Origin of the sequence: Variovorax sp. CCNWLW225 (genome assembly GCF_037204045.1) — a bacterium.
GTDB lineage: Bacteria > Pseudomonadota > Gammaproteobacteria > Burkholderiales > Burkholderiaceae_C > Variovorax.
The window spans coordinates 1-54,871 of record NZ_JBBCBV010000010.1 but is presented as its reverse complement, the minus strand read 5'-3'; the positions used below and the strand labels follow the sequence as shown (position 1 = coordinate 54,871).

General features: G+C 66.1%; 56 protein-coding genes (1 of these 56 cut by a window edge). 30 read left to right on the top strand and 26 right to left on the bottom strand.

Translation table 11 applies throughout. The features are described from left to right. The 5 genes in view from V9L20_RS17215 to V9L20_RS17195 are tightly spaced (at most 45 nt apart) and all read left to right on the top strand, a layout consistent with a single transcriptional unit that may run on beyond the window. On the top strand, positions 1 to 359 hold the 3' portion of the coding sequence (locus V9L20_RS17215) for an ankyrin repeat domain-containing protein (protein ID WP_337297611.1). 340 nt of this gene lie to the left of the window's left edge; 359 of the gene's 699 nt are visible here — the last part of the coding sequence; the start codon falls outside the window, past its left edge; its stop codon occupies positions 357 to 359. A 45-nt stretch (positions 360 to 404) separates the two neighbouring features. Continuing rightward, on the top strand, positions 405 to 1,049 hold the full coding sequence (locus tag V9L20_RS17210; protein WP_337297532.1) for an FMN-binding negative transcriptional regulator: 645 nt from the start codon (positions 405 to 407) through the stop codon (positions 1,047 to 1,049). 1 nt (position 1,050) lies between these two features. Then, positions 1,051 to 1,287, top strand: a complete 237-nt coding sequence (locus V9L20_RS17205; protein ID WP_337297531.1) for a hypothetical protein — start codon at positions 1,051 to 1,053, stop codon at positions 1,285 to 1,287. Beyond that, positions 1,277 to 2,401 carry a tRNA adenosine(34) deaminase TadA gene (gene tadA, locus V9L20_RS17200; RefSeq protein WP_337297530.1) on the top strand — a complete coding sequence of 375 codons (1,125 nt, stop codon included), beginning with the start codon at positions 1,277 to 1,279 and terminating at the stop codon, positions 2,399 to 2,401. The genes V9L20_RS17205 and tadA overlap by 11 nt, the downstream gene beginning before the upstream one ends. Next, positions 2,398 to 3,360 carry an LD-carboxypeptidase gene (locus V9L20_RS17195; protein ID WP_337297529.1) on the top strand — a complete coding sequence of 321 codons (963 nt, stop codon included), beginning with the start codon at positions 2,398 to 2,400 and terminating at the stop codon, positions 3,358 to 3,360. Before tadA ends, V9L20_RS17195 begins: the two co-directional genes overlap by 4 nt. A 19-nt stretch (positions 3,361 to 3,379) precedes the next feature. Here V9L20_RS17195 and V9L20_RS17190 read toward each other — a convergent pair whose 3' ends face one another. Continuing rightward, on the bottom strand, positions 3,380 to 3,643 hold the full coding sequence (locus V9L20_RS17190; RefSeq protein ID WP_337297528.1) for a hypothetical protein: 264 nt from the start codon (positions 3,641 to 3,643) through the stop codon (positions 3,380 to 3,382). Positions 3,644 to 4,015: 372 nt separating this feature from the next. Between V9L20_RS17190 and V9L20_RS17185 the strand changes: the two genes are divergently transcribed. Next, positions 4,016 to 4,963 carry an adenylate/guanylate cyclase domain-containing protein gene (locus tag V9L20_RS17185; protein ID WP_337297527.1) on the top strand — a complete coding sequence of 316 codons (948 nt, stop codon included), beginning with the start codon at positions 4,016 to 4,018 and terminating at the stop codon, positions 4,961 to 4,963. A gap of 4 nt (positions 4,964 to 4,967) precedes the next feature. Here V9L20_RS17185 and V9L20_RS17180 read toward each other — a convergent pair whose 3' ends face one another. The 5 genes from V9L20_RS17180 to V9L20_RS17160 all read right to left on the bottom strand — a co-directional run bounded on the left by V9L20_RS17180 (position 4,968) and on the right by V9L20_RS17160 (position 11,585). Continuing rightward, entirely contained in the window at positions 4,968 to 5,327 is a 360-nt protein-coding gene (locus tag V9L20_RS17180; protein WP_258506412.1) for a response regulator, read from the bottom strand. 76 nt (positions 5,328 to 5,403) lie between these two features. Next, entirely contained in the window at positions 5,404 to 6,624 is a 1,221-nt protein-coding gene (locus V9L20_RS17175) for a hybrid sensor histidine kinase/response regulator (RefSeq protein ID WP_337297526.1), read from the bottom strand. After that, on the bottom strand, positions 6,614 to 7,219 hold the full coding sequence (locus V9L20_RS17170) for a chemotaxis protein CheB (RefSeq protein ID WP_258506410.1): 606 nt from the start codon (positions 7,217 to 7,219) through the stop codon (positions 6,614 to 6,616). Before V9L20_RS17170 ends, V9L20_RS17175 begins: the two co-directional genes overlap by 11 nt. Next, entirely contained in the window at positions 7,216 to 8,031 is an 816-nt protein-coding gene (locus V9L20_RS17165) for a CheR family methyltransferase (protein WP_337297525.1), read from the bottom strand. Before V9L20_RS17165 ends, V9L20_RS17170 begins: the two co-directional genes overlap by 4 nt. Positions 8,032 to 8,078: 47 nt before the next feature. Then, positions 8,079 to 11,585: a response regulator gene (locus V9L20_RS17160; protein ID WP_337297524.1), complete on the bottom strand. Its 3,507-nt coding sequence runs from the start codon at positions 11,583 to 11,585 to the stop codon at positions 8,079 to 8,081. A 214-nt stretch (positions 11,586 to 11,799) separates the two neighbouring features. On the opposite strand from V9L20_RS17160, the gene V9L20_RS17155 reads away from it, so the two are divergent. Together V9L20_RS17155 and V9L20_RS17150 are read left to right on the top strand one after the other, a co-directional pair. Then, positions 11,800 to 14,088: a helicase C-terminal domain-containing protein gene (locus tag V9L20_RS17155; protein WP_337297610.1), complete on the top strand. Its 2,289-nt coding sequence runs from the start codon at positions 11,800 to 11,802 to the stop codon at positions 14,086 to 14,088. Beyond that, positions 14,075 to 14,683 carry an alpha-ketoglutarate-dependent dioxygenase AlkB gene (locus V9L20_RS17150; protein WP_337297523.1) on the top strand — a complete coding sequence of 203 codons (609 nt, stop codon included), beginning with the start codon at positions 14,075 to 14,077 and terminating at the stop codon, positions 14,681 to 14,683. The genes V9L20_RS17155 and V9L20_RS17150 overlap by 14 nt, the downstream gene beginning before the upstream one ends. Before the next feature lie 19 nt (positions 14,684 to 14,702). Here the strand turns inward: V9L20_RS17150 and V9L20_RS17145 are convergent, their stop codons facing one another. Next, complete coding sequence (locus tag V9L20_RS17145) at positions 14,703 to 15,398, bottom strand: UdgX family uracil-DNA binding protein (protein WP_258506407.1); 696 nt, start codon at positions 15,396 to 15,398, stop codon at positions 14,703 to 14,705. A gap of 39 nt (positions 15,399 to 15,437) precedes the next feature. Further along, on the bottom strand, positions 15,438 to 15,626 hold the full coding sequence (locus V9L20_RS17140; protein WP_258506406.1) for a hypothetical protein: 189 nt from the start codon (positions 15,624 to 15,626) through the stop codon (positions 15,438 to 15,440). Positions 15,627 to 15,800: 174 nt separating this feature from the next. Here V9L20_RS17140 and V9L20_RS17135 point away from each other — a divergent pair, with 174 nt between their 5' ends. From V9L20_RS17135 to bioD, 4 genes are all read left to right on the top strand, one after another. Then, on the top strand, positions 15,801 to 16,661 hold the full coding sequence (locus tag V9L20_RS17135) for an NmrA family NAD(P)-binding protein (protein ID WP_337297522.1): 861 nt from the start codon (positions 15,801 to 15,803) through the stop codon (positions 16,659 to 16,661). Positions 16,662 to 16,980: 319 nt separating this feature from the next. Further along, positions 16,981 to 18,378 (top strand): adenosylmethionine--8-amino-7-oxononanoate transaminase, encoded by a 1,398-nt coding sequence (gene bioA / locus V9L20_RS17130; protein WP_337297521.1) that lies wholly within the window; start codon positions 16,981 to 16,983, stop codon positions 18,376 to 18,378. Beyond that, positions 18,362 to 19,594 (top strand): 8-amino-7-oxononanoate synthase, encoded by a 1,233-nt coding sequence (bioF, locus tag V9L20_RS17125; protein ID WP_337297520.1) that lies wholly within the window; start codon positions 18,362 to 18,364, stop codon positions 19,592 to 19,594. The genes bioA and bioF overlap by 17 nt, the downstream gene beginning before the upstream one ends. Next, entirely contained in the window at positions 19,591 to 20,313 is a 723-nt protein-coding gene (bioD, locus tag V9L20_RS17120) for a dethiobiotin synthase (protein ID WP_337297519.1), read from the top strand. The genes bioF and bioD overlap by 4 nt, the downstream gene beginning before the upstream one ends. A 13-nt stretch (positions 20,314 to 20,326) precedes the next feature. Here bioD and V9L20_RS17115 read toward each other — a convergent pair whose 3' ends face one another. Further along, positions 20,327 to 21,376 carry an aldo/keto reductase gene (locus V9L20_RS17115; RefSeq protein WP_337297518.1) on the bottom strand — a complete coding sequence of 350 codons (1,050 nt, stop codon included), beginning with the start codon at positions 21,374 to 21,376 and terminating at the stop codon, positions 20,327 to 20,329. 223 nt (positions 21,377 to 21,599) lie between these two features. On the opposite strand from V9L20_RS17115, the gene V9L20_RS17110 reads away from it, so the two are divergent. Next, positions 21,600 to 22,595, top strand: coding sequence for an AraC family transcriptional regulator (locus V9L20_RS17110; protein ID WP_258506397.1), 996 nt, complete (start codon positions 21,600 to 21,602; stop codon positions 22,593 to 22,595). Positions 22,596 to 22,616: 21 nt separating this feature from the next. On the opposite strand, the gene V9L20_RS17105 is transcribed toward V9L20_RS17110, so the two are convergent. The 10 genes from V9L20_RS17105 to V9L20_RS17060 form a co-directional block, all read right to left on the bottom strand. Then, the gene (locus V9L20_RS17105) at positions 22,617 to 24,986 is read right to left on the bottom strand and encodes a phosphoketolase family protein (RefSeq protein ID WP_337297517.1); all 2,370 of its coding nucleotides are present in this window, start codon (positions 24,984 to 24,986) and stop codon (positions 22,617 to 22,619) included. A 32-nt stretch (positions 24,987 to 25,018) separates the two neighbouring features. Further along, positions 25,019 to 25,264: a BON domain-containing protein gene (locus tag V9L20_RS17100; protein WP_258506395.1), complete on the bottom strand. Its 246-nt coding sequence runs from the start codon at positions 25,262 to 25,264 to the stop codon at positions 25,019 to 25,021. A 176-nt stretch (positions 25,265 to 25,440) separates the two neighbouring features. Next, positions 25,441 to 26,868, bottom strand: coding sequence for a DUF5666 domain-containing protein (locus V9L20_RS17095; protein WP_337297516.1), 1,428 nt, complete (start codon positions 26,866 to 26,868; stop codon positions 25,441 to 25,443). Continuing rightward, the gene (locus tag V9L20_RS17090; protein WP_258506393.1) at positions 26,865 to 27,707 is read right to left on the bottom strand and encodes a DUF6502 family protein; all 843 of its coding nucleotides are present in this window, start codon (positions 27,705 to 27,707) and stop codon (positions 26,865 to 26,867) included. The genes V9L20_RS17095 and V9L20_RS17090 overlap by 4 nt, the downstream gene beginning before the upstream one ends. Positions 27,708 to 27,825: 118 nt before the next feature. Further along, on the bottom strand, positions 27,826 to 28,320 hold the full coding sequence (locus tag V9L20_RS17085) for a GspH/FimT family pseudopilin (protein WP_258506392.1): 495 nt from the start codon (positions 28,318 to 28,320) through the stop codon (positions 27,826 to 27,828). A 31-nt stretch (positions 28,321 to 28,351) separates the two neighbouring features. Next, positions 28,352 to 31,429 (bottom strand): pilus assembly protein, encoded by a 3,078-nt coding sequence (locus V9L20_RS17080; RefSeq protein ID WP_337297515.1) that lies wholly within the window; start codon positions 31,427 to 31,429, stop codon positions 28,352 to 28,354. A gap of 46 nt (positions 31,430 to 31,475) precedes the next feature. Beyond that, positions 31,476 to 32,027, bottom strand: a complete 552-nt coding sequence (locus V9L20_RS17075) for a pilus assembly PilX family protein (protein ID WP_337297609.1) — start codon at positions 32,025 to 32,027, stop codon at positions 31,476 to 31,478. 2 nt (positions 32,028 to 32,029) lie between these two features. Beyond that, complete coding sequence (locus V9L20_RS17070) at positions 32,030 to 33,193, bottom strand: PilW family protein (RefSeq protein WP_337297514.1); 1,164 nt, start codon at positions 33,191 to 33,193, stop codon at positions 32,030 to 32,032. Then, a complete protein-coding gene (locus tag V9L20_RS17065; protein WP_337297513.1) occupies positions 33,190 to 33,780 on the bottom strand; it encodes a prepilin-type N-terminal cleavage/methylation domain-containing protein in 591 nt (196 codons plus the stop codon). The genes V9L20_RS17070 and V9L20_RS17065 overlap by 4 nt, the downstream gene beginning before the upstream one ends. After that, entirely contained in the window at positions 33,774 to 34,175 is a 402-nt protein-coding gene (locus V9L20_RS17060) for a type IV pilin protein (protein ID WP_337297512.1), read from the bottom strand. Before V9L20_RS17060 ends, V9L20_RS17065 begins: the two co-directional genes overlap by 7 nt. Positions 34,176 to 34,460: 285 nt before the next feature. On the opposite strand from V9L20_RS17060, the gene V9L20_RS17055 reads away from it, so the two are divergent. The 3 genes from V9L20_RS17055 to V9L20_RS17045 all read left to right on the top strand — a co-directional run bounded on the left by V9L20_RS17055 (position 34,461) and on the right by V9L20_RS17045 (position 36,191). Then, positions 34,461 to 34,721: a hypothetical protein gene (locus V9L20_RS17055; protein ID WP_337297511.1), complete on the top strand. Its 261-nt coding sequence runs from the start codon at positions 34,461 to 34,463 to the stop codon at positions 34,719 to 34,721. 25 nt (positions 34,722 to 34,746) lie between these two features. After that, entirely contained in the window at positions 34,747 to 34,986 is a 240-nt protein-coding gene (locus tag V9L20_RS17050; RefSeq protein ID WP_126745835.1) for a hypothetical protein, read from the top strand. A 176-nt stretch (positions 34,987 to 35,162) separates the two neighbouring features. Further along, entirely contained in the window at positions 35,163 to 36,191 is a 1,029-nt protein-coding gene (locus V9L20_RS17045) for an AraC family transcriptional regulator (protein ID WP_337297510.1), read from the top strand. A gap of 13 nt (positions 36,192 to 36,204) precedes the next feature. Here the strand turns inward: V9L20_RS17045 and V9L20_RS17040 are convergent, their stop codons facing one another. Next, positions 36,205 to 37,404: an ABC transporter substrate-binding protein gene (locus V9L20_RS17040; RefSeq protein WP_337297509.1), complete on the bottom strand. Its 1,200-nt coding sequence runs from the start codon at positions 37,402 to 37,404 to the stop codon at positions 36,205 to 36,207. A gap of 200 nt (positions 37,405 to 37,604) precedes the next feature. Between V9L20_RS17040 and V9L20_RS17035 the strand changes: the two genes are divergently transcribed. From V9L20_RS17035 to V9L20_RS16990, 10 genes are all read left to right on the top strand, one after another. Next, the gene (locus tag V9L20_RS17035) at positions 37,605 to 38,864 is read left to right on the top strand and encodes a dienelactone hydrolase family protein (RefSeq protein WP_337297508.1); all 1,260 of its coding nucleotides are present in this window, start codon (positions 37,605 to 37,607) and stop codon (positions 38,862 to 38,864) included. Beyond that, positions 38,864 to 39,829 carry a PDR/VanB family oxidoreductase gene (locus tag V9L20_RS17030; RefSeq protein WP_337297608.1) on the top strand — a complete coding sequence of 322 codons (966 nt, stop codon included), beginning with the start codon at positions 38,864 to 38,866 and terminating at the stop codon, positions 39,827 to 39,829. The genes V9L20_RS17035 and V9L20_RS17030 overlap by 1 nt, the downstream gene beginning before the upstream one ends. Before the next feature lie 27 nt (positions 39,830 to 39,856). After that, positions 39,857 to 41,161 (top strand): aromatic ring-hydroxylating dioxygenase subunit alpha, encoded by a 1,305-nt coding sequence (locus V9L20_RS17025; protein WP_337297507.1) that lies wholly within the window; start codon positions 39,857 to 39,859, stop codon positions 41,159 to 41,161. Continuing rightward, positions 41,158 to 41,643, top strand: a complete 486-nt coding sequence (locus V9L20_RS17020; protein WP_337297506.1) for an aromatic-ring-hydroxylating dioxygenase subunit beta — start codon at positions 41,158 to 41,160, stop codon at positions 41,641 to 41,643. The genes V9L20_RS17025 and V9L20_RS17020 overlap by 4 nt, the downstream gene beginning before the upstream one ends. Positions 41,644 to 41,663: 20 nt before the next feature. Then, entirely contained in the window at positions 41,664 to 42,272 is a 609-nt protein-coding gene (locus V9L20_RS17015) for a cysteine hydrolase family protein (RefSeq protein WP_337297607.1), read from the top strand. Beyond that, entirely contained in the window at positions 42,269 to 43,051 is a 783-nt protein-coding gene (locus V9L20_RS17010) for an SDR family oxidoreductase (RefSeq protein WP_337297505.1), read from the top strand. The genes V9L20_RS17015 and V9L20_RS17010 overlap by 4 nt, the downstream gene beginning before the upstream one ends. Positions 43,052 to 43,180: 129 nt before the next feature. Further along, a complete protein-coding gene (locus V9L20_RS17005) occupies positions 43,181 to 43,468 on the top strand; it encodes a BufA1 family periplasmic bufferin-type metallophore (RefSeq protein WP_258506368.1) in 288 nt (95 codons plus the stop codon). Positions 43,469 to 43,483: 15 nt separating this feature from the next. Next, a complete protein-coding gene (bufB, locus tag V9L20_RS17000; RefSeq protein WP_337297504.1) occupies positions 43,484 to 44,329 on the top strand; it encodes an MNIO family bufferin maturase in 846 nt (281 codons plus the stop codon). Then, positions 44,326 to 45,114, top strand: coding sequence for a DNA-binding domain-containing protein (locus tag V9L20_RS16995; RefSeq protein ID WP_337297503.1), 789 nt, complete (start codon positions 44,326 to 44,328; stop codon positions 45,112 to 45,114). Before bufB ends, V9L20_RS16995 begins: the two co-directional genes overlap by 4 nt. Next, positions 45,111 to 45,596: a DoxX family protein gene (locus tag V9L20_RS16990; protein WP_337297502.1), complete on the top strand. Its 486-nt coding sequence runs from the start codon at positions 45,111 to 45,113 to the stop codon at positions 45,594 to 45,596. Before V9L20_RS16995 ends, V9L20_RS16990 begins: the two co-directional genes overlap by 4 nt. Positions 45,597 to 45,717: 121 nt before the next feature. On the opposite strand, the gene V9L20_RS16985 is transcribed toward V9L20_RS16990, so the two are convergent. After that, the gene (locus V9L20_RS16985) at positions 45,718 to 46,662 is read right to left on the bottom strand and encodes an alpha/beta fold hydrolase (RefSeq protein WP_337297501.1); all 945 of its coding nucleotides are present in this window, start codon (positions 46,660 to 46,662) and stop codon (positions 45,718 to 45,720) included. Between the two features lie 116 nt (positions 46,663 to 46,778). On the opposite strand from V9L20_RS16985, the gene V9L20_RS16980 reads away from it, so the two are divergent. From V9L20_RS16980 to V9L20_RS16965, 4 genes are all read left to right on the top strand, one after another. After that, entirely contained in the window at positions 46,779 to 47,600 is an 822-nt protein-coding gene (locus V9L20_RS16980; protein ID WP_337297500.1) for an AraC family transcriptional regulator, read from the top strand. A gap of 72 nt (positions 47,601 to 47,672) precedes the next feature. Next, positions 47,673 to 48,356 carry a hypothetical protein gene (locus V9L20_RS16975; RefSeq protein WP_337297499.1) on the top strand — a complete coding sequence of 228 codons (684 nt, stop codon included), beginning with the start codon at positions 47,673 to 47,675 and terminating at the stop codon, positions 48,354 to 48,356. A gap of 407 nt (positions 48,357 to 48,763) precedes the next feature. Next, positions 48,764 to 49,573, top strand: coding sequence for an alpha/beta fold hydrolase (locus tag V9L20_RS16970; protein ID WP_337297498.1), 810 nt, complete (start codon positions 48,764 to 48,766; stop codon positions 49,571 to 49,573). A gap of 8 nt (positions 49,574 to 49,581) precedes the next feature. Then, on the top strand, positions 49,582 to 50,727 hold the full coding sequence (locus V9L20_RS16965; protein WP_337297497.1) for a PAS domain-containing sensor histidine kinase: 1,146 nt from the start codon (positions 49,582 to 49,584) through the stop codon (positions 50,725 to 50,727). On the opposite strand, the gene V9L20_RS16960 is transcribed toward V9L20_RS16965, so the two are convergent. The 5 genes from V9L20_RS16960 to V9L20_RS16940 all read right to left on the bottom strand — a co-directional run. Beyond that, the gene (locus V9L20_RS16960) at positions 50,711 to 52,444 is read right to left on the bottom strand and encodes a bifunctional protein-serine/threonine kinase/phosphatase (RefSeq protein ID WP_337297496.1); all 1,734 of its coding nucleotides are present in this window, start codon (positions 52,442 to 52,444) and stop codon (positions 50,711 to 50,713) included. The two genes, V9L20_RS16965 and V9L20_RS16960, sit on opposite strands and share 17 nt — an antisense overlap. 30 nt (positions 52,445 to 52,474) lie before the next feature. Further along, a complete protein-coding gene (locus V9L20_RS16955; protein WP_258506356.1) occupies positions 52,475 to 53,287 on the bottom strand; it encodes a formate/nitrite transporter family protein in 813 nt (270 codons plus the stop codon). A gap of 72 nt (positions 53,288 to 53,359) precedes the next feature. Beyond that, positions 53,360 to 54,139 carry a uroporphyrinogen-III C-methyltransferase gene (gene cobA / locus V9L20_RS16950; protein WP_337297606.1) on the bottom strand — a complete coding sequence of 260 codons (780 nt, stop codon included), beginning with the start codon at positions 54,137 to 54,139 and terminating at the stop codon, positions 53,360 to 53,362. 64 nt (positions 54,140 to 54,203) lie between these two features. Further along, a complete protein-coding gene (gene nirD, locus V9L20_RS16945) occupies positions 54,204 to 54,623 on the bottom strand; it encodes a nitrite reductase small subunit NirD (protein WP_337297495.1) in 420 nt (139 codons plus the stop codon). Positions 54,624 to 54,643: 20 nt separating this feature from the next. Continuing rightward, the coding region (locus tag V9L20_RS16940) for a hypothetical protein (RefSeq protein ID WP_337297494.1) at positions 54,644 to 54,871 on the bottom strand (228 nt) is incomplete at its 5' end.

Genomic DNA, 54,871 nt, shown 5'->3' with positions numbered 1-54,871 from the left:
ACGTCCAGACGCTGGCGCTGCTGCTGTCGCTTGGCGCCAGTGCAAAGCAGGTGACGAGTCGCTATGACGGCACCGCACTCATCGCGGCGGCGCACCTGGGCCACGACGAAGTGGTACGCCAACTGATTGCAGCCGGCGCGCCGCTGGACCATGTCAACAACCTGCACTGGACGGCGGCAATCGAAGCCGTCGTGCTCGGCGACGGCGGTTTGCGTCACCAGCGCACGCTCTCGGCGCTGGTCGATGCCGGTGCGAACCTGCAGCTGACCGACCGCCAGGGCAACACGCCGCTGCAGCTTGCCAAGGCCCGCGGCTACACCGCGATGGTGAAGCTGCTGGAGGCACCGCGCTCAAGATAAGGCGGCTCGGGGGACAATCGGGCCTCTCCACGAGGAAACCGCCCCATGTACATGCCCCCGCAGTTCAACGCCAAGGATCCGGCCATTGCGCTGGAGCTGATGCGTGCACACCCGTTCGCCAGCCTTATCTCCAATGACGACGAGGGGCTGCCGTTCGTCACGCACCTGCCCATCGTGGCCGAGCAGCACGAAGGCGACCAGCTCGTGCTGCTGGGCCACTGCGCCAAGCCCAACCCGCACTGGCGCTACCTGCAGGCGCGGCCGCAGGCGGTCGTCACTTTCATGGGGCCGCATTCGTACCTGTCGCCTTCGGTCTACCCCGACCTGGCGCGGGTGCCCACCTGGAACTATCTTGCGGTGCATTGCACCGTCGAGGCCCGGCTGATCGAAGAGCCCGGCGACAAGGATGCGCTGCTCAAGAAGCTCATTGGCGACCATGAGCCCGCCTATGCGCAGCAGTGGCGCGATTTGGGCGAGGAGTTCCAACTCAAGATGCTGGCCGGCATCGTCGGCTTCGAAATGCGCGTGACCTCGCTGCAGTGCAAGCTCAAGCTCAACCAGCACCGCCGCGAATCGCATGGCGCCATGCGCGCCGTCTACAGCGCCGGCACACCGGACGAGAAGGCCCTCGCGGTGTGGATGGAGCGCCTTGGCATGACGGGCGAAGCCCCGGTGGCACAAGGAAGCTGAGATGCGCATATTCGGATTGCTCGGCCTGGTGCTGGCACTGGTGATCGTCGGGCTGCTTGCGAAGAAGCAATTGGCCACCACTGCAGCCCCGGCGTTGTCGGTGGTGCCCGGCGCTGCATCACCCGCGCCAGGCGAGGCGCCGGCCAATGCGCGGGCGCAAGTGCAGCAGGTTCAGACCCAGGTCAACCAGGCGCTCGACGCCGCGGCGCAAGCGCGCAAGATGCCGGATGACAACTGAGCCCCTACAGCTTTCGCAGACCGGCGACGCGCACTGGATGGCGCTGGCGCTGGACGAGGCACGCCGGGCCGCTGAAGCCGGCGAGGTGCCCGTGGGTGCGGTGCTGGTGAAGAACGGCCAGGTCATCGCCACCGGCCGCAACACGCCAGTGGCGCAGCATGACCCGAGCGCACATGCCGAGATCAACGCGCTGCGCGCCGCGGCCGCTGCGCTTGGCAACTACCGGCTGGACGGCTGCGAACTCTTCGTCACGCTCGAGCCGTGTGCCATGTGCGCGGGCGCCATGCTGCATGCGCGGCTCGCGCGCGTGGTGTTCGGCGCGGCCGATCCCAAGACAGGCGCGGCCGGTTCGGTGGTCGATCTTTTTGCGGAACTCCGGCTGAACCATCGCACGCAGGTGCAGGGCGGTGTGCTGGCAGCCGAATGCAGCGCCGTGCTCCAGCAATTCTTCAAGGAGCGGCGCGATGCGGCGCGCGAGCAGGCCGAGCCCTTGCGCGATGACGCACTGCGCACGCCGGCCGAGCGCTTCGATGCGCTGGAGGGCTACGCCTTCGAGCCGCGCTACGTCCAGGACCTGCCCAGCCTGCAAGGCTGGCGCATGCACTACATAGACGAAAGCGAAGGCGAAGGCCCGAGCGCCGCGCAGACAGCCTGTTGCCTGTGCCTCCATGGCCCCGGCGAATGGGGCTACTTCTTTCGCCATCTCGTGGGTGCGCCGAGGCTGCGCACGCTGGTGCCGGACCTCATCGGCTTCGGCAAAAGCGACAAGCCCAAGCGCGAAGCGGTGCACACGCTTCAATGGCACTGCCAGGTGCTGAGCGAATGGCTCGACCGCATGCCGGCCGAGCCGATGGTGCTGGTGCACAGCGCCGCAGGCACCGGGCTCGCGGCGTTGCTGCAGACTGCCAGACCCGAGCGGTTCACGGCCGTGCTCCTTGCACCCGATGCCGGCGAGCCGGTGGGCAATGCATGGCGCGCGCCGTTCCCGGACCGTGGCTACCAGGCCGCGCTGCGCGCGCTCGGGCCCATTGCTTCGTCATCGGGTCCGAGTGCCGAGCAGGCCGCGTCGCTCGCACAGAAGGCTCGCAACGCAATGGGATACTCGGCGGCGTGACCAAACACATCTACATCTATTCCCCCTCCAGCGCGATCCGCGACAAGGCCGCGTTCCGGCGCGGCGTGGCAAGACTCAAGGCGCTGGGCTATGAAGTCGAAGTCGACGAGGCCGCGCTCGCAGTGCACCAGCGTTTTGCCGGCGACGACGCGACACGGCTCGCCTCGATCAGCCGCGCTGCCGCCAGCGGGGCCGACATTGCATTGATTGCGCGCGGCGGCTATGGCCTCACGCGTATCCTCGACGCCATTCCCTACAAGGCCGTGGCCAAGGCGATCCAGCGCGGAACCGAATTCGTGGGCCTGAGCGACTTCACGGCCCTGCAGAACGCGCTGTACGTCAAGACCGGCGCCGTCACGTGGGCCGGCCCTGCGGTGGGCGAAGACTTCGGTGCCGAGGGCGGCGCCGACGACATCATGGAAGCCTGCTTCGACGACCTGGTCAGCGGGCAGGGCGAAGGCACCGGCTGGCGCATGCCCGTGCGCGACGCCGGGCTGAAGATCAAGCCCGTGCATGACGCCACCCTGTGGGGCGGCAACCTTTGCGTGCTCATCAGCCTGCTCGGAACGCCTTATTTCCCGCAGGTGGATAAAGGCGTGCTCTTCATCGAAGACACCAACGAGCACCCGTACCGCATCGAGCGCATGCTCGACCAGCTGCGCATGGCCGGCGTGCTGGCAAGGCAGCGCGCCATCGTGTTCGGGCAGTTCACCGGCATGCGCAAGGTGCCGGGCTATGACCGCGGGTTCGGTTTCGATTCAGTGGTCGACCGGCTGCGCGCGGCGCTCAAGGTGCCGGTGCTCACGGGGCTGCCCTTCGGACACGTGCAGACCAAGGTGCTGCTGCCCGTGGGGGCCAAGGTGGAACTTGCCGCCGAGGGGCGGGATGTGTTCATGGTCTGGGGGCACAGGCACGCGCATGGCCACGATGCGCATCACGCGCACGACCACGCGCATTGACCGCCCGGTGCCGGCGCCGCTATTGGTGCTGCGTAAAGCGCTGGTGCACGCGCGGGCCCATCGAGCCCGGCAGGCCGCCCTCGAACATGCTGTTGATGGCCTTCATCTGGCGGCGGGCTGCCGCTTCGCCATCGATGGCGCTGAGCGCCACCATCACGTCCTGGCGCAAATACCAGAGCGACTCCACATCGGTCGCAAACCGCACGCGCTGCGCAACGCGCTGTACCGAATGGCCGCCGTGCGCCTGCAGCACCGAAAGCATGGCCGAACGAATTCTTCCCAACTGGTTTTCTCCCATCCGGGGAGACCCGAAACCGGGAATTCCGAAGAAGCGAAAAAAGCGACGAAAAGTCAGCATGAGGACTAAAAGCGTATTGCCGGAAGCAAGGACGGTTGCTACCTTAAGCCTCAGTCGGGCGATTAACAAGTTCTGAAACAGTGTTTCTTGTTTGTAAACAACAAACTTTACGCTTCAATTGAAGTGGTCGTTGGCGTTTGACTACGAAAGTTGTAAAAATTAATGTCATCTAGCGAATGGCCTAACAAGTTCAAAACGCATAAATGGGGTTAACAGGTTCGTCCCAAGCGTCGATCCGCCAACTGGCCGTTAATGTGTGGGCATCAGCAACTGTTGCCATCGAGTTCTCCCAACAGCATGGATGCCAATTCCACAGTCGTTTTCGCTGACCTGACCGGGAGCTCCCGGGTCTTTGAAGCCATGGGAAACGCGCGCGCCACCGAAACGGTGACGCGGCTCACCCAATGGATTGGCAGCATCTGCCAGGCGCACGGCGGCAGGGTGGTTAAGTCGCTGGGCGACGGCGTTTTTGCCATCTTCTCGCACGCCGCCGCGGCCACGCATGCGGTCATCGAGTTGCAGCGCTACCACCAGAAGCGCCTGGTGGCCTGGCCGGCGCCGCTGCGCATGGCGCTGCAGATCGGCGTGGCAAGCGGCGAAGTGCTCGAGGTGGAGGGCGACTGCTTTGGCGATGCGGTCAACCTGGCTTCCCGGCTCAGCGACCTGGCGGGACCCGGGCAGATCTGGGCCACCGACGCCGTGATTTCGCAGTTGCGCGAAGTGGGCGTGCGGCATCGCGACCTGGGCCTCATCACCATTCGGGGCCGCAGCGAAATGTCGGCCGTTCACCGCATCGACTGGCAGGAGGAGGTGACCTCGTTCCTGACCGTGCCGGCCGCGCTCATGCCCATGCGCCTGCCCGACTCCTCCTTCGGCCAGATCGAGCTCGCGTGGCTCGACGTGCGCTCCATGTTTCGCACTGAAGAGTTGCCGATTCACCTGGGCCGTGTGAATGACGCGCAATTCGTGGTCACCGATCCACGCGTTTCACGGCTGCATGCGCGCATCGAGCTGCGGCAAGGCAGTTGCGTGCTGACCGATCTCAGCACCTACGGCACCTGGGTGCGGTTTCACGGCAACGGCGGGCCGAGCAACGAGATTGCGCTGCGCCGCGAAGAATGCGTGCTGCATGGCAGCGGAGAGATCGGCCTGGGTGCATCGCTGAGCGATTTCACCGCGCCCACCATCGCCTTCAAGACGGCCGGTACCGAAATGCTGCTGTCGCCGGGCGCCGCCCGGCGCTGAAAAACTACTGCGGCGCCGAAAGAATTGCGGCGAGCTGGCCGAAGTCGATCGGCTTCTGAAGATGGTGGTCGAACAGGTCCTGCGCCGAGGCGCCGGCGGCGTCTTCCGCTGAAAAGCCTGAAATAGCGACCAGCAGCCGCGGGGCGCCTTCCGCAGCCTCCGAGCGCAGCCGCCGCGCCACCTCGGCACCCGGAAAATCGGGCAGGGTCAGGTCGATGAGCGCCGCATCGAAGTGCTCGGCCTTGGCCGCATCCATCGCCTGCTGCGCGGTGTAGGTGCAGCGGGCGGTATGGTCCTGCAAGGTCAGCAGTTCCTGCAGCAGGTCTGCGGCGGCCTGGTTGTCGTCGACGATCAGCACATTCACGGTGGCACGCTTTCAATCAGCTTGGGCGAACCACGCAGTATCCCGGTCAAACGCAAGGTGTGCAGTAGGAAGGCGCCTACGCTTCCGCTTGCGCCGCAGTCCGGGCGACGGATTCCAGCGGCAGTTCGACCCGGAACAGCGCCCCTTCGCCCGGCGTGCTCTCCACCTCGATGCGGCCGTTGTGCAGGCACACGATCTTGCGCGTGATGTACAGGCCCAGGCCCAGGCCGGACGCGTGCTTGCGGCTGTCGTCCGTGCGTTCGAACTGCTCGAAGATGCGTTGCTGGTCTTCAGGTGCAATGCCGATGCCCTGGTCGCGCACCGTGATGTGCGCGGTGCCGCCAACCCGGCCGAGCACCATTTCGACCGGCTTGCCGCGGCCGTAGCGCAGTGCGTTGGTCAGCAGGTTGGTCAGCACCTGTTCGATGCGGAACTCGTCCCACACGCCCCGCAGTTCGCGCGGCGCCTCGAGCGCGATCTCCGAGCCGGCGGCCTCGGCCTGCTGGCGCAGGCCCTCCACCACGGTTCGCGCAAGGGCGGCAAGGTCCACCGGCTTCGGCTGTATCGAGAGCGCATCGCGCCGCATGCGCGTCACGTCGAGCATGTCGTCGATCAGCCGCACCATGTTGCGTATCTGCCGCTGGTCGCGTTCGATCATCGCGGGCAGCCGGTCCGCGGCAAAGGACTCCAGGTTGCCCTTGGCCACATGCAGCTGCCGCAACTGCGTTTCGAGATAGAGCGTGTTCAGCGGCGTGCGCAGCTCATGCGAAACCATCGACATGAAGTCGTCGCGCATCTGCACCGCGCGCTCGAGCTCGCGCTGCGCATGCCGCAGCTGCTGCACCAGTTGTTCCTGCTTGTGGTTGGCGGCAGCCAGCTTTTCCATCTCCTGGCCCAGCGCCTTGCGGTGGCGGTGCAGGTCGACGAACACGTTGACCTTGCTCGTGACCGCATGCGGATCGAGCGGCTTGTGCAGGAAGTCGACCGCGCCGCTTTCGTAGCCCTGGAAGGCGTAGTTGAGTTCGCGGCCCGCCGCGCTCACGAAGATGATGGGAATGTGCCGCGTGCGCTCGGTGCCGCGCATGAGCTCGGCCAGTTCGAAGCCGTTCATGCCGGGCATCTGCACATCGAGAATGGCCAGCGCAAACTCGTGGTCGAGCAGCAGCGCAAGGGCTTCCTCGGCCGAAGTCGCGCGGTACACCGCGCGCCCGGGGCCGCGAATCAGGGCCTCCAGCGCAAGAAGGTTTTCCGGCAGGTCATCGACGATCAGCAGCTTGCTTTCGACGTCAATGGGCATGGGTGGACTCCAGTTGCAAGAGCAATGCGCGGAGCTCGCGCAGGGGCAGCACGTGATCGGGAAAATGCAAGGCAATGGCCGCTTGGGGCATGATGGAAATCTGGGCTTCGTTGGGGTCCTGAACGGCGGTGATGCCGCCGGCCTGGTGAATACGCTGGAGGCCCTCGGCGCCGTCTTCGTTTGCGCCGGTCAGCAGCATGCCGGCGAGCGCGGGGCCGTAGGCGTCGGCGGCGGAACTCATCAGCACGTCGATCGAGGGTCGCGAAAAATGCACCGGCGGCTCGCAGCTGAGCGAAAAGCGCCGATCGCGCTCGATCGACAGGTGATAGCCCGGCGGTGCGAAATACACATTGCCGGCCGCGAGCGGCATCTTGTCCGCCGCCTCGTGCACGGGCAGGTGCAGGCGATCGGCAAAGATCTGCGCCAGGTGGCTTTCGTGGTTTTCGGGCACGTGCAACACGATCACGACCGGGAGCTTCCACGATGCCGGAAGCCCATTCAGCAGCGTGAACAACGCCTCGATGCCGCCGGCGGATGCGCCGAGCACCACGGCCTCGACGCGCCGGCCCGGGGTTGGGGGTGCGGTCAGCTTCATGTGGCCTTGCGGTAGATGCGCTCCGGCTTCGAATGCGCATCGAAACGCTGCGAGTAACTCGAAAAGTCGATGCTCTCCTTGGAGCCCAGCCCGAGAAAGCCGCGGTGGCAGAGCGACTCATGAAAGAGGCCCAGCGCGCGGTCTTGCAGCTCGCGGTTGAAATAGATGAGCACGTTGCGGCAAGACACCAGCTGCGTCTCGGCAAACACGCTGTCGGTGGCCAGGCTGTGATCGGCAAAGATGACGTCGGCGCACAGCGATGGGTCGAAGCGGGCGGCCTCGTAGGCGGCCGTGTAGTAGTCGGAGAAAGAACTCCGCCCGCCCGCGCGCTGGTAGTTGGCCGTGTACCCGCGAACCGCCTCGATCGGAAAGATGCCCTGCCGCGCCTTTTCGAGCGAAGCCGGGTTGATGTCGGTCGCGTAGATCTGCGTGCGCGAAAGCAGGCCTTCTTCGCGCAGCAGGATGGCGAGCGAAAACACTTCTTCGCCGGTGCTGCAGCCTGCCACCCACACCTTCACCGAGGGATAGGTGTGCAGGATGGGCACCACATGCTGGCGCAGCGCAAGAAAGTAGGCCGGGTCGCGGAACATCTCGCTCACGGGAATCGTCAGGTACTGCAGCAGCCGGCCGAACAGCGCCGGGTCGCGCAGCACTTTTTCCTGCAGCGCCGAAATGCTCGGCAGCCCGAGCTGCGCGAGCGCATGCAGCACGCGCCGCTTTTGCGATGCCACCGTGTAGTTGCGGAAGTCGTAGCTGTACTTGAGGTAGATGGCCTCCATCAGCAGCCTCAGCTCGATCTCCGTGTTGCTCAACGGGGAGGGCGGGGAGGCTGGCAGCGGCGAGGGCGGGACGGTGGAGGTCACAGCCGCTCCATTTTCGGCAACCACACGCGCAAGAGCGAGAACAGGCGCTCCAAATCCACAGGCTTGGCCAGGTAGTCGCTGGCGCCGGCGGCCAGGCACTGCTCGCGGTCGTCCTTCATGGCCTTGGCGGTAATGGCAATCACGGGCAGCTTGTCGAAGCGCGGGTCGGCGCGCAGGCGGCGCGTGGCTTCCAGGCCGTCCATCTCCGGCATCATCACGTCCATCAGCACCAGGTCGATCTCGCGCACCTGGGCGAGCTTCTCGAGCGCCTCGCGGCCGTTGCGGCCGATCTCGACCGCCGCGCCGCGCTGCTCCAGCGCGCTCGTCAGCGCGAAGATATTGCGCACGTCGTCGTCCACCAGCAGGATGGTGCGGCCCTCGAAGATGCGGTCGCGCCCGCGCGCGGCCTTGAGCATGCCCTGGCGCTCGCTGGAAAGCTCGGCTTCCACCTTGTGCAGGAACAGCGTGACCTCGTCGAGCAGCCGCTCGGGCGACCGGGCGCCCTTGATGATGATCGAGCGTGAATAGCGCTGCAGCTCGGCTTCTTCGTCGCGCGTGAGATTGCGCCCGGTGTAGACGATCACCGGCGGAAACGAGACGATTTCTTCCGCCGCCATCTGCTTGAGCAACTCGCCGCCCTGCATGTCGGGCAGGTGCAGGTCGGTGATCATGCAGTCGAACACCCGCTTGCGCAGAAGCTCGAGCGCCTCTCCGCCGGAGCCCACGGCAATGATCTCGATGTCTTCGTCGCCGATGAGCCGTATCACGCTCTCGCGCTGCAGCGCGTCGTCTTCGACCAGCAGCACGGTCTTGACCTTCTGCGTGAGCTTTTCCTCCAGCCGGGCGAACACCTGCATCAGTTCGGCGCGGGTGGCCGGCTTCTGCGCGTAGCCGATGGCGCCCATGTGCAGCGCAGCGGCCTGCGCGTTGTCGGCGGCCGACACCACATGAATCGGAATGTGGCGCGTCTTCGGCGAATCCTTCAGCCGCTGCAGCACGTCCAGCCCGGTGCTGTCGGGCAGGCGCATGTCGAGCAGGATCGCGTCGGGCAAGAATTGCTGGGCCAGCTCGAAGCCGTCCGCAGCACCATGCGCCACCAGGCAGCGGTAGCCGAGCTCGTGCGCCAGGTCGTAGAGGATGTGCGCGAACTGCGGCTCGTCCTCGATCACGAGCACCCGGCGCACCTGGTCGCGCGGCAGCTCGCGGTCGTCGGCAAAAAGCGGTGGCGGTACGGCGCCCCCAGGTGCCGGCGGCGCGGGCAGCGCATGCCCGGTGAAAGAGGTGGGAAAGGTCGAAGAGGGGGCCAGCGCCGCAGGCGGTGTGGCCGGAACCGGGGCTGGAGCCGGCGCTTCCAGCCCTTGCGGCGCCACGGCCGGCAACTGCAGCGTGAAGGTGCTGCCCTGGCCGGGCTGGCTTTGCACCGCGAGCGTGCCCCCCAGCAGCCGCGTGAGGTCGCGCGAAATCGAAAGGCCCAGGCCCGTGCCGCCAAAGCGGCGGCTGGTCGTGCCATCGGCCTGGTGAAAGGCTTCGAAGATCAGCGCTTGCTGGTCGGGTGCAATGCCGATGCCGGAATCGGAAACCGCGAAGACCGCGCCGCCGTCCGGCGCGGCGGAAACCACCAGCGCCACCTCGCCGCTGTCGGTGAACTTGATCGCATTGGAGAGCAGGTTCTTCAGGATCTGCTCGACCCGGTGCCGGTCGGTTACCAGCAGGGGCGGTGTGCCCGGGCGCATCTCCAACCTGAAGGCCAACCGCTTTTCGCCGGCCAGTGGCTTGAAGGTGCTTTCCAGGCTCTGCGCGAGTTTGTCGAGCGCCACGTTCTCGACCACGATCTCCAGCTTGCCCGCCTCGACCTTCGAGATGTCGAGGATGTCGTTGATGAGCGTCAGCAGGTCGTTGCCCGACGAATAGATCGATTCGGCGAACTTCACCTGCTCGGGGCTCAGGTTGCCCTGCGGGTTGTCGCCAAGCAGCTTGGCCAGGATGAGCGCACTGTTGAGCGGCGTGCGCAGCTCGTGCGACATGTTCGCCAGAAACTCCGACTTGTAGCGGCTTGCCCGCTGCAGTTCGTCGGCCCGGTCTTCCAGGTCGCGCTGCACGCGGCGCAAGGCGGCGTTGCGCTGGTCCAGCGCCTCGGTGCGCTCCGAAAGCTGGCTGTTGGTCTGCTCCAGCTCGGCCTGCTGGTTCTCCAGCATGGCCTGCGAAGCCCGCAGCGCGCGCGACTGTTCCTCGAGCTCCTCGTTGGCGGTGCGCAGTTCTTCCTGCTGCACCTGCAGCTCTTCGTTCAGCTGCTGCGTTTCGGCCAGCGCGTCCTGCAACTGTTCGCGGTAGCGGGCCGCGGCCAGCGAATCGCCGATGTCTTCGCCCACCAGGTCGAGCAGGTCGTTGGCGCGCGAATCGGGCGCGGCCGGAAGGCCGAGCTCGACCACGCCGTTGACCACGCCGTTGCTCGACACCGGCATCAGCAGCACGGCCGAGGGCGCCATTTCGCCCAGGCCCGAATTGACCTTCAGGTAGTCGGCTTGGATCGGCTCGACGAGCATGCGGCGCCGCTCCGCCGCGGCCTGGCCGAGCAGGCTCTGGGTGGGGGAGAACACTTGTGGCGAAGCCTCCGCCTCCATCGAGAAGCCGTAGCTCGCCGCGCGGCGCAGCGACCCGTCCCGCTCGCGAACGTACAGCGCACCCACCGCGCTGCCCAGGTGCCGCGAGCAAAAGGCCAGGACCTTGCGGCCCAGGTCGTTGGCGCTCAGTTCGCCCACCAGTTCGCCCACCAACTCGGTTTGCGCACTTCGCAGCCACGCCTGCTGTGCCAGCCGCTCGGCATGCGCGGCTTGCTCCTGCAGCACCACGTCGTAGCTGTTCGAGAGCCGCACCAGCTGACGCCGGCCGAAGTACGCCACCAGGCCGGTGAACAGCAGCGTGAACAGCAGGAACGTGCCCACCACCAGCCAACTCGTGCGATTGGCCTGCTCGCTGCGCTGGAAACGCAAGCCCTGTTCGGTCTCGATGAAGCCGGCAAACTCCGCCCGCATGGCGTCGCTCAGCTGCTTGCCGCGGCCTTGCCGCACCGCCTGCTGGTAATCGGAGCCGCCCTTGCGCACGGCGATCAGGCCGCGGGCGTATTCATTCCAGTCCTGCTGGAGCGCGGCGATGCGTTCGAGCCGCTCATGCTGCTGGCGGTTGTCCGAAACCAGCTTGCCGAGCGCGTCGATGTCGCCCTTGATCCTGGGCAGGGCGGTTTGGTAGGGCTCCAGAAAGCTCTCGTCCCCGGTAATGAGAAAACCGCGCAGGCCGGTTTCCATGTCGATGCTGCGCCGCTGCAGCTCGCTGGCGCTGCGCGTGACGCGGTCGGAGTGCTCGACCGCACCAATGGTCGACAGCAGAAAGACGATCAGGCCGACGAACACCAGTGCGCCGATCAGGCCGCCCAGCAGCGGCAGTTTCAGGTTGCGGCTCAGCAGGCGGTCGAAATCATCGGGGTCGATCGCGGTCGGAGTTTTCATTCGGGCAAGATTTGTAAGCAAAACTTTTCTAGTTTTGCCCAAGTCCGAGGTCCTTTGTGTCGGAGAAGGCCCCGAGACGCTCCTGTGCGGCAAATGCGGTGCGCCAGCTGGGGCTCGCAGTTATACTGTTGTTTCATACAGTGCCAGCCAAGTGACAGCGAAGCCTTCGATCAAGCTGCAGAACGGGGTAATCGATCCGCCCGGCGAGCGCACGGTGTCCGTCAAGGCGCTGTGCGCCTTCGCGGCCAAGGAGGGCGACCTCGACCTGCGTTTTGTGCCCGCGCCCAGCGCGCTCGAGGGCATGGCCGGCCACGCGCTGGTGCAGGGCCGGCGCGGCGACGGCTACCAGAGCGAGGTGGCGCTGGTCTCGCACTGGGGCGCACTCAAGGTGCGCGGCCGTGCCGACGGGCATGACCCGCGCGAACGCCGCGTCGAAGAAATCAAGACCTTCCGCGGCGACTTCGACGCCATCCGCGGCAACCACCGGGCGCTGCATTGGGCACAGGCACGCACCTACGGCTGGATGCTGTGCGAAATGCATGGCTACGAGCGCATCACCGTCGCGCTGGTGTACCTCGACCTCGCCACCGGCGACGAAACCGTTCTCGAAGAGCAGCACGAACGGGCCGCGCTGCAGGCGCATTTCGAGCGCCTGTGCGCATGCTACAGCGCGTGGGCCGAGGCCGAAGCGACCCACCATGCCGCGCTCGATGGCGCGCTCGGCCGGCTCGAATTTCCGCACGGCACGTTCCGCGCGGGCCAGCGGGAACTGGCCGAGGCGGTATACCGCGCCGGCGTGAACGGGCGCTGCCTCATGGCGCAGGCGCCCACCGGCATCGGCAAGACGCTGGCCACCATCTTTCCGCTGCTCAAGGCCCGGGCCGCGCAAAAGATCGACAAGATCTTCTTTCTTACCGCCAAGACCTCCGGCCGCGCCGTGGCGCTGGACGCGCTGCGCTTGCTGGGCAAAGACTGCGCACAGGTGCGCGTGCTCGAGCTCACCGCGCGCGAGAAGGTGTGCGAATACCCCGACCGGGCCTGCAACGGCGATTCATGCCCGCTCGCCAAAGGCTTCTACGACCGCCTGCCCGCCGCGCGAGAGGAGGCCGCGCGCACCGCACGGCTCGACCGGCAGGCGCTGCGGCACATTGCGCTGGCGCATACCGTGTGCCCCTATTTCCTCGCGCAGGAAATGGCGCACTGGTGCGACGTGATCGTGGGCGACTACAACTACTACTTCGACGGCAGCGCCTTTCTCTTTGCCACCATGAAAGACGCCGAGTGGCGCGCGGCCGTGCTGGTCGACGAGGCGCACAACCTGCTGGAGCGCGCACGCGGCATGTACACCGCACAGCTCGACGGCCCGGCGCTCGAAGAAGCCCACCGCGCGGCGCCTGCCGCGGTGCGCGGCCCGCTCGCCCGGCTCTACCGCGAGTGGGACACGGTGCAGCAATCGCAGACCGACCCCTATGACGTTGTCGACGAGGTGCCCGAGCGCTTTGCACGCGCCCTGCAGGCGGCCAACATGGCCATGGGCGAGTACTTCGCCGCCACGCCGGAGGCCCTGCAGGGCCCGCTGCAGCGCTTCTTCTTCGACGCGCTGCAGTTCGCCCGGCTGGCTGAATCGTTCGGCGACCATTCGGTTTTCGAGCGAACGCTGGGACCCGCGCAAGACCAGCAGCAGCGCAGCCTGGCCATTCGCAACCTGGTGCCCGCACCGTTCCTCGAACCGAGGTTTGCCGATGCCGCATCGGTCACCTGCTTCTCCGGCACCTTGTCGCCTTTCGAGTTCTACCGCGACGCGCTCGGGCTGCCGGCGGACACGGCCTTGCTCGACGTGGCGTCGCCTTTCTGCAGCCGGCAGCTGCGGGTGGAAGTGGCCATGAACGTGTCGACCCGGTTCCGCGACCGCGCGGGTTCGCTGCGCAGCGTGGCCGAAATCATCGGCGCGCAGTTCGAGCGCCTGCCGGGCAACTACCTCGCGTTCTTCAGCAGCTTCGACTACCTTGAAAAGGCCTGCGCGGCTTTCCTGGCCAGGCACCCCGGCGTGCCGGTGTGGGCGCAGACCCGCGGCATGGCCGAGGCCGAGCGGCGCGACTTTGTGGCTCGCTTCGAAGAAGGCGGGCAGGGCATCGGCTTTGCCGTGCTCGGCGGCGCGTTCGGCGAAGGCATCGACTTGCCCGGAAGCCGGCTCATCGGCGCCTTTGTCGCGAGCCTGGGCTTGCCGCAATACAACGCCCTGAACGAGATCACGCGCGAGCGCATGCAGGCGCGCTTCGGCAAGGGCTACGAGTACACCTATCTCTACCCCGGCCTGCAAAAGGTGGTGCAGGCGGCCGGCCGGGTCATTCGCACCGAGCAGGATCGCGGCGTGCTGCATCTGCTGGACGACCGGTTTGCACGCGCCGAAATCCGTCAGTTGCTGCCGCCCTGGTGGGAACTGCAACTGGGCGGCCCGGCGCGTGCCAGAGACGAATGGGGAGGCTTCGATGCGATCCGCTAGGCGCATCCAGCTGGCCGACGAGCCCGACCTGTTCGGCGAGGTGCCGGCGGCCGCGATCGAAGGCCTGCGGTACGAGCACGAATTTCTCACGCGCGCCGAGGAAGAGGAGCTGCTGCGCATCGTGCAGGGCTTCGAGCTGCGGGAGATGCGCTACAAGGAATACACAGCGCGCCGCCGCGGCATCAGCTTTGGTGGCAGCTACGACTTTGCCAACCATCGCTTGAAGCCCGGCGCCGCAATGCCGGAGGTGTTCCACCCGCTGAGGGCCAGGGTGGCCGAATGGATGGGCATGGCGCCCGAGGATTTCGCCCACATGCTGGTGGCCGAATACCGACCTGGGACGCCGCTCGGCTGGCATCGCGACGTGCCCGACTTTGAAGACATCGTCGGTGTTTCGCTGCTCGGCGATGCCGTGATGCAACTGCGGCCCTATCCACCGGCCAGCGCCAGCGCACCTCCGGGCCTCGAGCTGCTGATGGAGCCGCGCTCCATCTACATGCTGCGCGGCGAAGCGCGCTGGGCATGGCAGCACGCCATTGCGCCCACCGAGACGCTGCGCTATTCGATCACCATGCGCACGCGGCGGCGCACATGACATCTCGCGCGGCCAGGGCTTAGGCGGGGGCTGCCGTTCGAGTCCGTCGCGGGGCGCGCACCGGCCGGGGCGCGGGGGCTGCACGCTTGGCAGTTTTAGTGGCCGCCGTTTTCTTCATCACATCCGAGGCGACCCGCAGGTCCTTGAGCCAGGCTTCCCACGCGGCCTCTCGTTGCTCGGGGTCGCCGCGCAGCAGGGCAGAGGGGTGCAGCGTCACCAGCACGCGGTGGCCGGCGGCATTCTCCTGCCACTGGCCGCGCTCCTTCATCACGGCCACGGGCCGGCCCAGCAAAGAGCGCGCGGCCGTGCCGCCCAGGGCGATGAAGGCGCGCGGCTGCACGAGTTCTATCTCGCTTTCGAGCCAGTGCCTGCAGGCCTCGGCCTCGCGCTGGCCCGGCGTCTTGTGGATGCGGCGCTTGCCGCGAAGCTCGTACTTGAAATGCTTCACGGCATTGGTCACGTACAGCTTCTCGCGCGACCAGCCGAGCTCGGCCACGGCGCGGTCGAACAGCTTGCCGGCGGGGCCCACGAAGGGGCGGCCCACCAGGTCTTCCTTGTCGCCCGGCTGCTCGCCCACCACCATCAGCACGGCCCCGACCGGGCCTTCGCCAAAGACCGACTGCGTCGCGGGCTCGCCCAGCGGGCACTCGCGGCAGGCGTCGGTGGCGATGCTCAGCGCCTTCAGGGCGGCAGTGGCTTCGTTGCGGTGAGACACGGTCGAGACGACGTGTGGTTTGCGTTCAGCCGGCCGCCCTCAGTGCGTGCCGCCGCCCCGCCGCGACTGGGTCTGGTTGCTGCTGCCGACGTGGCTTTCGCGGTCATGGCGGCTTTCGGCGGTGCGGCGTGGCTCGTTGCGGGGCGTGGGGCTCTGGTTGCCCGCCTTGTTGTGATCGGGCGGGAGCGAGCCGCGTTCATCGGGGGTGTTCGGGTTCGTCTTCGACATGAATTGCTCGTTGAAAAATGCGTGGACATGCATTTCTCCGCGCGCCGCGCGGCCGCCTGTGTGGGAATAGACCCACGACGGGCGTCGTCCAAGCCGGGCGCTCGCGGCGGCAGCGAGCCAATAGCTTCGAGCCATGTCATTTCCGGTTTGCAACCGTTGGAGAAAGGCACACGCATGACGCACATCGTCCTTGGCGCGACCGGGCATGTCGGCTCGGTGCTGGTTTCTGCGCTGCTTGCGCGAGGCCAGAAGGTGATCGCGGTCACGCGCGACGCCGCACATGCCGAAGCCTTGCACCGGCAGGGCGCCACCGTCGCTGAGGCCGACGTGTTCGACGTGCCTTCGCTGCGGCGCGTGGTGGCCGGCGGCAAGCGCCTGTTCCTGCTCAACCCGCCCGCGCCGCCTTCGACCGACACCGCTGCAGAGGAGCAAAGGAGCCTGGATTCCATCCTCGAAGCGATCGAAGGCTTGCCGCTCGAGAAGATCGTTGCCGAATCGACTTACGGTGCGCAGCCTGGCGACCGCATCGGCGACCTCGATGTGCTCTACCGGATGGAGCAGGCGCTTGCGGCCCAGCCCGTGCCAGTGAGCGCGATTCGTGCCGCCTATTACATGAGCAACTGGGACGCCTCGCTCGAGACCGCGCGGAGCGAGGGCAAGCTGGACAGCATGTATCCGCCCGACTTCACGCTGCCGATGGTGGCGCCGCGCGACCTCGGCGAGTTTGCGGCGCGGCTCATGCTGGGCGAGGCCCGCTCTTCCGGGCCGCACTATGTCGAGGGGCCGGAGCGCTACTCGCCACGCGATGTCGCTGAGGCGTTCGCAGAGGCACTGGGGCGGCCGGTGGAAGTGGTCGTGACGCCGCCCGACCGATGGGAGCAGGCGTTTCGTTCGATGGGATTTTCGGAGGCCGGCGCAAGGTCTTATGCCGCCATGACGCGCCTCACCCTCGATAACAAGGAAGAGCCGGAAAGGTCCGAACGCGGGGCGACTTCATTGCGCGAATACATCTCGGCGCTGGTGAAGAAGGGCTGAAAACGCCAAGCTGCCGGGCCAAATTTTTCTGATTTTCAAAATCAGCCATCGCCCTGTCCGATAACAAGAAAAGACACCCGTGCACCGGCGGACCCTCGATATTCCGCAACTATCTCTATCGCCTGCAAGACAACTTGCATCCGGCCCTTCGCACGTTCTATGCACGTGAAGCCGCCGTGTTGCACGAGCTTGATTCGAACCGTCAGCCTACGCCGGTCAACGCCGCTCAAACCGTCAGCATCTCGCATCGGAGCTGGCGGTTTGCCGCGGCCGATCTGCGTCGATACGATCCCGCGCCTTGCTCCTAAGGATTACGCGGATGCCGCCAACGACTGCTACCCACCCGACGCGCGCGCCGTCAAAAAACGCGAGCTGGCAACAGCGCAGCCGGCGCCACGTGTGGCATCCGTGCACGCAGAGCATCAGGCTGGAGGCGGTGCCGCCGCTGCCGATTGCGCGGGGCGAGAGGGTCTGGCTCTACGACCACGACGGCCGCCGCTACCTCGACGCGACGAGTTCGTGGTGGGTCAATCTCTTCGGCCACGCGCACCCGGCCATCAACGCCGCGCTGAAAGACCAGCTCGACACGCTCTCGCACGTGATGCTCGCGGGCTGCACGCATGCGCCCGCGGTGGAGCTGGCCGAGCGGCTCGCCGCGCTGACCGGCCATGCGCTCGGCCATTGCTTCTACGCCTCCGACGGCGCATCGGCGGTGGAGATCGCGTTGAAGATGAGCTTTCATGCGTGGCGCAACGCGGGCCGCAGCGGCAAGCGCAACTTTGTCGCGCTGCGCAACGGCTACCACGGCGAGACGCTGGGCGCGCTGCATGTGACCGATGTGCCTGTGTTTCGCGATGCCTATGCGCCGCTGCTCGCGAACGCGCACCTTGTTGCCTCGCCTGACGCACGGGCCGCACTGCCTGGCGAAGATGCAGCCGACGTGGCACGGCGCGCCGCCGCCGAACTGGAGGCACTGCTGGCCGAAAGCCATGCGTCGATTGCCGCCGTGATCGTCGAGCCGCTGGTGCAATGCGCCACGGGCATGGCCATGCACGACCCCGAATACCTGCGCCTGGTGCGCGCGCTGTGCGACCGCTACGGCGTGCACCTCATCGCCGACGAGATCGCAGTGGGTTGCGGGCGCACCGGCAGCTTCTTCGCGTGCGAGCAGGCCGGCATCTGGCCCGACTTTCTTTGCCTCTCCAAGGGCATCAGCGGCGGCTACTTGCCGCTGGCGCTGGTGATGACGCGCGATGCGATCTACGAAGGCTTTGTCGACGACGACGTGGCGCGCAGTTTTCTGCATTCCCATTCGTACACCGGCAACGCTCTGGCCTGCCGCGCTGCCATTGCAACGCTCGACCTGTTCGAGCGCGAGGATGCGCTGCGGCGTAACCGAGCGCGCGCCGAACGGCTCGTCGGCCGGTTGCGCGAAGGGCTGCGCGGAATACCGGTCGATCACCTGCGCCAGCGCGGAATGATCACGGCCTTCGACGTGCGCGAACCTGGTGCCCGGTTTGCCGAGCGCTTCCATCTGGCCGCGCGAGCGAACGGGTTGCTGATGCGGCCGATCGGCGCCACGGTGTACCTGATGCCGCCGTATGCGATTGGCGATGGCGAGATCGATCTGCTGGTCGATGCAACGCTGGCCACGCTGCGTGCGCTCGACGTGCCCGGCCGCGCGGAACAGGGGGGCCGCGATGTCGCGCTTGCTTGAGCGCCTCGAGGGCGAGGTTGCAGCGCTCGACGCGCAGTCACTGCGCCGCAGCAGGCAGATTGCCGAGACGGCCTGCGCGCCCGAGCAGACGCTGACGCTTGCCGGCGCACAAGCGCAGCGCGCCATGCTCTGCTTCAGCAGCAACGACTACCTCGGCCTTGCCGCGCACCCGGCGCTGGCCGCCGCATTGGCCGAAGGCGCGGCACGCTATGGCACGGGCAGCGGCGGGTCGCACTTGGTGCTTGGCCATTCGCGCGCGCATGCGGAGCTGGAAGAGCGGCTCGGCGACTGGATGGCGCCCTTCATTCCCGAGGCGCGCAGCCTGTTCTTCTGCACGGGCTATATGGCCAACCTTGCGGTGCTGTCGGCGCTGGGCGGCGCCGATGCGGTGATTTTTTCGGAGTCTCTCAACCATGCGTCGCTGATCGACGGTGCGCGGCTCGCCAAGGCGCGGGTCGAGCGCTATCCGCATTGCGACCTGGCCGCGCTGGATGCGCAGCTCGGCGCCTGCGAGGCGCCCGTCAAGCTCATCGTGAGCGATGCGGTCTTCAGCATGGACGGCAACATTGCGCCGGTGGCCGGGCTGCTCGCGCTGGCGGAGCGCCACGATGCCTGGCTGGTGCTGGACGACGCGCACGGCTTCGGCGTGCTGGGCGCTACGGGGCGCGGCGTGCTGCAGGCGGAGGGCCTGCGCTCGGAGCGGCTGGTGCTCGTCGGCACGCTTGGCAAGGCGGCCGGGGCTTCGGGGGCGTTCGTGGCGGCGCACCGCACCGTGATCGACTACTTGGTGCAGCGGGCGCGGCCGTACATCTTCACCACCGCTGCACCGCCGGCCATTGCGCATGCGCTGCTTGCAAGTCTCAGGCTGATCGAAGGCGAAGAGGGCGATGCGCGCCGGGCGCGCCTGAAGGCACGCATCGCCCAATTGCGCCGGGGCCTCGGGGCCATCTTGCCTCCCGACGCCAGCGCGTGGCTGCCGGAATCGCCCACCGCGATCCAGCCGCTGATCGTCGGCGGCAACGCGCGTGCAATGGAAACAATGGCGCAGCTGGATGTTCGCGGCCTGCGCGTGGGTGCGATCCGTCCGCCGACCGTGCCCGCCGGCACCGCGCGCCTGCGGATCACGCTCTCGGCCAGCCACAGCGAGTCCGATGTGGCCCGGCTGGTCGATGCACTGGGCAATGCATTGGCGCAGCAGCCAGAGGTGCACCAATGACGCCCCGCCGCTGGTTCGTTACCGGCACCGACACGGGCGTCGGCAAGACGCTGGTCAGCAGCGCAATGCTGAGCCTGCTGGCCGACTCCGGCCTGCGCTCGGTCGGAATGAAGCCGGTGGCGGCGGGCCTGGACTTGGTCGATGGTGCGTGGCGCAACGACGATGTCGAGCAGCTGAATGCCGCAGGCAATGTCGATGCGCCGCTGGCGCTGCGTTGCCCCTACCTGCTGCGCGCGCCGATGTCGCCGCACCTGGCGGCGCGGGAAGAGGGCGTGCGCATCGAATTGCCGCCGCTGCTCTCGGCCTTTGCGGCGTTGTCGGCGCGTGCCGACGCGGTGGTGGTCGAGGGGGTTGGCGGGTTCTGCGTGCCTTTTGGCGACGACCTCGACAGCGCAGACCTGGCCGTGGCGCTGGGCTTGCCCGTGGTGCTCGTTGTCGGGCTGCGCCTGGGCTGCCTGAACCACGCGCTGCTCACGGCCGACGCCATCCGCGCGCGCGGCCTTGTGCTGTCGGGTTGGGTCGCGAGCATCATCGAGCCGGGGATGCTTGCGCCCGAGGCCAACCTGCAGACCTTGCGCGGCCGGCTCGGGGCGCCCTTGCTCGGTGTGGTGCCGCACCTGGCGGAGGCATCCGCTCCCAATGCCGCGCGGCATCTCGACCTGCGGGCATTGCGCGCCACCGGGGCGCACCCGGCGCGGCGGGCTGCCGCGCTCGCCTGAGCTGGCCAGGCGCTCAGCCGCGCTGGCCTGATTCCGCCAGGCGCTTGGCCCGCGCGCCGCCTTGGCGTTCGAGCATCCAGCCCGGGTATTCGGACGGCAGCGCGCTCACCTTGTCGAGCGTTGCAAGCTCATCGGCGTTGAGCCGGATGCCCGTTGCGGCAATGTTGTCGTCCAACTGCTCGACGCGCTTGGCGCCCACGATCACGCTGGTTACCACCTGCTGGTGCAGCAACCATGCCAGCGCGATCTGCGCCACCGACACCTTGCGCGGCTCGGCCAGTTCGCGCATCGCGTCGATGCAGTCGTAGGCCCGCTCCACATTCACCGGCGGAAAGTCGAAGGTGGTGCGGCGGCTGCCTTTTTCGGCTTCGGTATTGCGCCCGTACTTGCCGCTGAGCAGGCCGCCCGCCAGCGGGCTCCAGACCATGAGGCCGACGTTTTCGCTCCGCAGCATGGGCGCGAGCTCGCGCTCCAGGTCACGGCCCGCAATGGTGTAGTAGGCCTGCAGCGATTCGAAGCGCGCGAGGCCCTGGCGCTCGGCAATGCCCAGCGCCTTCATGACCTGCCAGGCGGCCCAGTTCGAAACGCCCACATAGCGCACGTGGCCTTGCTGCACCAGGTTGTCCAGTGCGCGCACCGTTTCCTCGATGGGCGTGACCGGGTCGAAGCCGTGGATCTGGTACAGGTCGATATGGTCGAGCTGCAGGCGCTTCAGGCTGGCCTTCACGCCGTCCATGATGTGATAGCGCGAGGCGCCGGCCGCATTGGGGCTCTTGCCGGCTTCGCCGAAAACCTTGGTGGCAACCACGACGTTGTCGCGCGGCACCTTCAGGTTCTTCAGCGCCTGGCCTGTCATGGTTTCCGAGAGGCCTTCGGAATACACGTCGGCGGTGTCGATGAAGTTGATGCCCGCGTCCAGTGCCCGGCCGACCAGGCTTTCGGCCTCGGCCTGCTGCAGGTTGCCGATGTGGCCCCAGATGCCGCTGGCGCCGCCGAAGGTCATGGTGCCGAGGCACAGCTCGGAAACGAACAGGCCGGTGCGGCCGAACTTGCGGTATTGCATGGAGAGGTCCTTTGCGTTGGAGGGGCGTCGGCAAAAAGTATCCGCCCGCGGCCCCCGGGCCGACGAGCGCGTTTCTGCAAAGTCTTTGCCTATTTCTCCAGACCTATGTCCAGGCCCGTGCAGATTCATGAGTGCGGCGCTAAGCTTTGAACCACCCGATCCTCCACGCTGCCCGCACGCCGGCGCAGACTCCGTTGATCCAACTCCGCGACAAGGCCCGAACATGTCCGACGAAACACCCGAAACCACTGCCGCCATCGCCCAGCCGATGCCCCTGGAGCCCGAACTCGACGAAGCCAGGAAGGAACTGGTGGCGCTGATCAACCGCATCACCGGCGGGCGCGACGGCACGGTGGAAACACCGGTGGCCGGCCTGCAGGTGTTCTGCATCAGCAAGCCCGACGGTCCCAAGCACGCCTTTGCAACCCCGGCGCTCGGGCTGATTGCCCAGGGCTCCAAGCGGATCATCGTGGGCGACGATATCTATGTGTACGACCCGATGCACTACCTGGTGACTTCGGTCGACCTGCCCGTATGCGGCCAGGTGCGCCTGACGAGCGACAACGAACCCTATCTCGGCGTGCGTCTGGAACTGGCAATGGACGACATCGGCGAGCTCATCGGCGACGAGAAGCTGCCCGCCAAGGCCAATGCGCCCGCCTCGCGCGGCATGTACGTCAACCGCATTGCCATGCCGGTGCTGGAGCCGGTGCTTCGGCTGCTGCGGCTGGCCGAATCGCCCGAGGACGTGCCGATCATGGCGCCGATCATCAAGCGCGAGATCATGTACCGCCTGCTGGTGAACGGCGAGGGCGCGCGGCTGCGGCAGATTGCATTGCAAGACAGCCACACCCAGCGCATTGCCAAGGCCATCAGCGCGCTGCGCGTCAACTATGCGCAGTCGCTGCGCATCGAAGACATGGCGCGCGCGGTGCACATGAGCGTGTCGTCGTTCCACCATCATTTCAAGGCCGTCACGGCCATGAGCCCGCTGCAATACCAGAAGCAGCTGCGCCTGCAGGAGGCGCGCCGCCAGATGCTGATGGCCGGTGCCGACGTGGCGAGCGCTGCGCACAGCGTGGGCTACGAGAGCCCGTCGCAGTTCGCCCGCGAGTACGGCCGCATGTTCGGCGCGCCGCCGCTGCGCGACAAGCGGCGCTGGCTCAGCGACGCCGAGAACGACGCGCAGCTGGGCGGCGCGACCATGGCGGCGGCCTGAGCAAGGGCGCTGGCGCGCTGTTCAGCGCGCCCAGCGCCAGTTCTCGATCTCGGGCATGTCCTTGCCGTGGCGAGTGACATAGGCGCGGTGCTCCAGCAGCTTGTCGCGCAGATGTTGCTGCACATGGCCCGCGCTGTTGCGAAACCGCTCCACCCGCCCAATGGCGTCGGCGGCCAGGTGAAAGCGGTCCAGCCGGTTGAGCACAGTCATGTCGAACGGCGTGGTGGTGGTGCCTTCTTCCAGGTAGCCGTGCACATGGAAGTTGCCGTGGTTCGTGCGCTTGTAGGTCAGCCGGTGGATCAGCGACGGATAGCCGTGGAATGCGAAGACCACCGGGCAGCCGGTGGTGAAGATCGAGTCGAAGTCCGCATCGGGCAGCCCGTGCGGGTGCGCATCGGGTGACTGCAGCGCCATCAGGTCGACCACGTTCACCACGCGCACCTTCAGGTCCGGCAGCATCGTGCGCAGCAGGTCGACCGCGGCCATCGTTTCGAGCGTGGGCACGTCGCCAGCGCAGGCCATGACCACATCGGGCGTGGCGCCTTCGTCGTTGCTGGCCCAGGTCCAGACGCCCAGCCCCACCGTGCAGTGGCGCACCGCGGCATCGATGTCCAGCCACTGCGGGCCGGGCTGCTTGCCGGCCACGATCACGTTCACGTAGTTGCGGCTTCGCAGGCAATGGTCGACCACGGAGAGCAGGGTGTTGGCATCGGGTGGCAGGTACACACGCACCACCTCGGCCTTCTTGTTCACCACATGATCGAGAAAGCCCGGGTCCTGGTGGCTGAAACCGTTGTGGTCCTGCCGCCAGACGTGGCTGGTGAGCAGGTAGTTGAGGGAGGCGATCGGCCGCCGCCATTCGATGCCGCGTGTCACCTTGAGCCATTTGGCATGCTGGTTGAACATCGAGTCGACGATGTGGATGAACGCCTCGTAGCATGAGAAGAAGCCGTGGCGCCCGGTGAGCAGGTAGCCCTCAAGCCAGCCTTGGCACAGGTGCTCGCTGAGCACTTCCATCACGCGTCCGTCGGGCGACACATGGTCGTCACCGGGCAGGATCTCGGCGGTCGAGGTCCGCGCCGTCACGTCGAACAGGTCGCCGAGCCGGTTCGACGTGGTTTCGTCCGGCCCCATCACGCGGAAGTTGCGTGACGCTGAATTCAGGCGCATTACCTCGCGCAGGAAGCGGCCCGCCACGCGCGTGGCCTCCGCGTCCGACGCGCCGGGCGATTCGACCGCGACAGCATGCTCCCGGAAGGGCGGCATTGCCAAGTCGGTGAGCAGCAGGCCGCCGTTGGCGTGCGGGCTGGCGCTCATGCGCTTCGCCCCCTTGGGCGCAAGGGCCGCAATGTCGACACGCAACGCGCCGCCGTCGTCGAACAGATCCTCGGGCCGGTAGCTGCGCATCCAGTCTTCGAGCAGCGCCACATGGCCTGGCTTGCCAGAAAAACCCGTCAGCGGCACCTGGTGCGAACGGAACGTGCCCTCGACCGGCACGCCGTCCACCTGGCGGGGGCCGGTCCAGCCCTTGGGCGAGCGCAGCACGATCATCGGCCAGCGCGGCCGTTCGCTGAAGCCGTTTTTTCGCGCGCGGGCCTGGATGGCGTGGATGTCGTCGAGCGCCTTGTCGAGCGCTGCCGCCATCAGGCGGTGCATCTGCGCAGGATCGTCGCCGGCCACGAAGTACGGTTCGTGCCCGTAGCCTCTCATCAGTTGCGCCAGTTCTTCGTCGCCGATGCGCGCGAGCACGGTAGGGCCGGCAATCTTGTAGCCGTTGAGATGCAGGATGGGCAGCACCGCACCATCGCTCGCGGGGTTCAGGAACTTGTTCGAATGCCAGCTCGCGGCCAGCGCGCCGGTTTCCGCTTCGCCGTCGCCGACCACGCAGCAGGCGAGCAGGCCGGGGTTGTCGAACACGGCGCCATAGGCGTGCAGCAGCGAATAGCCGAGCTCTCCGCCTTCGTGAATGGAGCCCGGCGTTTCGGGCGCCACGTGGCTCGGAATGCCGCCCGGAAACGAGAACTGCGTGAAGAGCTGCTTCAGCCCTTCGGCGTCCGGCCCGACATGGGGGTAGACCTCGCTGTAGGTGCCTTCGAGGTAGGTGTTGGCGACCACGCCCGGCCCACCGTGTCCCGGCCCGGCAATGAAGATGGCATCGAGCTCGCGCGCGTTGATGACCCGGTTCATGTGCGCGTACACGAAGTTGAGGCCCGGCGTGGTGCCCCAATGGCCCAGGAGGCGCGGCTTGATGTGGGCCAGCTCGAGCTTCTCGCGAAGCAAGGGGTTGTCCATCAGGTAGATCTGGCCCACGGACAGGTAGTTGGCCGCGCGCCACCAGGCGTCGAGAAGCGAGAAGTCCTGCTCAGCCGCAGGCGGGGAGGTAAGAGGCATGGGCTGCTTTCTTCGGGTTGGCACCCGAAGTGTCAAAGCTTGGGCGGTGTAGCGGCTTGATGCGTATCAACCGTGGTCAACTGGTTCACGATGGTTCCGATGCCTTCGGCGCGGCGCACGGCGCGCTCCACGGCGGTCTTCAGACGTTCGCTGGCAAGCCTGCCCTGCAACGTGACCACGCCGCCTTCCACGCACACGTCCACATCGCATCCCACCACCGCCGGGTCCCAGTTCAGCTGGGCGAAGACCTCGTGCCTGAGTTCAAGATCGGGGTTCATTCCAAACCTTTCGAAAAAGAGGTTGTTCGAACAGGGCCGTTCTTCTTCTTTTTCGTCGCGCTCGGCTCACAGGATGCCGCGATCGAGCCGGGGGTGCAAATGCAACCCCTGGGTTTTCTCGGGCGTTTTTGGGGCAGGCGCCGGCCGGCTGGACGGCGCGGCCGCGTGGCAGGCCGTTAGGGCGTGAAGGTGACGCGCTTCGCGATGAGCACGCCGTTTTCTACTGCGTCGCCGACCACGGTCACGCGGCGGCCGTTGGCCAGCTGGACGATGGTTCCGCCTTCGAACGCGGTTCCGGGGCGGCCGGCGTCCACCTGGCGGCCCTGCACCCGGAAGTTGGAGGGCGACTGGTAGCCGCCGATGGCACCGATCAGCGTGAAATCGACCGGCCCGCCGACGCCCGGGACGTTGCGGATGCGAAGCTTCGTCACCACCAGCACGCCGTTGGTCATGAAGCCGTCGAGTTCGAGCTTGACGCCGTTGCCGATCGACGACGCCAGGCCGCCGGTGATGAGTGCGTTGGACGCATTGACCGCCGTGCCGAGAACCTTGAAGTCGCCGAGCCCGTTGTAGTTGGCGACGATGCCCGCGAGCTGCACCGCCGCGGTGTTCTGGGTGGGTATGGCATACCAGCCCTGCACCTTGGTGGCGTTGAAGATGCCCGCAAACGGAGCCACGGTGCCGCGCACGCGGACGATGGAGCCCTCGGCGAGGGTGGATTCATCGATGCCGCCGGAGAACAGGGCGCCGCTGTACCTCACCGTGATCTGTCCGAGCGCGAAACTCTTGCCGATGCGGTCGAGGTTCTGCACGAATCCGGTGACCAGCGGTTCGGCCGAGGCCGGCTTCAGCTCGACGCGGGTGGCACGCAAGGTGCCCGGCGTAGAGGGCAGGCCCCACACCTGAACCTGGCTTGCGGTAACCAGGTCCGACAGGCTGTTTCCGCCGCTCCACACGGTGGCGTTGTCGGTGGTGACCGTGGTGCCCATCACCACAAAGCTGCCGCCTGCAAGGTCGATGGAAGAAACCGCGCCGCGCAATTCGGCCGCCGAAAACACCTGCTGCGCCGTGGCCGCGGTGAACTGGTTGTCGATCTTGCCGGCAATGCGCACGCTCATGCCGATCTGCAGCTCGCTGGTGTCTTCGAGGTTGAAGTTAGCGGGAGCGATTCCGTCCGGAGCTTCCGGATAGGTCTTGTAACGCACGCCGTTCAGGATGATGCTGCCAATGCCGCCCACGGAGCCTACGCCCGTCGCGTCGGCGGTGCTCACGCCGGTGCCGCCCGAACCCACGCCCGAACCGTCGTCGGTGCCGTTGCCCGCGGTGCTCGTGCCGTCGCTGCCGCCGCCGGTGCCCGTGCCCCCGGTGCCTGCACCGCCCGTGCCCGTACCGTCGGATCCGCCCGCGGTGCCGGTGCCGCCGCTACCGCCGGTGCCCGTACCAGGGGAGCCGTCGCCGCTCCCGCCGCCCACGGCCGCGCTGCCGCCAAGGCCCACGCCGCCGACGGAAGTTCCGCCGCCGCCACCCCCACCGCCGCACGAGAGCAGCAGGGCCATTGCTCCGGCAAGGAGGATGCCGCGCATCCAACGGTAGTGGTTCTTCATGGCGTTTTTTCTTCCCGCTTGGGGGCGACGACCGGCGCAAGCGGCGCGGCGTCGTCTTCATAATAAGTGTAGATGCCGACCCGGATGCGCCCTTTGGCGCCGTTGGGGGCGCGGTCGACGGCGCGCGTCATCTCGCCCGCCAGTTCGTGGTGCAGGGCGGACCAGCGTTCGCGCACCAGCTGATGGATGCTCTCGCAATCTTCCATCCCCAGGCCGCGCGCGTACACCGCGCGCTCGAGCATTCGAGGCTGCTCGCCAAGGGTGTTGGACACCGCGGCCAGCAGGTGGTCGCGGCCGTTATCGCCCAGAAACGCCAGCATGGCCTGCAGGTTGTCCACCGGCACGAATCCGTCGACCTTGAGCTCGGCGCAGCCGTCCTGCTCGGCCGCCATGTTCAGGCGCACCAGTTCGTCGAGGATGGCGCGGTGGTGCACATTGCCGCGGCTGCCAAGCCGTGCCACGGTTTCGAAGGAGGGAATGTCCTCGGCGTCGGCGGTGATCGGAAGCCGCTGGTAGGCCTGGTTTTCCGACACCATCTGCAGCCACAGTGTGAAAGTCTTGGCCGCGGCCGAGATTTCCGTGTGGGGCAGGGCATCCACCGGAGCGCGAACCTTGGAAGTCACGGCCTTGCGATTCAGCCCGGTCGTGACCGACAGCTGGCTGATATTGGGCTTTGCCACACCCTGCTTGCGCCAGGAGCGCGTGGCTTCCTCCAGCAGCAGGTCGCGCAGCAAGACTTCCAGGTGCGGGTGCTTCACCCCCATGGCCAGGGCGAGCCGCACCACCGGCCGCAGAATGCGGCCGCACGCGGCAAGTGCCCAGTCCAGCTGGTGTTCCATGAAATGAGACGTTTTTACTGATTCAATCGCGGTGCAAGGGCGTGAACTGACCGCCCCTGGGGCCCGTGTTAGTGCACTATTGTCCGCATCGCCGAGGATCGCACAAAAAAGACCTCATTCATGCACCACAGGTACCCACACTGGTTCGGGTGATCGACGAACGCCCGGTGGCGCTGATTTTCACCACCCGCTCCTGGTTGCCCACGGGGCTGGCGCGGCAGATCGTGATGTCGGCCGCGGTGCCGCCGACGCCGGTGGCGTCGAAGGAGAGGGCGCTGAGCCCGGCGCCGTCGCGGATCTGGTAGCCGCTGGCGGTGGCCGGCTGCTTCTGGATCACCTGCCCGCCGCTGCTGATGACGATCCAGCCGGCTTCCCATTGGCCGTTGGTGGCGCAGGCCGTGCCGTTGGCCGAGGCGCACAGCGTCACGGCCGCGTTGCGCTTGATGGCTTCGCTGCGCGCCAGCTGGCTGCCGGCTACCAGATCGGTCGCGTAGGAAGTCAGCCGGCTCGAAAGCCGAATGTTGTCGAACGAAGGGACGGCCACTGACACCAGCACCACCAGCACCACGATGGTGACCATCAGCTCCACCAGCGTGAAGCCACGTGTTCGCATGCCGGCGGTTGTCTGCACCTTGCGCACCCTTTTACTTCTGGATGAACCAGTAGACGCGGCCCTTGGGCTGCGTGAAGGCGGTCTTGACCGCGGCACCCTTGGGGCTCAGGAACGAATCGGGGTTGGCGCCGATCACCACGTCGCGGAAGCTGCCGTTCACCATGACCCGTCCCACCACGGGCGAGGGCGCAAGGCCGCCGCCGACCACGTTCTGGAACCGTGCGCCCTGCGCGCCGGCGTTCAGGTAGGCCAGGTTGTAGACGTTGGCCGTGCCCAGGTCGGCGCGGCACGACTGGCGCACCGACGGGTCGGTGGGCGTGTGGGTGTTGAAAGTGGTGTTGCCATAGGCGGTCACCGACGAGGTCACCACCTGTTCGCCCGGCGCAAGCACCAGGTACCAGCCCTTCTTGGCCGCCAGGGCGGTGGGCGAAGGCTCATCGGTGCCCGTAATGGCGAGCAGCGAGCCGTGGCACAGCAGCGAGTTGCCGTCGCAGTTGCCCGATTCGCTGGTGAGCCAGGTCGCGTCGGCGGGCTTGTCCACCATCATGTAGAAGCGGTTGGAGACGCTGAGCGCAGCGGTGTAGGAGCGCAGCGGCTTTTCGCGGTCGCCTGATCCCAGCAGCAGCACGTTCATGCCGTTGTCCTCGACCACGTCGGGGCCGAACATGAACTTGCGGTTGGGCGTGCAGGTGGTGCTCGCAACATCGCAGCCGAGCGAAGCGATCTTGGTCATCGTCCAGCTGCCCGGTGCGGCAGCGCCGATGGCAATGCGGTAGACGTTGCCGCCCAGGTCGGCCGCATAGGCGATCTTGGCCAGCCCCGCGCTGTCGTTCACGACCGTGACTTCGCCGGTGACCCCGCGGTCGGTGATGAAGGTCTTCAGCACATTGCCGGTGCTGGCATCGAGCACGTAGATCCTGTTGCCCTTGGCCGCCGCCCCGCAGGCTTGGGCCGCAGCGGTGGTGTCGACGTCTTCGCACTTGTCGTAGCCGCCACCGAACATCACCATGGGCGTGCTGCCCGAACCGTAGCCGGCCGACTTGACGATCTTCGGCGCCGACCAGGTCTGGCCGATGCCTGTCATGTCGTTTGCACCCGTGTCGCAGCCGACGTCATTGTCCTGGTTCGGGCAACCCCTGCGCCACTTGAGAATGGGCGAGGCGGGGTTCGACACATCGAAGGCATAGACCAGGCGCCCGCCGCGGCGCATGCTCGCGTAGAGCCAGGCTTCGTTGCCCTGGCGGTAGGCCGCCATCGCACCGTCCATGCCGTAGGGCTTGGGGGCGGTCGCGCCCACGCTGACAGGCAATCCGGGAAAGTTGATGCGCGTGATGTTGTCGTACAGCCGCTTGATGCTGCCGTAGAACTCCGGCGGCACGAAGGACCACATCTCGCTGCCGGGCGCCGCGGAGCCGATGGCGGCGCTCTGGTTGCCGTTGACCGCGCGCAGCATGCCGTCGTTGGCGCCGTAGAACACCACCACCTGCGGCTCGCTGTCGCTGCCGTAGTTGATGGCCACCGGGCGCGAGTGCACCACGTCGCCGTGCACCGAAGGGCGCATGGCCGTGGTGGAGGTGAGCGGCGTGCCGTCGGCGGCACGGCGCTCGTCACCCTTGTTGTCCAGGCCGCGAAGCCATTCGATCAGCGCAGTGCGCTCGGCGTCGGTTGGCACACCGAGCGCCTCTTTGGTGATGCCCGCGGTATTGCCGGTGGCAAAGCTCGTCAGGATCGAGCAGTCGTCCGCAGCGCAGGTTTTCACGTTGCGATCGGCCGTGAGCAACTGCCGCAGCATGTAGCCTTGCGCGCCTTTTTCCACCACGTTGCCGTCGGGGCTTTCGGCGGCCTCCTTGCCAAGGCAGTCGCCGGCGGGGCGAAAGCTCCAGTAGGCATCGGTGGTGCTTGGCGCCGGTGTCCAGAAACTTCGCGCGCAGGGCGCGATGAAGCCGGTCTGGTTGTTGATGGCGTTGGTGTCGGCCGCGTCCTGCAGGATCAGCTGGTTGTTGGTGTCCAGGCCGAGCTTGTACTGCTTGAGATTGCCGTTCCAGCGCGGATAGGCGGAATCGTCGGGCCGGAACATACCCACGAACACCTGGTTCAGGTAGGTGCCCTGCGTGTTCACGCTCACGGGCAGGCTCACTGACGAGAAGACGCTGTTGACCGACTGGATCTTGCTGAAGATGTCGTCCAGCGCCTCTTTGAGCGCTACGCCCAGGTCGACCTTGGCGCTGAGGTCGTAGTACTCGCCTTTGCTCTGGCCGGCCATGCTCTTGAGCAGCGCGCTCCAGCCCGGCCCCTGGCCGCCGGTGGCCTTGGCGGCCTCGACGGTGTAGACCTTCACGCCCATGCTGGTTTGCAGGAACTTGGCCCATTCGTCTGCCACGTTGTCCTGCGAGCCGCTTGGGCTCAGCGGGATCATGGTGGTGGTGCCTCCGGCCGCGCGCAGGGCGTTGGTCGAGGTGGTGGTGTCGCTGTTGTTGTCTTGCGCGGCGCCGTTGCTGATGTAGATGACGTAGGTGCCGATGCAGTTGGTGGTGTTCGGCCCGCGATAGGTGCTGCTGTTGATGGCCGCCAGCGGATTGTCCGGAAGCGCATAGATCGCCTTGGACGCCGCGGTACCGAAGACATTGCCGGTGTAATCAGCCTTGGCCTTGTTGTTGCCGCCCATGGGCGCGCCGCTTGCCAGATAGCGGTAGACCTCGGCCATCATCTTGCCCGCCTTGCCGCCATTGGACTTGTCGTCGAGCTTGTCGAAGCTGCGGATCAGCGCGCCGTACGTGCGCCTGTTGTCTTCGTCCATCATGCGCACGCCGGCACGCAGGTAGGCTCCGTCGATGTTCGAATTGCCGCCGCCCGTTTCGCTGAACATCATCACGCCGACCTTGAACTTGCCGACCGGCAGGCTTTCGAAGGCGCTGGCCAGCGCATTGATCTCGGCGGTGAAGGGCTGGTTCCAGTTGGCCGTGTTGTCCAGCACGAACAGCACGTTGGGCGCGTCCGTCACGGTCTGGTTGTAGCCGACGAAAAGATCGATGTCCTCCGCCTGCGCCGCGGAAAGGCCGAACATCAGCAGCGCGGCGGCCCACAGCGGCCGGAAGAAGTTCTTTTTCATGATGTCGATCCGTTCATCGTCGTGATCATTCGCAGGAGAGGTCTGGCTACGAGCACAGCGCTTCGAATTGCTCTTTGGTCAGCAGCGCCCGCACGCCTTGGCGTACGGCAGTGACCGTGCCGCTTGCGGTGTCGGTCACGCTGGTGCTGATGTCCCACACCGTGTTGTATTGGTCGGGCAGGGCATTGAGCCCCGAGCCGCTGGTGGAAGAATTTCCGCCGATACCCCCTGGCCCCGCAGTGCCGCCGCCCGTGTCGGTCGACTTGGTCGCGCGCACGCAGGTGGGGGGGGCGATGGCCACGGTGTAGTCGGTGGTGCCGTCGTTGTTGATGTCCACCCGGCTCTGGGTGGCCTGCGGCATGGCCAGCGAAGGCGAGCCGTCCACGCCCGGCAGCAGCAGGGAGGACGCCACCTCTTCGATGGCGCGATTGGCCGCGGCCACCGCCTCGTTGCGGTTCTGCATGTTGCCCACCGACTTGAGGTTGGTGTTGCTGAGCGTGAACCCGGCCGTGACGGCAAGGGTGATCAGCACCAGCATGATCAGCCCGACGATCAGCGCCGCGCCGCCTTGCCTGTGCATGGGGAATGAGGATGGCATCTTCACGGCGTTTCCCTGCGGCCGGTCACGTTGGTCATGCGGATCGCGGTGGTGAAGGCATGCCGCTTGTAGCGGTCGTTGAAGGGCCCGAGCGTTGCGCTGCCAAGGTTGTAGGTGCGCGTGTCGCTGTGGCCCGGAGACACCTCGATGCTGCGGGCCACCACGTAGAGCTTGACGGCCGCCACGTTGATCAACTGGTCGGCGGTGCAGGGCGAAGCGGTGCTGCAATGAACGAAATTGCCGTCGGGGCTACCGTCGCCGCGGTTGGTGGGGGAGGACCTGACGGCCGCATCGGCCCAGGAAATGGCCTGGGTGTAATTCACCGCCGCGCCGGTCTTGCTTAGCGTGTCCAGGCCCAGTTCCACGCGAAACCCCTCGACGCCTTCGATGAGAGGCACGGGCGGCTGCTGCGCCAGCCCCGTCGCCGAGAGATCGAAGCGCGAACGCGCCAAGGTCGGGATGCCGTCGCCGACTGTTTCGGCGTAGTCGCGCACGTAGTAGATATCGGAAATGAACTTGCGCTTGGGTGACGGGGTCGTGCAGTTCTTGCTCATCATGGTGGCAAAGCCCGCCGTGGTGAGGTCGAAATCCGACGGCTTCTGCGTGCCGCAGAAAGACGACTGGAAGTACAGCTTCCCGAGCGTGTTGGCTTCGCAATTCGGCATGCCGGCTATGCAGGTCTCGGCGTGGCGCACCACCAGCACGTCGGTGTCGGCTTTCTTGTTCGTCAACAGGCCGGCGCAGCTGGCCGGCACGGCGTCGTACGCCTGCACGGGCATGTCGAGCAGGCTGCGCTTGTAGTCCTCCGTCCAGTTCACCGCCGAATAGGGCAGGCACGGATCGGGCGCATTGCCGGTAGGCACCTTCGCCGGCACGCCCGACACCGTGAGGTCGTCGAACTCTGGCATGTAGTTTTCCCAGAAGCCCGCGTGCGTGATTTCGTTCTCGAGCACAAAGACGCTGAGGCGGCCGCCCTCGATCTGGCGGTTGACCTTGACCATTTCGCGCTGGGTGTTGTTCACATTGAGGAACAGCGCAATCAGCGCCGCCAGCACGATCAGCATGATCGTGACCGACACCATCAACTCGATCAGCGTCAGGCCGCGCTGACGCTGCAGGGTATGCGCAAGTTGGCGGGTTTTGCCTGCTGGGCGCGCGCGCATCATGAAAGCGTCCCGATGCGCACCAGCGTCGTCACGGTCCGGCGGCACCTGTCGGCGGTGCACTGCGGGTTTGGTGTTGATGCAGTGGGGGCCACGTCGTAGGCGTCCTTGCCGCAGGCCACGCCTTCGGGCGGTGCGGCAATGGGCACCAACCCCTGCCAGGCGACGGTGATCAAGTATTCGTTGTTGCCCAAGTCCTCCACGCAGCCGCGCCCACCGATCATGGCGCCCAGCTTTGTGTTGCCCGAGGTTTCGGCCGCGCCCTGCAGCGCGTTGCACCACTCCATGGCGTCGATCTGCTGGCGCGAGCCCGTGCCGGTGGGGCAGGCGATGCCGGCGCCCAGCGGCGAAGCAGTGACGTAGCTGGAGGCCATGCGGCGATTGATTGCAATGCGGCTGGCCATGTCATTGAGCAGGATCAGCGCCTGCGAGCGCTGGTAGGACTCCATCTCGGACGACTGGAGGCGTGCCTGCAGGCCCACGAGCCCGAACAGGCCGAAGGCGAGGATCAGCAGGGTGACCAGCACTTCGATCAGCGTCGCGCCGCGTTGTGCGCGGGCGCGTCCGGCGGTCGTGCGGGGCTTCACCATTTGTCGGCCGGCGTTTTCGCGCCCTGGTTATCGAGGGTGAGATTGCCGTCGGACTGCTGCGTTCCGCTGGGCGTGAAAGTCAGGACAAAGCCTGGAATCTCGGTCGTGACGGTGATCGTGTAGTCGTAGTTGGCGGCAACGTCCGCGGGCAGCGCGTAGCCGCTGGCCGTCAGCGTCGTCTTGTCGGCGTAGCTGCGGTTGGCCAGCAGGAACTGCTGCTGCCGGTTGGCAATCTCCATCATCTGCGCCTGGGCGGCGGAGCGTTTGGCGCGGATCACGTAGCGGTTGTAGCTCGGGATCGCGATGGAGGCGAGGATCGCGATGATCACCACCGTGATCATTACCTCGATCAATGTGAAGCCATTGCGCCGACGCGAAAACGAGAGCTTTTTCATTCAGCTGGCCAAGGTAATGATGTGTCAGATTGTATGTAAATGTGAATTTATCACATTCAAGCGTTAAATAGTGCGCCTATGGCCCGGACTATTTCGCGTCTGCAAGGCAGGTGTTGTGTACCGGCACATACGAAGCACCGACACATTCAACACTTTGAAAAGGGTGCCGAGGCGAGGATGCTTCCGACTGATGGACGCTGGCGTCGTCCTACGCGCGGGCGCTCCGGAGTTCCCAGAATCGATTCATTGCCACTTTGCTCCTCGAGTGAGCAGGAGTCGAACGAAATGAACAGAGAACCCGGAAATCTGGGCTCGGGCGACGGATCCCGGCCCACCACCAGCGGCGGGGTAGACAACATCGGCGCGGGAGAAAAGTTCACCAGCAGTTCTTCGGCCACCGGAGAACAGGACTCGGCACCGGCCCCCGCCGAGCGCATGGCGAGCAAGCGCAAGAACGTGGAGGCATCGCGCCACGACGGTTCCGCGGCCTACGGGTTGCGGGAAGACCTCCGCTCTGAAACCAACAAGGAGCCGAGCAAGCCCTAGCGGCTTGCGCGGCCGAGGAGCCCCCATGACGACTTCGGAAAAAGCTTTCCCCTTTCCCACATCCAAGAACCACGGCAAACCCGCGGTCGAGCCGGCCAAGCCGGTCGAGCAGGCGCCCAGCGAAGAGGCCCTGGACAGCGGCGTCGAAGAGTCCTTTCCCGCCAGCGACCCGGTTTCAGTGACCGTAACCAAGGTCAAGCTACCGAAGGCGCAGCAGGACAAGGACAAGGAAAAAGCGGAAGAGACCGGCGGCAAGCAGACCTAGGCAGCCGCAACCAGGCCACGACCGAAGGCGGCGGACTGCCGGGCAAGCTTCTTGCACGCCCGCGCATGCCGCCCGGGGCAATCCCCATGGCAGGACCCGGCCTCGGGCGGTAGATTGCGCTCCTGCCCCCAGCGGCAGAGACAGCTCTCACTACTTTTGGCCCCCGAGGAGTGTTCGTGGACGCATGGTCGAGCCAGCAGCTTTCCACCCTGTATGGGCGCGAGATCTTCCGATCGCGCGAGGCGGACGAAACCCATGCGCTGGTAACCCATGAGCTGAAGGCGCACCGGAGCACCTGGGGTCGCGGCAATGTCGATGCGGTTTTCTGCCGGGCAGAACTCAGCGCACTGTCGCTGTGCATCCTGCGCTACGGCTGCGATGTCGACATCGAGCCCGACACGCTGGGCAATTTCGTGCTGGTTCAGATGCCGCTGCGCGGCCATGCCGAAGTACATACCGGCGGCCAGACCGTGCAGATCCATCCCGGCCAGGGGGCAGTGGTGTCCGCGCACAAACCCGTGCGGCTGCGCTGGCATGCGGACTGCGAGCAGCTGATGCTCAAGATCGACCTTGCCCGTCTGCAGGACGTGGCACGCCGAACGTTTGGCGCAAGGCCCGCGGGCGGTGCAGGGGCCGCGGCAGAAATCGGCGAAATCGACTTCGAGCTGCCGCTCCGGCTCGACGATGCCGCGGGCACCCAGTGGTGCCGCATGGTGGCCGGCCTCGCATCGCTGCTCCCGGCGGACGGCCACGAGCCGTACGACCCGCGCTGGCTGGCCCACTACGAAGACAACCTCATGCTCTACCTGCTGTGCCACAGGCCCAATTCGGTGCGGCGGCAGCACGACGCGCTGCGGCTCGGGTCGGAGGCGGCCAGCATGCGGCAGTTGCGGCTTGCCGAAGAATTCATGCGCAGCCGGCTCGATGCGCCGCTTTCGCTGGAAGAGGTGGCAGAGGCCGCCGGCGTGTCGCGGCGCGCGCTGGGGCTGCTGTTCAGGCGCTACCGCGATCTTTCACCGATGGAAGTGCTGCGCAACATGCGGCTCGATGCCGCGCATGCCCAATTGGCGCGGCACGACGGCGCAAGCGTGACCGAGGTCGCCTTCGGCTGCGGCTTCTCGCACCTGAGCCGTTTCGCCGCCTGCTACCGCGAGCGCTTCGGCCGACTCCCGCGCGAAACTTCGCGAGAGCCGGCGCGGCACTAGACCTCCGGCTTCGTCAGGCCGGCTTCATTGCGCACTTGGCGGACGAGCTGTCCTGGTAGTTCTGCAGCACCGTGCCGATCACCTTGTTGGCGATGCGCCCGTTCGCGTCCTTGCCGATCACGCGCAGGTAGTAGTTCTGAATGGGAAAGTTGTTGGCGCCGTAGCTGAAGTCGCCCCGCACCGACTTGTACTTGGCGGCCTTGATCGCCTTGAGCAGCGCCGGCCGGTCGGCCACCTTGCCGCCCACGTCCCGCACTGCCGCGTCCATCGCCATGAGCACGTCATACGCCTGGCCCGCATAGAACGACGGGTTGCGCCCGTTGTTCTGCTCCCGGAATTCCGCCACGAAGCGCTTGTTTGCCGGGTTGTCCAGGTCGTATGACCAATGCGCGGTGTTGAAGAGCCCGAGCATCGGCTCGCCCACGGCGGGAATCATGTCTTCGTCGGCCGAAAAGGCGGTCGAGATCAGCGCCACGTCTTTCGACAGGCCGGCGCCGACAAACTGCTTGATGAAGCTCACGCCCATGGCGCCCGGCAGAAAGAAATAGAGAGCGTCGGGTTTGGCTGCGCGAATCTGTGCGATCTCGGCGGAGTAGTCGAGCTGGCCGAGCTTGGTGTAGAGCTCGTCGCTCACCGCGCCCTTGAAGTTGCGCTTGAAGCCGGTGATTGCATCCTTGCCGCCGGGGTAGCTCGGCGCGATGAGCGCTACCTTCTTGAAGCCCTTGTCCGAAGCGAACTTGCCCGCTGCTTCGTGGTACGCATCGTTCTGGTAAGACGCGCCGAAGAAATACGGGTTGCACCTGGCCCCCGAGTAGTCGCTCGGGCCGGTGTTGCTCGAGAGATAGGGCACCTTGGCCGCGAAAAGCGGCGCCCCCACGGCCAGTGCGACGGTCGAGCCGATGGGACCGGTGAACAGGTCGATCTTGTCGCGCAGCAGCATGCGCTCGACCACCTGCCGGGCCAGGTCGGGGCTGCCGCCCGTGTCCGCCTCGACAAACTCCACCGGCACCCCGCCGAGCTTGCCGCCCAGCTGCTTCATCGCCACCGCGAAGCCGGCCTTGGCCTCGGCACCGCCCACGGCAAACGGCCCGGAGAGGTCCATTGCCAGGCCGACCTTGACGGTTTGCGCCTGGGCCTGGGCTTGCGGTGCGAAAGCGGCCGTGACGGCGAGCGCCAGCAAAGCGACGGCGGTTGGGATTCTTGCCTGCGACATGAAGGATCTCCTCAAGGGGGTGATTCGGATGGCGTGGGGTGCAACAAAGGTATGTATGCGCGGGGGCCGAGTCTCCACGGCACGCGAATGGCGGGCTATCCACTTTTCGCGCGGCATGCGCCTGCAAGAAGTGGACAGACAGCGCGCGGGCCGCTCCACAGAATCGTCCGCCGAACCCCACCACTTCGGAGACTCGCCCCATGAGCCAATACATCGACATCGCAGCCGCCGACGGCCAGACCTTCCGCGGCTACCTGGCATTGCCGCCTTCGGGGCAAGGCCCCGGCATCGTGCTGTGCCAGGAGATCTTCGGCATCAACGACTACGTGCGCGAGGTGGCCGACCTTTACGCCGAAGAGGGCTACGTGGTGCTCGCGCCCGACCTGTTCTGGCGCATGGAGCCGAATGTCGAGCTCGGCTATTCGCCCGAAGACTGGCAGCGCGCTTTCGGCTTCTTCCAGAAATTCGATGTGGCCGCCGGCGTTTCGGACATCACGGCCAGCGTGAAGGCGCTGCGCGCGCACCCGGCATGCACCGGCAAGGTAGGCGCGCTGGGCTTTTGCCTGGGCGGAAAGCTCGCCTATCTTGCGGCCGCACATTCAGGCGTCGATGCGGCGGTGGGCTACTACGGCGTAGGCATCGAGGCAGACCTGGACGTGCTGCCAAAAATCGAGTGCCCCATTGCGCTGCACTTTGCCGAGCTCGACAAGTTCTGCCCGGCTGAAGCGCGCAACCAGGTGCTCGAGGCCTTTGCAGGCAAGCCCGGTGCGCAGATGTATGTGTACCCCGGCGTCGACCACGCATTCGCACGCACCGGCGGCGAGCATTTCGACAAGCCCTCCACGCTCATGGCCCACCAGCGCTCCATGGCGCTGTTCAAGGACGCCATCGGCCCCGTCTACGACCTGTCTGCGCTCTGGGACAAGCACTGCGAATACGAGTTCGCAACACGCGACGTGGTCGCCACCATGGGCACGATGGTGAGCGAGCCCTATGTGAACCACATTCCCACCATGACCGGCGGGGTAGGGGCCAGGGAGCTCTCGCGCTTCTACAAGCATCACTTCATTCCCACCACCCCGCCGGATACGCGGCTCACCCCCATTTCGCGCACCGTGGGCGCCACGCAGATCGTCGACGAGATGCTTTTCTGCTTCACCCACACGGTGGAAATCGACTGGATGCTGCCGGGCATCGCGCCTACCGGCAAGCCGGTGGAAATTCCGCTCGTTGCCATCGTCAAGTTTCGGGGCGACAAGCTCTATCACGAGCACATCTATTGGGACCAGGCCAGCGTGCTGGTGCAAATCGGCCTGCTCGATGCAAAGGGCCTGCCGGTGGCGGGTGTCGAGACGGCGCACAAGCTGGTGGACGAGCACCTGCCGTCGAACACGCTGATGCCGCGCTGGCAAAAGTCGGCCAGCCTGACCATCGCCGATCCCGCCCTGCCGCTGGGATGATGGCGGGCGATTCGGAGATGCTCGAACTGGTGGTGGAAGCGGTGAGGCCGCTCACGCCTGCCATCAAGGCCTTCGTGCTGCGCAGCGCGCATGGCGGTGCCTTGCCGCCGTACACGCCCGGCGCGCATCTGGGCGTGCAAGTCGTCCAGCCCAACGGACGTATCGGCCAGCGCGCCTACTCGCTGGTGGCGCCGCATGCGGAGAGCCGCAGCTACGAAATTGCGGTGCTGCATGAACCGAAGGGCTCGGGCGGCTCTGCGTGGATGCATGGGTTGACGCCCGGCGCCGTGCTGACGGCGCAGCCGCCGCGCAACGACTTTGCGCTGCGTACGGGCAGCGTGCCGCCGCTCCTGATTGCCGGCGGCATCGGCATTACGCCGCTGCTGTGCATGGCGCGGGCGCTGGCAGCCGAAGGGCGCGCATTCGATTTTTTCTATGCCACGCGAAGCGCGGGGCATACCGCCTATCTGGAAGAAGCGCGCGCACTGGGCGCCACCGTCGTTCATGACGGCGGCGACCCGGCCCGCGGCCTCGATCTGCGCGCTGCGCTTTCCGCCCCGCAGCCCGGGCGCCACCTTCATGTGTGCGGACCCAAGGGCATGGTGCAGGCCGCGGTCGACGTGGCACGCGCTCTCGGCTGGCCCGGCGACCACGTGCACTGCGAACTGTTTGCCGGTGCGCTGGAGCAAGAGGGCGACAAACCTTTCGAAGTGCGCACGCTGCGCTCGGGCAAAACGCTGACCGTGTCCGCCCACCAGAGCCTGCTCGACGTGCTGATCGCTGCCGGGCTGGACCCTTTGTACGACTGCCGGCAGGGCGACTGCGGCGTGTGCGCCGTGGCAGTGGAAGAGGGCGTTCCCGACCACCGCGACCACAACCTGAGCGCCCGAGAAAAAGCCGAGGGCCGGACCATCTGCATCTGCGTGTCCCGCGCGAAGACGCCGCACCTGGTGCTCGACATCTGACCACGATATTTCAGGAGACCCATTCCCATGACCATCGACCTGCAGGCACTCGTGCAGCCTGACCGCGTGCACAAGCGCGTTTACACGGACCCCGCCATCTTCGAACTCGAGATGGACCGCGTCTTCGGCCAGGCCTGGCTCTACGTCGGCCATGAGAGCCAGGTGCCCAATGTCGGCGACTACTTCACCACACGGCTCGGCCGCGAGCCCGTGGCAATGGTGCGCCACACCGACGGTGCGGTGAACGTGCTCTACAACCGCTGCCCGCACAAGGGCGCGAAGATCGTGCCTGACGGGAGCGGCAGCGCCGGCAAGTTCTTGCGCTGCCTTTATCACGGCTGGACCTTCAAGTGCGACGGCAGCCTGCTCTCGGTGCCGCTGCGAAGCGGCTACGAAGACACCGCGCTCGACCTGAAGGCGCAGCAGCACTCGGTGCGCAAGGTGGCGCGCGTGGCCAGCCACCGCGGCTTCGTGTTCGCGAGCCTGGCCGAAGAGGGCCCTGAGCTCGTCGAGTTTCTGGGCGGCGTGGCCACCTCGCTCGACAACTTCTGCGACCGCGCGCCGGACGGCGAAGTGGAGGTGGCCGGCGGCGTGCAGCGCGTGATCCAGCGCAACAACTGGAAGATCTTCTTCGAGAACCTGCACGACACCATTCATGCGGTGGCCACGCATGAATCGTCCTGGCGCGCGGCCAAGGAAGAATTCGAATCGATGCCGGCCGGCACGCCCAAGCCCTTCGAGGTGGTGATCGTCGATGGCAACGGCGAGCCGCTGGAGTTCTGGGAAAAGCTCGAACTCAAGGGCTACGACCATGGCCACGGCTTCATGGAAGGCATCTTCGTGCCGCCCACCGACCCGGTGAGCCTGGCCTACGTGGCGGCGCTTCAGGCAAAGCAGGGCGAGGCGCGTGCCGACCAGATCCTGCGCGTGAACCGGCACAACACCATCGTGTACCCAAGCTGCTCGCCGCACACCTCGTTCCAGCAGATCCGGGTGATACGGCCGCTCTCGGTCGACCGCACGCTGGTGGAAATTTTCAGCTTTCGCCTGAAGGGCGCGCCGGAGGCCACATTCCAGCGCACGCTCAAGTACACCAACATCGTCAATTCACCGTCGTCGAACGTGATGCCCGACGATTTGGAGGCCTACAACCGCGTGCAGGAAGGCCTGGCTTCCGATGGCGGCGACTGGGTCAGCATGCACCGCGGAATGGGCCGCGACCAGCCCTTGCCGGGCGGCCGGTCTTCCAACGGCAACAGTGAAATGCCGCCGCGCAACATGTTCGCCGCCTGGGCTTCGTACATGGGCGTGAGGACCGGAGGCGCGGAATGAACTTCAACGACTGGCAAGAGCAGCAGGACATCACGAAGTTCCTGTTTAACGAAGCACGCCTGCTCGACGAGCACCGCTGGGACGAATGGCTGCGGCTGTTCACGCCCGATGGCCTGTACTGGGTGCCGCTGGTACACGGCCAGACCGATTACCTCAACCATGCCTCGCTGTTCTGCGAAGACGCCTTGCTGCGCTCGATGCGTGCGCGGCGGCTCGAGCAGGCCCGCGCCTATTCGCAGCAGCCGCCGACTCGCACCGTGCACGTGCTGGGCAACATCTCGCTCGAGTCGCGCACTGAAGCCGGCTGCGTGGTGCGCTCGACCTTCCACCTGCTCGAGTGGCGCAAGACCGAACAGCGCGCGTTCGGCGGCAGCGTGCTGCACACGCTGCGCCGCGAAGGCGCCGAGTGGCGCATCGAAATGAAACGCGTAGAGCTCGTCAATTGCGACGCGCCGCACGAAGCCTTGCAGGTGTTCATGTGACCAATGCCGCATTGCTCGCCATGCACTACCAGAACGACGTGCTGCACGTGGACGGCAAGGTGCGGGTGGGCGTGGCCGCCGACGACCCCGCGCGGCCACGCCTGATCGCTTCTGCCGCGCGGCTGATTGCCGGCGCACGCGCGAGCGGCGTGCCGGTCATCTTCGTGCGCATCGCCTTCGCACCCGGGTATGCGGACTGCCTGCGCAACAGCATGCTGTTCCGCCGCGTCGCGGAAACCGGCGCCGTGCTGGACGGGCATTGGGGCGCAGAGTTCTACGCCGAGCTGGCACCGCTGCCCGGCGAGGCAGTCGTCACCCACAAGCGCAACAATCCGTTCTGGGCCAGCGGGCTCGAAGAGGTGGTGCGCAGCACCGGTGCCACGCGGCTGTACGTGGCGGGCATTGCGACGAACCACGTGGTCGAGCACGGTGCGCGCCACGCCAGCGACCTGGGTTATGAGGTGGCGGTGGTGGCCGATGCATGCAGCACCGCACAGCCGCACCTGCATGCGGCCAGCCTGGAAACCCTGGCCATGCTCGCGGATGTGATGCTTGTCGATGAAGCGATTGCACGCATGAAGAACAATGAAGGTCCCAAGAACATGAAAGAACCGAAAGGCACGCCATGAGTCAGCAAGGCAAGGTTGCCATCGTCACCGGCGCCGCTGCGATGCTCGGCAGCGCCATCGTTCGTGCCTTTGTGCAGGCCGGTGCGCAGGTGCTGGCTGTCGATATCGATGCCGTGCGCGGCGAGGCACTGCAGGCCGAACTCGGTAATCGCTGCCGCTTCGTGGCTTGCGACATCGCATCCGATGCGGCGCTCGATGCACTGTTGGCCGATGTGCTCGCCACCGAAGGCCGCATCGACTTTCTCATCAACAACGCAGTGGTCTATGGCGACAACGGCATGGCGGCCACGCGCGGCGAGTGGCTGCGCGCTTTGGACGTCAACCTCGTGTCCGGCGCGGTGCTGGTGCAAAAGGCGGCGGATGCGCTGGCCGCGCAGCGTGGCGCCATCGTCAACATGGGCAGCGTGGGCGGCAAGTTCGGCACGGCAAACCGTGCGCTTTATCCGGCGGCCAAGGCCGCCATCCTGCAGCTCACGCGCAACCAGGCCGCCACGCTGGCGCCACGCGGCGTGCGCGTGAACTCAGTGTCGCCCGGCTGGACCTGGTCCGATGCGTTGAGCCGCATGGCAGGCGGCGACCGTGCGCATGCCGACCGCATGGCGGCACCCCTGCATCCGCTAGGCCGGGCGGGAGACCCGGACGACGTCGCGCAAGTGGTGCTGTTTCTGTGCTCGGACGCCGCGCGCTTTGTGACCGGTGCCGACATCCCGGTCGATGGTGGCTTCTCGATGCTCGGGCCCGACCAGGGGCGATCGGCCCGCGATTGGTTCGACGCCTGAGTTTCTGCGCAAAAATTTTTTTGACGATCGAGAGGAGCGCTGTAACCCCGGCTTCCGAAGTGGCGAACTAGAAAATAACCGCGCATTCCGGCGCGGTTGCAAATGTTCAACCATCTTCGGAGCTCATCCATGATCAACCGTCCTCTCGCCATTACCGCCCTTGCACTGGGCGCCCTTGCCGCCGGTTCCGCCATTGCGCAAGACAAACCCATGGCCGACAAAATGGCTGCGATGGAGAAGTGCTACGGCGTTTCGATGGCAGGCAAGAACGATTGCGCCGCCGGCCCCGGCACCACCTGCGCGGGCACTTCGAAGGTGGATTACCAGGGCAACGCCTGGAAGAACGTGCCGGCCGGCACCTGCGCCACGATCAAGACGCCCAAGGGCATGGGTTCGCTGGCTCCCATCAAGTCCTGATCGGCGCGCGCCGCCATGCCACAAGCCCTCACGGCCGGCGTTGGGCTCAAGCCGGAGCACTACGAGCCTGCGCTCGGCGCACGAACCGAGGGCCTGTGGTTCGAGGTGCACCCGGAGAACTACATGGTGGCGGGGGGGCCGCGGCTCGGGTGGCTGGAAGCGATTCGCTCCCGCCATGCGGTCTCGCTGCATGGCGTCTCGCTTTCGCTGGCGGGTGATACCGAACCGGATGCCGCGCATCTTCAGCGGCTCGCGGCGCTGGCGCGGCGCATCCAGCCGGCGCTGGTGTCGGAGCACTTGGCATGGTCCACATGGAACGGCCAGTACTTTCCCGATCTGCTGCCGTTTCCGCGCAGCACCGCCGCGCTCCACCGCATTGCGGCCAATGTGGCGCGCACCCAGGACGCGCTGGGCACCGCCATTGCCATCGAAAATCCGTCCCACTACCTGCGCATCGATGGGCACGAGTGGGACGAGATCGACTTTCTTCACGAGCTGGCGCAGCGCACGGGCTGCAAGCTGCTGCTCGACATCAACAACGTGTACGTGTCGGCCCGCAACCTGGGTTTTTCAGCCAATGACTGGATCGACCGCTTTCCGCATGCGCTGGTCAGCGAAGTTCATCTTGCAGGCCATGCCGCCGATCCGAACCTGGGCGACACGCTGCTGATCGATTCGCACGATGCGCCCATCGCGCCGGAAGTCTGGCAGCTGCATCGGCGCTTTGTCGAACGCGCCGGTGCCCGGCCCACGCTGATCGAACGCGATGGCAACGTGCCCGCCTTCGAAGAGTTGATGGCCGAGCGCGACCAGGCCGCCGCCGAACTCGAGCACGCCACAACGCAGGAGGCCACCGCATGACCACGCCGCATGGCCTGTTCCAGCAGGCGTTTGCAAAGGCGCTGTTCTCGCCAACCGAAGGGCTGAACCCCGCGATGCGGGAGCTTGCAGCGCAACCCGCCTTCGCCGTGTATCGCAACACCGTGATAAAGGCCTGCATCGATGCACTCGAGGCCAACTTCCCAACGGTCGCGCGGCTGGTGGGCAGCGAATGGTTTCGCGCCGCCGCCGCGCTCTACGTGAATGCCGAAGCGCCGCGAGACGGACGCCTTCTGCATTACGGCAGCGGCTTTGCCGATTTTCTGCACAGCTTCGAGCCTGCCGCCGAACTGGTCTACCTGCCAGGCGTGGCGCAACTCGACACGCTCTGGCGCGAGGCCCATATCGAAGAGGACGCGCCCGCCGCCGATGCTGCATGGGTAGCCCGCCAATCGCCGGAGCAGATGGCAGCCTTGTCTCTCAGACCTCATCCCGCGGCACGCTGGGCGTGGTTCGACGACCAGCCGGTGTTCAGCATCTGGGAGCGCAACCGCGCGCGGGGCGAAGTCACCGATGAACTGGCCTGGAAAGGCGAGGGTGCCTTGCTGACACGGCCGTACGACGCCGTAGCGTGGCAAGGGCTCACGCAGGCCGGTTGCGTCTTTCTCGATGCCTGCGCAAGTGGAGCCACTCTCCAGCAGGCCGCGGAGCGCGCAATGGCCGCCGATGTGCAAGCAGACCTTGCCGCCATCTTTGCTGGCCTGCTGAGCGCCGGCGCATTCACCGCCCCATCTTCATCGCCCGCATCCAACGAAGGAACACCATGAGCACGAATCTCCAGGCGTCAGAGCCAATCGCAACCGGCAGCAATCGCGGCCTGCGCGCCCACTGGAACGCCGCGGCCGAAACGCTCACGCGCGTGGTGACGCACGATGTGCTGGCGCTGGCCACGCGCGTGGCTGTGGCGGCCACCTTCTTCTACTCGGGCCGCACCAAGGTCGAAGGTTTTCTTACGCTGACCGACAGCGCCTACGAGCTGTTCCGCACCGAATACAAGCTGCCGTTCGTTCCACCCGAAATTGCGGCGCACCTTGCGGCCTATGCGGAGCATCTGTTTCCCTTGCTGCTGGTGCTGGGCCTCTTCACACGCTTCTCGGCGCTGGCGCTGCTGGGCATGACGCTGGTGATCCAGATCTTTGTCTACCCCGACGCATGGCCGACGCATCTTTCATGGGCGGCGCTCATGCTGTATCTGGTGGGCCGCGGCGGCGGGCGCCTTTCGCTGGACCACGCGCTGGGCATTCGCTGAGCGCCCTTGCGCCTGCGTCCCTCACCCCTTGGCCGTTGCCCAAGCGGCACGGCCTCCTTGCGCATGTCGCCATGCGCCAGGAGGCCGTCGGTTCGGCGGCAAGGCTTGCCGCCGAGCCTGCTTATTCCTTGATGAAGTTCAGCAGGTCGTTGTTGAGGCGGTCCTTGTGCGTGTCGGCAAGGCCGTGCGGTGCGCCTGCATAGACGATCAGCTTGGCGTTCTTGATCAGCTTGGCGGATGCGCGGCCCGACGCATCGATCGGCACGATCTGGTCGTCGTCGCCATGCACCACCAAGGTGGGCACGTCGAAGCGCTTCAGGTCCTCGGTGAAGTCCGTGGCCGAGAAGGCCGCAATCGAGTCATAGGTGTTCTTGTGGCCGGCTTGCATGCCCTGCGCCCAGAACGACTGGATGGAGCCCTGCGACACCTTGGCGCCCGGCCGGTTGAAGCCGAAGAACGGACCCGAGGCAATGTCGAGATACAGCTGCGAGCGGTTCTCCAGCTCGCCCTTGCGAATGCCGTCGAACACTTCGATGGGGAGGCCGCCCGGGTTCTTTTCGGTCTTCAGCATGAGCGGGGGAACCGCGCTCACCAGCGCCGCCTTCTTGACGCGGCTGGTCCCATGGCGGCCGATGTAGCGCGCCACCTCGCCGCCGCCGGTGGAAAAGCCGACCAGCGTCACGTCCTTCAAGCCGAGCGTGTTGATCACGGTGGCCAGGTCGTCGGCGTAGTGGTCCATGTCGTTGCCTTCCCAGGGCTGGCTCGAGCGGCCATGGCCGCGGCGGTCATGCGCAATCACGCGGTAGCCCTTCGAGGCGAGGAAAATCATCTGCGATTCCCAGCTGTCCGAGTTCAGCGGCCAGCCGTGGCTGAAGGTAACGACCTGGCCGTTCCTCGGGCCCCAGTCCTTGTAGTAGATCTGCACGCCGTCCTTGGTGGTGATGTAGCTCGCGGTTTTTGCAACCGCGGCGGCCGGCTGGCGCACGGGCGACTTGTCGGCGGCGAACACGGCATTGGCGGCGACAGCGAGAGCGGCCATGGCGAAGATGCGGGTAACGGCGTTCATGTTTCTTTCCTTTGATTCGGGTTGAGGTTTCAGGTCGGAATCGACAGAACGAACTTTACGTGTGTGGTGAAACGATTGGTGATAAAAAGTCCTGATAACTTGACTTGGAGTATTTCATGCCTGATCGGCTCGAAGCCCTGCTGACGCACTTTTCCGTCAGCGCGCGGGTGTTCCATACCGGCGCGCTGTGCGGAATCAACGACCTGGACGGGGAGGGCGCAACCGGCCAACTGCACCTGGTGCGCCGCGGGGAGGTGGGCGTCAGTCACGGCGGCGCGGAGGTGCTGCGCATCGAGCGGCCAAGCCTTTTGATGTACCCGCGGCCCATGGCGCACAGGTTCATTACCGACGCGGCGCGCGGCGCGGACTTTGCCTGCGCGCACCTGCAGTTCGAAGGCGGCGCCGCAAACCCGATCCTGGCCGCGCTGCCCGCATTCGTGTGCCTGCCGCTGGAAGAAATCGACGGCACCGAGGGCGTGCTGGAACTGCTGTTCGAAGAAGCCTTCGAGCAGCGCTGCGGCAAGCAGGTGCTGCTGAACCGCCTGTTCGACGTGGTGCTCATCCAGGTGCTCAGGCACCTGATGGAAAAGGGGCAAACCCGCTCCGGCCTGCTCGCGGGGCTGTCGCACCCGCGGTTGCGCAATGCCGTGGTGGCCATGCACGAAAAACCCGCACTCGAATGGACGCTCGACGCACTTGCCGCCGAGGCCGGCATGTCGCGCAGCGTGTTTGCCATCCAGTTCCGAGACACCGTCGGGTGCACGCCGGGGGTGTACCTGCAGCGCTGGCGCGTCGGTCTTGCGCAGCAGGCCTTGCGTCAGGGGCGTCCGCTCAAGCTCATTGCGCAAGAAGTCGGCTACGGAAGCGAAGCCGCGTTGTCTCGCGCTTTCAAGGCGCAAAGCGGCTTGTCGCCGCGGGAGTGGAAGCAGGCCGCATGAGGGCGCGCTCGGGTTGCCGCTGACACGACGGTGCGGTAGCCTCCCGGCTCCAACACTGCCAGGAGTCTCCAGATGCCCAGTCGCTTACTTCTCTCCGCTGGCGCCGCCGTTGCAGCCACCGCGCTGATCATCGGTTGCGGGGTCATGGGTCCGTCATCGGGTGGCAAATCCATGAGCTTCTTCATCACCAGCGTCAACCCCGGCAAGGGCGGCGACCTTGGAGGCTTGGCCGGAGCCGACCGCTTCTGCCAGTCGCTGGCCACGAGTGCGGGGGCGGGCAACAAAACTTGGCGCGCCTATTTGAGCACCGCTGCCGCGAACGGGCAGCCGGCTGTCAATGCGCGCGACCGCATCGGCACTGGCCCCTGGACCAATGCCAAGGGTGTGGTCGTCGCCACCAGCGTGGCCGACCTGCACAGCGCCAACGCCAAGGTCGGCAAGGACACCTCGCTGACCGAGAAGGGCGAGGTTGTCTCCGGCTTCGGCGATCCAGTCAACCGCCACGACATCCTCACCGGCTCGCGCCCTGACGGCACACTGGCCGTGGCCGACCCCGGCAAGGACGCCACCTGCGGCAACTGGACCAGGAGCGACGGCGGCTCCGCCATCGTGGGTCACCACGACCGCAAGGGCACCAATCCCGACCCGGTAGCCAATGCTTCGTGGAACTCGTCGCACGGTACGCGCGGCTGCAGCGTCGACCAACTCAAGATGAGCGGCAGCGCTGGTCTGATGTACTGCTTCGCGACGAACTGACTTCGGCAGAGCGAACTCATCTCCCGGTTCGACTTCCGGAGTCAATCCGGTCTTTGTCGCGATCTCGTTTGCCCGCGAGGGGCCTTTGCTCCAGATAGCGCTCCCACAGATACAGCGCAGGCAAGGCAAGCAAGTGCAGCGTCGCAGTGAGGATGCCAGCGCCAAACAGGGCGATTGCCACCAGAGGGCTTGCCGCAACTCCCAGGATCGTTCTGAACATATTGGGTTTAAAGAAAAGATCAGCGGTCCACTAGCGCCTGCGGACAAAGCTAACCGCCCGCGATGGGAAGCTCGTACGGCTGAGCAGACGGATTACGTAGGATGCTTGCCAGACGAGGCTTGCCAGCCGATTTGGGCGGGCATACTTCGCTCGGCTTGCAAAACTACCGAGCTCCAAAGGACAACACATGACCGCCCAGTTGCAGCATCGCAATAACGTCCACGTGGCCGGCAGCGGCCCCGCCACGCTGTTTTTCGCGCATGGATTCGGCTGCGACCAGAACATGTGGCGCCTCCTGGAACCCGAGTACCGCAAGAGGTACCGCACAGTGCTTTTCGACCTCGTCGGCAGCGGCGGCTCCGATCTCAAGGCATTCGATCCCGACAAGTACGCGTCGCTGGACGGCCATGCCGCCGATGTGATCGAAATCGTGAAGGCCTATGGCGAAGGCCCTGCCATCTTCGTGGGGCATTCGGTGAGCGCGATGATCGGCGTGCTGGCTGACCTTGCCAGCCCGGGCCTCATTGCGGCGCACGTGATGGTCGGCCCATCGCCGTGCTACATCAATGATGGCGACTATGTCGGGGGATTCGAACGCGCCGACATCGACTCGTTGCTGCACACCCTAGAGAGCAACTATCTCGGATGGTCCAGCACAATGGCGCCGGCCATCATGGGCGCGCCGGAGCAACCCGCTCTCGGCGTCGAGTTGACCAACAGTTTCTGCCGCACCGACCCGGAAATCGCGAAGCATTTCGCGCGCGTCACCTTCCTGTCGGACCACCGGGACGCGATTGCCGAACTGCGAACGCCTTCGCTGATCCTCCAGTGCGACGACGACCTGATCGCTCCCGTGGCGGTCGGCGAATACATGCACAAGGTCATGCCCGACAGCGTGCTGACGATCATCGACAACGTCGGACATTGTCCGCACTTGAGCCAGCCGAGCGCCAGCAACGACGCGATCGCATCGTTTCTCTCGCAGCGCGGTTACTAGGCCCGCTCATGACAGCGCTTGGGCCTGCCGATGAGGCGCTGCTCGACGGTGCTCCCTGCGGGCTGATCGAGACGGACGCAAAGGGCGTCTTCCTGCGCGTCAACAAGCCGTTCTGCGTCTGGCTTGGCTATGACAAGGCAGATCTGGTGGGCAAGAAGCGGCTGCAGGATCTGTTGACCATGGGCGCCCGCATCTTTCACCAGACCCATTGGGCGCCGTTGCTGGAAATGCAAGGCTCCATCTCGGAGTTGAAGCTCGACATCCGGCACAAGAATGGAAGCACCCTGCCCATGGTTCTGAATGTCGTCCGCCACGGGCACGGGCCTAACCACACCCAGGAAGTGGCCCTGTTCGTGGCACGAGACCGCGACAAGTACGAACAGGAACTGCTTCTGTCTCGGAAAAAGCTCGAGACGCATATTGCTGAAGTGGAGCGCCTTCAGGCCGAGACGAAAGACCGGGCGCTTTTCGCGGAGCAGATGATCGGCATCGTGAGCCACGATCTGCGCAATCCGCTGTCGGCCGTTCACACCGGCATCCAGGTTCTCTTCAAGCATGCACCCACCGACAACCAGGCACGGGTGCTGTCGCGAATGGCGCAGTCGGTGGACCGCGCGAATCGCCTGGTGTCGGACCTGCTGGACTTCACGGTCGCGCGCGTGGGGAAGGGCATTGCGATCAACCCTCAACCGGTCGACCTGCACGAGGTGGTCGCCCAGAGCGTGGCCGAACTCGCCCTGTCTTTTCCCGACCGGACGTTGCGCCATGAAACCGAAGGGCGCGGGGCATGTCGTGTCGACCCGGATCGGATGGCGCAACTCGTCGGCAATCTGGTGGCAAACGCCGTGAGCTATGGTGACCCGGACAGGGAAGTCACCGTCAAGACCTCAGTGAATCCTGAGCGCGTCGAAGTCTCGGTCCACAACTGGGGCGCCGCCATTCCAAGCGAGCTCATTTCGGCCTTGTTCCAGCCGATGGTCCGCGGATCGGCCGTCGGCACCGGCAGAAGCGTGGGCCTCGGGCTGTTCATCATCATGGGGATTGCCAAGGCGCATGGCGGTGAGGTGACGGTGGAGTCGAGCAACGCAGAAGGGACAACCTTCATCGCCACCTTGCCCGCCTTTGGAAAACCGACGCTCAGCCCCGCTGGCTGAGCAAGCCGAGCAGCACGATCACCGCGATGCCAAGCAGAAGGGCCGTGCATTTCCAGAAGATCACCGGGTTCTTTTCGACCAGCGGCGTGCCGCGGCTGTTCAAGAAATCCGGGTGGGGCTGCCGCAGGTCTTGCACAAACTCTGAAAGCACTTCGTAGCGCTTGAGCGGGTTGGGGGCGAGCGCCTTTCGCAGCACTTCGTCTACCCAGGCCGGAATGGCCCGCTGCGCGTCCAGCGCGGACCTGTACTGCAGATTGCGCTGGTCGGACCGCGTCCTGATGCGGGCCGCCTCGGCGCCATAGGGCAGCCGTCCGGTCAGCATCTGGTAGACGATGACGGCCAGCGAGAACAGGTCCGATTTTGCCGATCCGCCTTCGCCCAGAAAGTACTCGGGCGCGGTGTACTGCACCGTGCCCAGTATCTGGTCGGGCGCGGCCAGCGTGCTGTCGTCCAGGCCGGCCACCCAGGTGGAGCCGAAGTCGATGATGCGCACAGTGCCCGTGCGGTCGATCATGATGTTCTCGGGCCGCAAGTCCTGGTGCAGCATCTCCAGGCGGTGAAAGGCCTGCAGGCCTTTCGCAAGCTGCTCGACGATGCCGCGCACCGATTCGAGGCTGGGCCGCGGGTTGTCGACCATCCACTGCGCCAGCGTCTGCCCCTCGACGAACTCCATTGCAACGTAGAGGTAGTTGCGCTTGCGATGGCTGGCGTGCGGCTTGAGCACGTGCGCGCTGTCGATGCGCCGCGCCACCCACTCTTCGAGCAGAAAGCGGTCCAAGTGGGCTTCGTCGTTCTGCAGGTCGACCGAAGGGGTCTTGAGCACCACGCGCTGGCCCATGTCGTCGTCGGTTGCCAGGTAGATGTGGCTGCGATGGCTGTGGTGCAGGTCGCGCACGATCGTGTAGCCGTCGAAGCGCATGCGCGCCTCCAGCACCGGCGGCAGCTGCAGCGCGGCGCGTTGTGCGTGCAGTTCGTTGATGTCGCCATCGGGCAGCGCGTCGATCCTGGCGATCTGCACCGTCATGTTGTCGGGGCTACCCCGGCGGTAGGCTTCCTCGGCAATGCTGCGGGCCGCGGCATCCAGGTCGTTGGGGTTCGCATCCAGCGCGGACTTGATGGCGGCGGCGTCGATGTGCTCGTGAACGCCGTCTGAAGTCAGCAGGAAGACATCGCCTTGCTCGACGGGAACGGCCCGGTAGTCGATCTCCACATGCGGCCCCACGCCGAGCGCGCGGCCAAGGTAGCTCTGGCCGCCGCCCACCGAAACTCGGTGGTCTTCGGTCAATTGCTCGAGCGCCTCTGCGTGCCAGCGGTAGACGCGCGTGTCGCCCACATGAAAGACGTGCGCGGTGGTCGACCTGACGACCAGCGCGCTGAAGGTGCAGACGTAGCCGCGGTCCTTGTCGAAGCGGCCGCCGCCGTTCTGCGTTTGCGCATGCAGCCAGGCGTTGGCGGCCGTGAGCACGCGCTGTGCCGAGCGGCTTACGCTCCAGGCGTCCGACGTGCAGTAGTAGTCGGTCAGAAAGCTCCTGACCGCCGACTCGCTGGCCACGTGGCTCACGTCGCTGCTGCTGATGCCGTCGGCAATGGCAAGTGCCACGCCCTTGGCACTGCGGACTTGCCCCTCCGGCAGGGCGGCGCCGTGGAAATCCTGGTTGGTTTCCTTGCGCCCCTTGTCGGAGTGCTGGCCGATCGAGACCGCGAGTGCGGAGCGCATCGTCACCGGCGGCGAGCGGCTGGGCCGTGCTTAGCGGACCACGCGCTTGGGGCCTGTTTTCACGTGCGTGGCGTACAGCGTGAGGCCGGTGAACGACAGGCCGCCGATGAGGTTGCCCAGCACGGTGGGAATCTCGTTCCAGATGATGTAGTCCATGATCGAGAAGTTGCCGCCCATGAGCAGTGCCGACGGGAACAGGAACATGTTGACCACCGAGTGCTCGAACACCATGAAGAAGAACACCATGATCGGCATCCACATGGCAAGCACCTTGCCCGTAACCGAGGTCGAGATCATTGCGCCGACCACGCCGGTCGACACCATCCAGTTGCACAGCATGCCGCGCACGAAGAGCGTGAGCATGCCGGCGGCGCCGTGGTCCGAGTAGCCCACCGTGCGCGCCTCGCCGATGGTGGCGATCACCTGGCCGACCTTGTCGGGCGGGCTGGTGAAGCCGAAGGTGAAGACGATGGCCATCAGCACGGCCACGGTGAACGCGCCGAGAAAGTTGCCGACGAACACCAGCCCCCAATTGCGCAGCACACCGCCGATGGTGACGCCGGGGCGCTTGTCGATGAGCGCGAGCGGTGTCAGCACGAACACGCCGGTCAGCAGGTCGAAGCCGAGCAGGTAAAGAATGCAGAAACCGACCGGGAACAGGATGGCCCCGATGATCGAGTAGCCGGTCTGCACGTTGATGGTGACCGCGAACACAGCCGCCAGCGCCAGGATTGCACCCGCCATGAAAGAGCGGATGAGCGTGTCCCGCGTGGACATGAAGATCTTGGATTCACCGGCGTCCACCATCTTGGTGACGAATTCGGAAGGCTGCAAATAGGCCATGGCGTTGCTTTGGTTTGAAGAGAAAAAAGCCGAAAGAAAAATGGAAAGGAGAGGCGAGGGGAGGCCGGAGTCTCAGGCCGCCTTCTCCAGCGCAAGATGCGCGGAAGACGCCGCGGCGGCCAGTCCCTGAAGGACATCGCCGACCACGATGATCGAAGGGCTGCACAGGTCGTTGTCGGCAATGGTCTGCTCCAGCGTTGCGAGTGTTCCCACTGCATGCCGCTGGGTCGGCAGGCTGGCGCTCTGCACAACCACGATGGGCGTCGAAGCCGGCAGGCCGCTCAGCAGTTCGTTCTGAATGCGGCCCGCACCCGAGACGCCCATGTAGATGACCAGCGTCAGCCGAGCGGCATGCGCGGTGGCGGCCAGCGCTTGCCAGTCGGTGCCCGGTGAACCGGGCTTTGCATGGCCCGTGACGAAGACGACGCCCTGTGCATGGTCGCGGTGCGTCAGAGGCACGCCGAGCGAGGTCAGCCCGGCAAGGCCCGAGGTGATGCCGTTCACCACCTCGACGTGGATGCCGGCCTGCGCAAGGTGCTCGACCTCTTCGCCGCCGCGGCCGAAGATGAACGGGTCGCCGCCCTTGAGCCGCACCACGTGCTCGCCTTCGCGCACGGCCATGATCATCAGTCGCTCGATGAAGCTCTGCGGCGTGCTCTTGCAGCCACCGCGCTTGCCGACGTGGATCACGCGCGCACCGGGTTGCGCCATGGCGACGATCTCGTCGCTCACCAGGTCGTCGACGAGCAGCACGGTGGCCGACTGGATGGCCTTGAGCGCCTTGATTGTGAGCAGTTCGGGGTCGCCCGGGCCGGCGCCGACAAGCGTGCAGCGGCCGTGCACGGGCGGCATGCCTGGTTTGCGGTCGTCGCTGCGCGACGAAGACGTGAGAGTGAGGCTCATGATGTTGGTTGTGTCAGGCAGCCGAGTCTTCGGTTTGAAGGCAGGCGCGGTTGGCCGGTCCCGCGACCGGGCGCTCGAGCTCCACCGCATGCGTGGCGAGCTCGTTCGAATCCAGGTGCACCACGCCCTCGGCGACCTTCACGGCAAACTTCGGCGTGCATCCTTCATCGGGCGACCTGGCACATCCGTCGTCGAGGCCAATGGCCCAGTTGTGTAGCGGGCAGGCCACGCTGGTGCCGAACACGATGCCCTGGGAGAGAGGGCCGCCCTTGTGCGGGCAGCGGTCCAGCAGCGCGAAGACTTGGTTCTCGGCATTGCGGAACACGGCGACGTCCACGCCCACCGGGCGCGCCACGCGGCGGGCGCCCAGCACCGGGATGTCCTCGACGCGGCAGATCACTTTCCACTCGTTGGTGTTGCTGTTGTTGCTCATGGGTTGTTTTTCCTTCTCGTTCAGGCGGCCTGGGGCGCCTCGTCCACCACGGCCACGGGCGTGAACTGCCGCACATCCACAGAAGCCTGGCTCGACTCGAACCACGGATCCGGCTCCCCGTCCAGCGCGAACTGCAGCCGCTCCCACAGCGCCTTGCGGTTGGCTTCGTCTTCCAGGATCTTCTTCTTCACATAGTCCAGCCCCACCCGCCCGATGTAGTGCACCGTGCGCTCCAGGTACCAGCCTTC

Bases quoted from the DNA above. Each gene is read 5' to 3' on its own strand.
- V9L20_RS17060 (WP_337297512.1), bottom strand. From the start codon at position 34,175: ATGAAAAAGCTCTCGTTTTCGCGTCGGCGCAATGGCTTCACATTGATC.
- V9L20_RS17025 (WP_337297507.1), top strand. From the start codon at position 39,857: ATGACCATCGACCTGCAGGCACTCGTGCAGCCTGACCGCGTGCACAAG.
- V9L20_RS17080 (WP_337297515.1), bottom strand. From the start codon at position 31,429: ATGAAAAAGAACTTCTTCCGGCCGCTGTGGGCCGCCGCGCTGCTGATG.
- V9L20_RS17135 (WP_337297522.1), top strand. From the start codon at position 15,801: ATGACGCACATCGTCCTTGGCGCGACCGGGCATGTCGGCTCGGTGCTG.
- V9L20_RS16960 (WP_337297496.1), bottom strand. From the start codon at position 52,444: ATGCGCTCCGCACTCGCGGTCTCGATCGGCCAGCACTCCGACAAGGGG.
- V9L20_RS16990 (WP_337297502.1), top strand. From the start codon at position 45,111: ATGAGCACGAATCTCCAGGCGTCAGAGCCAATCGCAACCGGCAGCAAT.
- V9L20_RS17070 (WP_337297514.1), bottom strand. From the start codon at position 33,193: ATGATGCGCGCGCGCCCAGCAGGCAAAACCCGCCAACTTGCGCATACC.
- V9L20_RS16955 (WP_258506356.1), bottom strand. From the start codon at position 53,287: ATGGCCTATTTGCAGCCTTCCGAATTCGTCACCAAGATGGTGGACGCC.
- V9L20_RS17150 (WP_337297523.1), top strand. From the start codon at position 14,075: ATGCGATCCGCTAGGCGCATCCAGCTGGCCGACGAGCCCGACCTGTTC.
- V9L20_RS17010 (WP_337297505.1), top strand. From the start codon at position 42,269: ATGAGTCAGCAAGGCAAGGTTGCCATCGTCACCGGCGCCGCTGCGATG.
- bioD (WP_337297519.1), top strand. From the start codon at position 19,591: ATGACGCCCCGCCGCTGGTTCGTTACCGGCACCGACACGGGCGTCGGC.
- V9L20_RS16995 (WP_337297503.1), top strand. From the start codon at position 44,326: ATGACCACGCCGCATGGCCTGTTCCAGCAGGCGTTTGCAAAGGCGCTG.
- V9L20_RS17005 (WP_258506368.1), top strand. From the start codon at position 43,181: ATGATCAACCGTCCTCTCGCCATTACCGCCCTTGCACTGGGCGCCCTT.
- V9L20_RS17020 (WP_337297506.1), top strand. From the start codon at position 41,158: ATGAACTTCAACGACTGGCAAGAGCAGCAGGACATCACGAAGTTCCTG.
- V9L20_RS17065 (WP_337297513.1), bottom strand. From the start codon at position 33,780: ATGGTGAAGCCCCGCACGACCGCCGGACGCGCCCGCGCACAACGCGGC.
- V9L20_RS17040 (WP_337297509.1), bottom strand. From the start codon at position 37,404: ATGTCGCAGGCAAGAATCCCAACCGCCGTCGCTTTGCTGGCGCTCGCC.
- V9L20_RS17015 (WP_337297607.1), top strand. From the start codon at position 41,664: ATGCACTACCAGAACGACGTGCTGCACGTGGACGGCAAGGTGCGGGTG.
- tadA (WP_337297530.1), top strand. From the start codon at position 1,277: ATGACAACTGAGCCCCTACAGCTTTCGCAGACCGGCGACGCGCACTGG.
- nirD (WP_337297495.1), bottom strand. From the start codon at position 54,623: ATGAGCAACAACAGCAACACCAACGAGTGGAAAGTGATCTGCCGCGTC.
- bioF (WP_337297520.1), top strand. From the start codon at position 18,362: ATGTCGCGCTTGCTTGAGCGCCTCGAGGGCGAGGTTGCAGCGCTCGAC.
- V9L20_RS17035 (WP_337297508.1), top strand. From the start codon at position 37,605: ATGAGCCAATACATCGACATCGCAGCCGCCGACGGCCAGACCTTCCGC.
- V9L20_RS17175 (WP_337297526.1), bottom strand. From the start codon at position 6,624: ATGCCCATTGACGTCGAAAGCAAGCTGCTGATCGTCGATGACCTGCCG.
- V9L20_RS16980 (WP_337297500.1), top strand. From the start codon at position 46,779: ATGCCTGATCGGCTCGAAGCCCTGCTGACGCACTTTTCCGTCAGCGCG.
- bioA (WP_337297521.1), top strand. From the start codon at position 16,981: ATGCCGCCAACGACTGCTACCCACCCGACGCGCGCGCCGTCAAAAAAC.
- V9L20_RS17095 (WP_337297516.1), bottom strand. From the start codon at position 26,868: ATGAAGAACCACTACCGTTGGATGCGCGGCATCCTCCTTGCCGGAGCA.
- V9L20_RS16975 (WP_337297499.1), top strand. From the start codon at position 47,673: ATGCCCAGTCGCTTACTTCTCTCCGCTGGCGCCGCCGTTGCAGCCACC.
- V9L20_RS16965 (WP_337297497.1), top strand. From the start codon at position 49,582: ATGACAGCGCTTGGGCCTGCCGATGAGGCGCTGCTCGACGGTGCTCCC.
- V9L20_RS17185 (WP_337297527.1), top strand. From the start codon at position 4,016: ATGGATGCCAATTCCACAGTCGTTTTCGCTGACCTGACCGGGAGCTCC.
- V9L20_RS17030 (WP_337297608.1), top strand. From the start codon at position 38,864: ATGGCGGGCGATTCGGAGATGCTCGAACTGGTGGTGGAAGCGGTGAGG.
- V9L20_RS17075 (WP_337297609.1), bottom strand. From the start codon at position 32,027: ATGCCATCCTCATTCCCCATGCACAGGCAAGGCGGCGCGGCGCTGATC.
- V9L20_RS17170 (WP_258506410.1), bottom strand. From the start codon at position 7,219: ATGAAGCTGACCGCACCCCCAACCCCGGGCCGGCGCGTCGAGGCCGTG.
- V9L20_RS17205 (WP_337297531.1), top strand. From the start codon at position 1,051: ATGCGCATATTCGGATTGCTCGGCCTGGTGCTGGCACTGGTGATCGTC.
- V9L20_RS17105 (WP_337297517.1), bottom strand. From the start codon at position 24,986: ATGCCTCTTACCTCCCCGCCTGCGGCTGAGCAGGACTTCTCGCTTCTC.
- V9L20_RS17090 (WP_258506393.1), bottom strand. From the start codon at position 27,707: ATGGAACACCAGCTGGACTGGGCACTTGCCGCGTGCGGCCGCATTCTG.
- V9L20_RS17110 (WP_258506397.1), top strand. From the start codon at position 21,600: ATGTCCGACGAAACACCCGAAACCACTGCCGCCATCGCCCAGCCGATG.
- cobA (WP_337297606.1), bottom strand. From the start codon at position 54,139: ATGCCGCCCGTGCACGGCCGCTGCACGCTTGTCGGCGCCGGCCCGGGC.
- V9L20_RS17140 (WP_258506406.1), bottom strand. From the start codon at position 15,626: ATGTCGAAGACGAACCCGAACACCCCCGATGAACGCGGCTCGCTCCCG.
- V9L20_RS17055 (WP_337297511.1), top strand. From the start codon at position 34,461: ATGAACAGAGAACCCGGAAATCTGGGCTCGGGCGACGGATCCCGGCCC.
- V9L20_RS16985 (WP_337297501.1), bottom strand. From the start codon at position 46,662: ATGAACGCCGTTACCCGCATCTTCGCCATGGCCGCTCTCGCTGTCGCC.
- V9L20_RS17050 (WP_126745835.1), top strand. From the start codon at position 34,747: ATGACGACTTCGGAAAAAGCTTTCCCCTTTCCCACATCCAAGAACCAC.
- V9L20_RS17115 (WP_337297518.1), bottom strand. From the start codon at position 21,376: ATGCAATACCGCAAGTTCGGCCGCACCGGCCTGTTCGTTTCCGAGCTG.
- V9L20_RS16970 (WP_337297498.1), top strand. From the start codon at position 48,764: ATGACCGCCCAGTTGCAGCATCGCAATAACGTCCACGTGGCCGGCAGC.
- V9L20_RS17160 (WP_337297524.1), bottom strand. From the start codon at position 11,585: ATGAAAACTCCGACCGCGATCGACCCCGATGATTTCGACCGCCTGCTG.
- bufB (WP_337297504.1), top strand. From the start codon at position 43,484: ATGCCACAAGCCCTCACGGCCGGCGTTGGGCTCAAGCCGGAGCACTAC.
- V9L20_RS17210 (WP_337297532.1), top strand. From the start codon at position 405: ATGTACATGCCCCCGCAGTTCAACGCCAAGGATCCGGCCATTGCGCTG.
- V9L20_RS17100 (WP_258506395.1), bottom strand. From the start codon at position 25,264: ATGAACCCCGATCTTGAACTCAGGCACGAGGTCTTCGCCCAGCTGAAC.
- V9L20_RS17085 (WP_258506392.1), bottom strand. From the start codon at position 28,320: ATGCGAACACGTGGCTTCACGCTGGTGGAGCTGATGGTCACCATCGTG.